Here is a 55,207-nt window from a genome sequence, read left to right as displayed (position 1 = left end):
GGAACGGCTGCGGCGGCTGACGGCGGAATGGGACATCGACTGCGGCTGGACGGACTGCACCTCGTTTCTGTATGCCTCCGGCGCGCCGGGGCCTCTGCGGCAGGAGTATGACGCCTGCCGGGCGCTGGGGATGGACGTGTTCCTCACCCGGGACACCGAGCTGCCCTTCTCCGCCGAGGCCCTGGGACTCCGGCGGCAGGCCAGCTTTCATCCCCTGCGGCTGACGGCGGCTCTGGCGGACGGACTGTCCATCTATGAGCACACCCGGGCATTGGAGGTCCAGGGCCGCCGCATCCAGACGCTTCAGGGGACGGTCACCGCCAAGCGGATCATCTTCACCTGCCACTTCCCCTTTGTAAACGCGCCGGGCTACTTCTTCGCCCGGCAGCACCAGGAGCGCAGCTATGTGCTGGCCCTGGAGGGCGCGCCGGAGATGCGGGACTACTACCTGGGTATTGAGGAGGACGGCCTCTCCTTCCGCCCCTACGGGAAGTACCTGCTGCTGGGCGGCGGCGGACACCGCACGGGAGAGAACCGAAAGGGCGGGAAATATGAGCTGCTGCGCCAGGCCGCCCGCCGCTTCTGGCCGGACTGCCGTGTCGCCGCCTCCTGGTCCGCCCAGGACTGTATGCCCATGGACAGCGTGCCCTATATCGGGCAGTTTTCCGAGAGCCGCCCGGACTGGCTGGTGGCCACCGGGTTCCAGAAGTGGGGCATGAGCTCCTCCGTGGTGGCGGCGGAGATCTTGAGCGCCCTGGCGCTGGGCCAGGCTCCCATTGCCGACGGCGCCGTGTTCTCCCCCCACCGCTTTCAGGCCGGGGCCTCCGCCAAACAGCTGGCCGGAGACGCCGCCTGCTCCATCCGGGGCCTGGGACGGCGGATGCTGGAGCCAGGCCGCGTCTCCGCCGAGGACCTGCCAGCGGGACACGGCGGCGTGGTGGACCTGGACGGTGAAAAAATGGGCGTCTACCGGGATGAGAACGGCGAGCTGTTCGCTGTTCCGGTGAAGTGCCCCCATCTGGGCTGCCAGCTGGAGTGGAACCCGGACGAGAAGAGCTGGGACTGCCCCTGCCATGGCTCCCGTTTTGACTATCAGGGCCGTCTGCTGGACGGCCCCGCCCAGACGGGCCTATAAAAATTCCGCCCCTCCGGCCAGACCGGAGGGGCGGAATTTCATGCGGAAAAAGGAGTTGACCTCCGTGCGGAATGGCAGCCGCACGGAGGTCTATGTGAGGGGAAAAAAGGAGATAAGTATCAAGGGAGAGGGGACTCGGCGTTTCTTACCAGGCCGCCAGTCTGCGTCCCAGCTCGCGGCAGGCCTCCTGGGCCTCGTCATTCGGCGTTTCGTTCACAGTCAGGCCCGCTTCGTCATACAAGTCCGCGCCAGCGGCGCCGCAGCGGGCGCACCAGTCCCGCATCCACTGTCCGTCGCCCCAGCCGTAGGAGCCAAACAGCGCGATCTTTTTACCGCCCAAATCGCCTTCCAGCTGGCTGAACATCGGCTCCATTTCGCCTTCTTCCAGCTCTTCCGCCCCCATGGCGGGGCAGCCGAAGGCCACTGCGCCGAAGTCCCGCATCCGGCTGGCGGAGAACTCAGCGGGAGCGATCATCTCCGCCTGTCCGCCGGTCTCCCGAACGCCCTCCGCAATGCAGAAGGCCATCTTTTCCGTATTTCCAGTACCGCTCCAATAAACAATGGCAACCTCATTCATGCTGTAAAATCCTTTCTATTTTACGCAGCCACCAGCTGCGTGATTTGCGCGCCCTGCCGGAACCGCTCTTTGCAGCGCTCCGTACACCGCCGGTAAACCTCAAACACCCGCCGGGCCGTCTCCGGGTCGCCGTAGGCTTTCCAATACCCGCAGCAGGTGTAATCCCGGCCCTGATGCTCAATGAAGCCCACCACATCTTCCAGGGGATAGCCCAGAAACACGCCGATCTCATGGGGGAATCCCCGTTCCAGGCAGAGCCGGCCTCTCAGCTGTTCCAGGAGTCCCCCGCATCCGTGTCCCATCCGATATCCCATCTGTTCCAGAAAGGTCCGGTTGGATGGCTCCGCGAGGATCTGACGGAGCCATCCCGCCCGGTACAGGTAGATCAGACAAGCACCCGTTTTGGAACATCTTTTCAGGACCCGGACCGCAATGCCGAATGGCGCCAGCTCTCTGGCCCAATACGCGGCAGATGTCAGGACCAGCTGTCCGTCAGCCCCTTGATAGCGAAACAAACTGGCCGGCTTCACCCCTGCCAGGGTCGGGGCGCACTGCTCCACCAGCACCGCTTCAAAGGTCTTTTCCATGACAGCCCTCCGCAGATAGTTAGTTCTAACTAACTATCGATTCGAAAAGTTGGCCGGACCAGCCAGCCATTCGCTTTAGGTTAGTCTTAACTAACCTTACATTTAATATAACACCCTCGCGCAAAATTGTCAACCCCCTTTTTGCAGAAATTTTCACATGTCCCCTTTTCCGCGCGTCCGCCCCACATCCCCTGCCGCGCTCCTGGCTCCACGCTTGCCAAGCAGCGGCAGAAGGCTTATACTAAGAGCCTATCCGTAAATAAGGCATATGCGGATAGGCTCTAAAGCATATCTTGAGGAGGAGCGTCCGGTATGAAGATCCTGGTCCTTTCAGATTCCCACGGGAATATCGACAACATGGTCCGGGCCGTGGAGGCGGCCACGCCCCGCATGATCCTGCACCTCGGCGACTGCTGGCGGGATGGAGAGCGGCTCCATGCGCTGTTTCCCAAGATCCCCTTTGAGCAGGTCCCCGGCAACTGCGACTTCCGTCCCTCCGAGCCTGCGGAGCGGCTCCTGTTTCTGGAGGACAAGCGGGTCCTGATCTGCCACGGCCACACATACGGCGTCAAGCAGTCCCTGCTCTCCGCGGGCTATGCGGCGGAGGAGCAGAATCTGGACCTGTTTCTGTTCGGACACACCCACAGGCCCCTGGTGGATAAACGGGGCAAGACCCTGTTTTTGAATCCCGGCAGCATCGGCAATCCCCTCCGCCCCTTCTATGGGATCGTCACCATCCTGAACGGCAGTCTGGATGGACGCACCGTCCCTCTGGAATATCGTCCATGAACTTGAAAAATCGCACGGGATTTTTCAAGCGGGCGATGCCCGCTGTGCGTAAAGCGCACAGTGATTGACTATGAAATGCAAATCAAAGCCGCGGACCGCGGCCTGTCACAGCGCACATGCGCTGTGACACTGGAAAAGTGGATTTGCCACTTTTCCAGTTATTTCATGATAACAGCCCGCCGCAGAGGTTTTGCACCGGCTGCATCAAAAAAAGTCCCCGGAATTTCCGGGGACTTTTGTCATGCGTGCTCGTGTCCGCAGGTGTCGCAGTGTCCGTCGCACGCCTTCAGCTCGTCGCCGTAAGGGATGCCGTTCCTGTCAAAATAATCCTTCACCGCGGCGCGGACCGCCTCCTCCGCCAGGACGGAGCAGTGGATCTTCTGGGCGGGCAGGCCGTCCAGTGCCTCCACCACCGCTTTGTTGGACAGCCGGAGCGCCTCGGAGATGGGCTTGCCCTTGATCAGCTCCGTGGCCATGGAGCTGGTGGCGATGGCGCTGCCGCAGCCAAAGGTATTGAATTTCACATCGGTGATGATCTGTGTCACCGGGTCCACCTTGATATACATCCGCATGATGTCGCCGCACTTGGCGTTGCCCACCTCACCGATGCCGTCGGCGTCCTCCATCTTTCCCACGTTCCGGGGATTCTGGAAGTGGTCCATCACTTTATCGCTGTATAGTGCCATAAATATATACTCCTTTCAAATCAGGTGCGGGCGCTGGCCCTTTTCCAGTTCGTCCCACACCGGAGACATCTCCCGCAGATAGCGGACGATCTCCGGCAGGACCTCCAGGATATAGTCGATCTCCTCCGGCTTGTTGTATTCGCTGAATGTCAGGCGCAGGGAGCCGTGGGCCACCTCGTGGGGCCGTCCCAGGGCCAGCAGCACATGGCTGGGGTCCAGAGAACCGGAGGTACAGGCGGAACCGGAGGACGCGGCGATGCCCTTGGCGTCCAGAAGCAGCAGCAGGGACTCTCCCTCGATACCCTCAAAGCAGAGGTTCACATTGCCGGGCAGGCGGCGGACCGGATCACCGTTCAAAACCGTATGGGGGATGCCGGTGAGGCCGGCGATCAATTTGTCCCGCAGAGGAATCAAATAGGCGGCGTTTTTCTCCATAGAAGCGCACGCCTCGTCAAACGCCGCAGCTGCGCCGCAGATGCCGGGGATGTTCTCCGTACCGGCCCGTTTGCCCCGCTCCTGCGCGCCGCCGTGGATCACGTTTTCCAGCGGGACGCCCCGTCTGGCGTACAGCACGCCCACGCCCTTGGGACCGTGGAACTTGTGGGCCGAGAGGGTCAGCAGGTCGATGTGCATCGCCTCCACATCGATGGGCAGGTGGCCCGCCGCCTGAACGGCGTCGGTGTGGAACAGCACGCCCGCCTCACGGCAGATCCGGCCGATCTCCGGGATGGGCTGGATGGTGCCGATCTCGTTGTTGGCGAACATGACCGTCACCAGGCAGGTGTCCGGCCGGATGGCGCCGCGCACCTGCTCCGCCGTCACCACGCCGTCAGGCGGGATGTCCAGCAGCGTCACCGCAAAGCCCTCCTTCTCCAGTGCCTGGAGGGTGTGCAGGATGGCATGGTGCTCAAACTTGGTGGAGATGATGTGCTTCTTCCCCTTCCGGGCGCCGAAGGCGGCCGCACTGCGAAGGGCCTGGTTGTCGGCCTCACTGCCGCCGGAGGTAAAGGTGATCTCCCGGGGCTGTGCGTTCAAATGCCGGGCAAAGATCTCCCGTGCCGCCGCCAGTTTCTCGGCCGCCCGCTGTCCGGGGGTGTGCAGGCTGGACGGGTTGCCGTAGAACTCCTGAAAGCAGGGAAGCATGGCGGACAGGGCCGTTTCGCTGACCGCCGTGGTGGCTGCGTTATCTGCATATACGTTCATAGGTCTCCTCCTATTTCCTATTTATTTACTATGATATCATCATGGCACATATTTTCCCATTTGTCAAGTAGGAATTTCAATTTTCTAGTTTTTCGACTGAGGCCTGACGGCAGAAAAAATGCCGGGGCTCCGCAGGGGAGTCCCAGCATTTTTCGCCTGTTCACTTGTTTTCTCCGCAGCTTCCAGCGTCTCCAGATACTCCTCCAGGCAGAGTCCATCCTCATGGAGAGCCGCGGCTGCGGCCTTGCCCACATAACGGTAATGCCATGGCTCATAGCCGATGCCGGTGATCTCGCACTTCTCTGTGGGATAGCGCAGGATGAATCCGTACTCCCAGCAGTGCTCCATCAGCCACTTCTGCTCCGCCGTCTTCTCCTGGTTCTGGTCCAGGACCTGATAGCTGGCCGCCACCAGGTCCACCGCCAGGCCCGTCTGATGCTCGCTGGTGCCGGGGACCGCCACCCAGCGGCCCGCCTCCTCCACCGCGGCATCCTTAGCGTAACCGGCGGCCCGCAGGCGGGTGATCTTATTGCGGTAAAGGCGCGTCTGCGTCTCCATGGAGCGGTAGGCCGAGCAGACCAGAGGGCACAGCCCCGCCGCCTTGCAATCCGCCAGCATGTCCGTCAGATTGTCATAGATCCGCTGGTCCACCTGCATCCCATTGGGAAGGGTCTTTAATTCCACCTGAAATTCCTCCGGCAGGGTGTGCCAGGGGTTCACCAGCAGCAGCTGCCAGTCCTCCGCCGGGGCGGCGGCCTGTTCCCCGGCGGAAACTGCCGCCTGTGTCTCCGACAGTTCAGCCGCCTGCGCCGCAGGGGACAGCATCATCAGCGCCGCCAGCAGCGCGGCAAGCCATGAGATTCTTCTTTTCAACGTCTGATTCCTTTCCGCCCATGCAGGGGCCATCCGGGAGGTTCTTTATCTGTATCGTACAACCTTTGCCATGGGAAAACAAGGAACAATTTGTAAACAAGCCCATAAAAATTTCCGGCCGGTCCAAAGGACCAGCCGGAAATCTTTCTCTTGGGCGCAGCGCGGATGGACGCTTACTGGGCGGCCATCTTGCGGGCGTTGGCCTCCACCTTGTTGCGGACAACGTCGATGGTAACGGCCAGGATGATGACAGCGCCGATGACGATGTACTGGATATCGTTGGAAGCGCCGGCCAAGTTCAGGCCGTTGCGGATGACCGCCATGATCATGGCGCCGATCAGGGTGCCCCAGATGGTGCCCTTGCCGCCGGTGAAGGAGGCGCCGCCCACGATGCAGGCCGCGATGGCGTCGTTGTCATAGGTGGTACCGGCGTTGCCGTTGGCGGAGGCCAGACGGCCCACGGAGACCACACCGGCCATACCGGCCATAAAGCCGGACAGGGTGTACACGAAGGTCAGCACGTTCTTGGAGGGGATGCCGGACAGGCGGGCCGCTTCGGCGTTGCCGCCGACGCAGTAGATCTGACGGCCCAGCGCGGACTTCTTCAGGAAGATGTCGAACAGAATGAACACCACGATGACCAGGATGAAGCTGACGGGGATGCCGGGGAAGGTGACCTTGTTGGTCGCTGCGTCACGGATGGTCCCGATGGAGCCGCCGCCGATCCACATCAGGGAATCCACGCCGGTGTTGGTGAAGCCGATGGACTTGGAGCCGGTGATGACCAGCGCCAGGCCCCACAGCACGTTCTTCATGCCCATGGTGGACACGAAGGGATGGGGCAGGTCCAGACGGGTCAGCAGGGTGCCGTTGATAAAGCCGGCCAGGGCGCTGACCGCCAGACCGCAGATAGCCAGCAGAACGGGGTTGGTGATGCCGAAGTTCTGGACCAGAACGCCGATGGTGCAGGTGCAGAGCACACAGTTGGAACCCACGGACAGGTCGATACCGGCGGTGATCAGGCAGCACAGCATACCAGAGGCGATCAGGCAGTTGATGGACGCCTGCTTGAGGATGTTCATCACGTTGGTGACTTTGGGGAACTTGTCGGGCATGGTGATGCAGAAGATCGCGATCAGGATGAACAATGCCAGAAGAGTTCCCAGCTTCTGGAGCAGTTCTTTCGCGGAAGTATTCTTTTTCATATCAGTCTAACTCTCCTCCCCAGGCCGCTTTCATGATGTCTTCAGAATTGAAATGAGGGGTATCACGGTCCACATTGGCCATGACGCGGCCGCCCCGCATGACCACCACATGGTCGCTCATAGCCAGGATCTCCGGCAGTTCGGAGGAGACCATGATGACGCACTTGCCGGCCTTGACCATGTCGTTCATGACACGGTAAACTTCGATCTTCGCGCCCACGTCGATGCCGCGGGTAGGTTCGTCAAAAATAAAGATATCGGCGTCGATATTGACCCATTTGCCGATGACCACCTTCTGCTGGTTGCCGCCGGAAAGCTGGGCGGTGACCTCGTCCAGGGAGGGGGTCTTGATCTTCAGGGCCTCCACATTCTCCTGGCCGGACTTCTCGATCCGGGCCTTATCCAGGAAGGGACCGTTGCTGAAGCCCTTCATGTTGGCCAGGATCAGGTTGGTCCGCACATCCAGGGAGAGCACCAGGCCCTGCCCCTTGCGGTCCTCCGTCAGGAACGCGATCTTTCGCTTGATGGCGTCCTTGGGATTCTTTATGGTAACTTTTTCACCCTTGACGTAGATCTCACCGCTGTCCAGCTTGTCGGCGCCGAAGATAGCACGCATGGTCTCGGTGCGTCCGGCGCCCACCAGGCCTGCAAAGCCGGTGATCTGACCGGCATGGGCCTGGAAGCTGACATCGTGGAGGACGCCGGCCTCGTTGAGGTTCCGGGCCTCCAGCCACACATCGCCCTTGACGCCGAACTCCTTGGGATACAGGTTGTCCAGCGTCCGGCCCACCATGGCGGTGATCAGAGAGTCCTCTGTCAGCTCGCTGATGTCCTTGGTGACGATATGCTCGCCGTCCCGCATGACGGTGACACGGTCACAGAGTTCAAAGAGCTCTTCCAGTTTATGAGAGACAAACAGGATGGCCACGCCCTTGGCCTTCAGGCCCCGGACCGTTTCCATCAATTGCGCGATCTCCTCCTTACCCAGGGAAGAGGTCGGCTCGTCCATGATGATCAGCTTGGCGTCCAGGGAGACAGCCTTGGCGATCTCCACCATCTGCTGCTGGCCGACGCCCAGCTTGCCGCATTCCATTTTTACATCGATCTCGGGATGCCCCAGTGTTTTCAGCGCTTCTTCCGCCTCGGCATGCATGCGGGGATAATCCAGCAGGAAGCCTTTCTTGATGGCGCGTCCCATAAAAACGTTGTCCGTGACAGGCAGCTGCTTGACGATGTTCAACTCCTGATACACACAAGCGATGCCCGCCTCACGAGACTGAACAGGGTTTTTGAAAACGACCTTCTGGCCGTCCACAAAAATCTCTCCCTCCTCCGGAGAGTGGACGCCGGTCAGCACCTTGATCAGGGTTGACTTGCCCGCGCCGTTCTCTCCGATCAGGCCGTGGATCTCACCCGGCCTGATGCCAATGGACATATTTTTCAATGCGACGACACCAGGAAAACGTTTGGTAATATTTTTCAGTTCGACGACATACTCGCTCATGGAATTACCTCGTTTCTGTTTTTCCTGATTTCTTGGTTTTACCGCCGCTCCGGCGGCGGGGAGATGGCATCTTTGGAAGAGGATTTGGCGGCAGTCGGTACTGCCGCCAAATCCACGTACTTCTCAGCTATGCAGCGACAATGCAGTTATGTGCAAACTCGCAGATCAGCCCTTCATAGAAGCCAGATTGTCCAGATAGGCCTGGCCGTTCTCAGCGGTAACGACCTGAACGGGAGCGTTGATGACTTCGTCAACAGACTCGCCCTTGACGGCCTTCACGGCAGCCTCGACGACCTGATAGCCCATCTCATAGGGCTGCTGGGCGACGGTGGCCTTCACCAGCTCGCCGGCCAGGATCAGGTCCACGGCGGAGGCGTTGCCGTCGAAGCCGACGATGGTGATGTCCTCAACACCGGCGGACTTGCAGGCGTTCATGGCGCCCACGGCGGTATCATCGTTGTGGCACAGGACGATGTCGATCTGATCGGGGAAGGAGCTCAGCATATCCTCCATGGTCTTGGTGGCGCCGTCGGTGGTGTTGTTGCCGGACAGAGCGGCCAGAACTTCCACGCCGGCCTCGGAGCAGGCCTTCTCATAGCCCTCGCGGCGCATGTTGGAGGTGTTGTCGCCCTCCTGGCCGTAGATGACGACGGCCTTGGCGTCGGCGCCCACGGTCTCGATGGCCCACTTGCCGCCCTCATAGGCAGCGTCCACGTTGGAGGTGCCCACGAAGGAGGTCTGGCCGTCGATGCCGACGTTGGTGTCAACGGACAGAACGGGGATGCCGGCGTCGATGGCGGCCTGCAGGGCGGCGGCGGCAGCGCCGGCGTCATTGGGGGCGCAGACGATGGCATCACAGGAGGCGAGCTGCTGCTCGATCATGGCGACCTGCTGCTCGATCTCGCTCTCAGCGCCGGGGCCGACGACGGTGACCTTCACGCCCAGATCAGCGGCGGCGGCGTCGCAGCCGGCCTTCACATAGCCCCAGTACTCGGAGGCCAGGGTCTTCAGAACGACGGCGACCTCGATGTCCTCAGTGGCGGGGGCGGGCTCATTGGTCTCGGTCTCCTTGTTCTCCTCAGCGGGCTTGTCACCGCCGCCGCAGGCGACCAGGGACAGAGCCATGACCAGAGCCAGGATCAGTGCAAAAAACTTCTTCATGCTTCTTTTCTCCTTTTCGATAAAAATTCCGGAAAAGTTCCATCTTATTCCCCTGAGCCAGAGCCTTCCGTGTCCAAAATGGACACGGAAAAAGGGAATATTCCCTTTTTTCTTTTAGAAGAAATCGATTAGTTTTCCCGGTGAATGCGATTTCATCCTAGCATAAAGGAAAACGCCCCGTCAATAGCGCATCCAAATTCTGTTTATTTTCTAACAATTCAGCCACTCCGTTTTGTGTATAATGATCAATTCTTTTTTGTCGTCATGGTGTTTATTCCTATTTCGTTTTTGCGGAGCGCACAAACGTCCGCTGTGCGGCACCTCCGGCGGGCTCATCCGCTTCCATCCTCTTCGGCCGCTCCCGGGGGCTTTTGAAAGGTTTCTGTCATATCTATAAAAAAAGGGCAACCCCCTTTGGCTAAATCGGAAAAATTCAAAAACCAGCAGGAAAAACCGTTGATTTTTGAGCCAAAGGATGATACTTTCTTAATAGCGAAAACGATTGCGTCTGTGGGGTTGTTGTGTGCCTTTCTGTGAACGGACACAGAATCGTTTTTTCCGTATCCGGCGCCGGGTCTCCGGCCGCCATTCCCATCCAGTCATCAATATTTGTAAGGAGGACGCTTCCCTATGTTTGATCCTAAACATGTATCCTTGGGCATCGCACCCATCGGCTGGTGCAACGACGATATGCCTGAGCTGGGCGGTGAGAACACCTTCCAGCAGATCGTCAGCGAAATGGCTCTGGCCGGTTTCACCGGCTGCGAGATCGGCAACAAGTATCCCAGCGATCCCGCGGAGCTGAAGAAGGCCCTGGACCTGCGGGGCATGCGCATCGCCAGCCGCTGGTATTCTTCCTTCATCCTGACCCGGCCCATGGAAGAGGAGATCGCCGACTTCACCGCCAACCTGGAATTCCTGGCCGCCGTGGGTGCCAACCGCATCAACGTCAGCGAGCAGAGCTACTCAATCCAGGGCCAGATGGACACCCCCATCCTCACCGGCGGCCACAAGCACGTGATGAACGACGAGGAGTGGGACCGCTTCTGCAGCGGCCTGAACACCCTGGGCAAGATCGCCGTTGAGCACGGCTTCAAGCTGTGCTTCCACCACCACATGGGCACTGTGGTCCAGACCAGCGAGGAGACCGACCGCATGATGAGCAGCACCGATCCCCGCTATGTGTTCCTGTGCTTTGACACCGGCCACTTCACCTTTGCCGGCGAGGCCCCCCTGGCCATGCTGAAGAAGTATGTGGACCGCGTGGGCCACGTCCATCTGAAGGACATGCGCCTGCCCGTGGTGGAAGAGGCCCGGAAGAACAACTGGAGCTTCCTCCAGTCCGTCCGCAATGGCGCTTTCACCGTGCCCGGCGACGGCGACGTGAACTTTGACCCCGTCTTTGAGGTGCTGGACAAGGCCGGCTACCAGGGCTGGCTGCTGGTGGAGGCCGAGCAGGACCCCGCCAAGGCCAATCCCCTGGAATACGCCATGAAGGGCCGCAAGTACATCAAGGAGCACACCGGTCTGTAAGCTCTGACTCCTCATTTTGAATTGCTAATTTTAAAACAGGAGATGTTCCCAATGACCTATTTTAACAAGAACGATGAACTGAAGCAGGGCTACAACGCCTATATCGACACCGCTGTGGACGATATGGGCACCCAGATGGACGTGGGCCTGCTGGTGATGGAGGACGGCGACGTCTTTACCTTTGAGGAGGCGGAGAAGGAGATCGCGGTGCTGCTGTTCTCCGGCAAGGTCACCTACGAGTGGGACGGAAAGACCTGCGAGGCCGACCGGCCCGACTGCTTCCACCACGAGGCCTACTGCCTGCTGGCCGGCAAGGGCACCAAGATCGTCCTCACCGCCCACGCCCACAGCGAGCTGTACATCCAAAAGACCGTCAACGAAAAGCCCTATGAGGCCGTCATGTACACCCCTGAGACCGTCCAGACCCAGTACGCCGGCGGCAAGGGCGAGCTGATGGGCTGCATGGAGCGGGAGATCAAGACCTTCTTCGACCACGACAACGCCCCCTTCTCCAACATGGTGCTGGGCGAGGTGCTGAATCACCCCGGCAAGTGGTCCTCCTATCCCCCCCACCATCATCCCCAGCCGGAGGTCTACTTCTATCGCTTTGACTATCCCCACGGCTTCGGCGCGGGCTTTGCCAACGGCGAGATCTATCAGACCGGCCACAACGGCCTGGCCGTCATCAACCGCGGCTTCCACTCTCAGACCGCCGCGCCCGGCTACGCCATGTGCTATGCCTGGGGCATCCGGCACCTGGAGGGCGATCCCTGGCTGAAGACCCGGATCGACGACGAGGAACACGCCTGGCTGTGGAAGGCCGACGCCAACGACCACATCTATCCCAATCATTGACAGGAGGTAATCCCCATGAAAACCGTTCGTTTGACCATGGCCCAGGCCCTGGTCCGGTTCCTGGAGAACCAGTTCATCGAGGTGGACGGCGTTCAGAACCGCTTCGTCCGCGGCGTATTCATCATCCCCGGCCACGGCAACGTGGTGGGCTTCGGTCAGGCGCTGACCCAGGAGGCCAAGCACCTGGAGGTCTGGCACGGCCAGAACGAGCAGGGCATGGCCCAGGCCGCCGTGGCCTTCGCCAAGCAGATGAAGCGCAAGCAGATCTGCGTGGCCACCTCTTCCGTGGGCCCCGGCGCCGCCAACATGGTCACCGCCTGCGGCACCGCCACCGCCAACAACATCCCCCTGCTGGTGCTGCCCGGCGACGTGTACGCCTGCCGCCAGCCCGATCCCGTGCTGCAGCAGGTGGAGCAGACCAACAACCTCTCCATCTCCACCAACGACGCCTTTAAGGCCGTCTGCCGCTACTGGGACCGCATCGTCCGTCCCGAGCAGCTGATGAGCGCCTGCATCTCCGCGTTCCGTGTCCTGACCGACCCCGCCAACACCGGCGCCGTCTGCATCGCCATGCCCCAGGACGTGGAGGGTGAGGCCTATGACTATCCCGTCAGCTTCTTCGCCAAGCGGGTGTGGCGCCTGGAGCGCCGCCCCGCCACCGAGGCCGCGCTGGATGAAGCCGCCGAGGCCATCAAGAAGGCCAAGCGCCCCCTGCTGATCTGCGGCGGCGGCGTCCGCTACTCCGAGGCTCACGATGAGTTCCGCGCCTTTGCCGAGGCCACCGGCATCCCCTTCGCCGAGACCCAGGCGGGCAAGAGCGCCATTGAGTGGACCCACCGCCTGAACCTGGGCGGTGTCGGCGTCACCGGCTGCTCCGCCGCCAACGACATCGCCAAGAAGGCGGACCTGGTCATCGGCGTCGGCACCCGCTACACCGACTTCACCACCTCCTCCAAGTGGCTGTTCAAGGACACCTGCAAATTCGTCAACATCAACGTCTCCGAGTTCCAGGCCCTGAAGATGGACGCCATCCCCGTGGTGGCCGACGCCAAGGACGCCCTGCCCCGCTTGCTGGCCAAGCTGGACGGCTACAAGGCCCCCTACAAGGGCGAGGTCGAGGCCGCCCGCGAGAAGTGGGCCAAGGAGCTGGAGCGTCTGGACCACATCGTCTTTGAGGACAAGAAGTCCTGGAAGCCCATCATCAACGACGCCAACGCCGACTCCGCCAAGCGCTATGCCAAGGACCTGAAGGCCGGATTGTGCCAGACCACCGTTCTGGGCGCCATCAACGCCATGATGAGCGAGGGCGACGTGGCCATCGGCGCCGCCGGCTCCCTGCCCGGCGACATGCAGCGCATGTGGCGCCCCACCGGCATCGACTGCTACAACATGGAGTACGGCTACTCCACCATGGGTTATGAGGTGGCGGGCGCCCTGGGCGTGAAGCTGGCCATCGGCGACAAGCGGGAGGTCTACGCCATGTGCGGCGACGGCAGCTTCAACATGCTCCACGGCGAGCTGGTGACCGCTGTCATGGAGCACAAGAAGATCAATATCTGCCTGTTTGACAACGCCTCCTTCGGCTGCATCAACAACCTGCAGGTGGGCCACGGCAACAAGACCCTGTGCACCGAGCTGCGCTACCGCAATAAGGACGGCCTGTTCGGCGACTTCCTGAACATCGACTATGCCAAGGTGGCGGAGGGCTATGGCTGCAAGAGCTATTCCATCCGCACCATGGAGGAGCTGGTAGCCGCCTTCGAGGACGCCAAGAAGGTCAAGAACCAGCCCGTCCTGTTCGATATCAAGGTCCTGCCCAAGACCATGACCGACGGCTACGGCTCCTGGTGGCGCGTGGGCGACACCGAGGTCTCCGAGCGCAAGGAGAACCTGGAGGCCTACAAGGACCACCTGGCCCACGTGAAGGATGCGCGGAAATATTAAAGGTCCTCTAGGGGGGACTGCGTCCCCCCTAGATACGAAACCGCCGCGCCGCCTGCGGCGGCACAGCGGTTTCGATACCCCCCTCTCCCTCGCACAGCGAGGGAGCCGCGCCCAGTGGCGCGGGCAGTGGAGTTCCGGACAGGCAAAGCCCGCCCGGAACAGCGAATTGAATTTTCTTCTTTTGCCTCCGGCGAAAGAACTGGGGAAACCGCAGGTTTCCCCTAGCCCCCTTCCTCTCGGACGGGCTTTGCCCGCCCGAAAGGGAGCGGATCGCAGGTACAAGGAGGCGCAGCGATGGATTGCCCGTACTGCGGCGCTGAGATGGAAAGCGGCGCACTGCAAAGTCCCCACGGTATTTATTGGCTGGATCAGCCCGGCAAATACCGCCCTCCACAATGGGCAAAAAGCGCGGAGGGACTGTGTGACCAGGATAACCTGATGCAATCCCCCTATATCCCCGCCTCCCGCTGCCCCAGGTGCAGGAAGATTATTCTTACATATTAAAATCCTACCATATCATATTATAAGGTAAAGGAAGGTAATCAACATGGATAAGGTTTTGAAAATCGGCATCATCGGCTGCGGTGCCATCGGCAAGGATCACTGCCGCCGCATCATCGAGACCGTCCCCGGCGCCACCGTGGTGGCTGTCTCCGACTATGTGGCCGCCGCCGCTGACGACACCGCCGCCAAGTATGGCATCAAGTCCTACGGCAACGACTGTGACGGCATGATCAAGGACCCCGAGGTCGAGGCCGTGGTCATCACCTCCATCGACCCCACCCATCACGATTATGTGATGAAGACCCTGGCCGAGGAGAAGTGGTGCTTCTGCGAGAAGCCCCTCAGCCAGAATGCCAAGGACTGCGAGGAGATCATCAACCGCGAGGTGGAGATTGGCAAGCGTCTGGTCCAGGTGGGCTTCATGCGCCACTATGACCGCGGCTACGCCGAGATGAAGCGCATCATCGACTCCGGCGAGCTGGGCGCTCCCCTGGTCATCAAGGCCTGCCACCGCAACGTCTCCCAGGGCCCGGGCTTCAAGACCGAGAACGGCGTGACCAACGTGGCCATCCACGAGCTGGACATCTGCCGCTGGCTACTGGACGACGAGTACGAGGACGTGCAGTGTGTCAAGGTCCGCCAGTCCGCCAACTCCGACAAGGGCTATGACAACCCCCAGGTCATGCTGATGCGCACCAAGAAGGGCTGCTTCATCGACGTGGAAGTCCAGGTGGCCGACGGCTACGGCTATGACATCCAGTGCGAGGTCGTCTGCGAGAACGGCACCGTCAAGCTGCCCGATCCCTACGCCGTGGTCCGCCGCTCCCGTCCCCAGGGCTGGGACAGCGTGAATCCCGCCGAGTCCATGCCCATCATGACCGACTGGAAGGAGCGCTTCATCGAGGCCTATGACATCGAGTTCTGCAAGTGGGTGGAGTCCGTCCACGCCGGCAAGCTGACCGGTCCCTCCGCCTGGGACGGCTATGTGGCCTGCGTCGCCGGCGACGCTCTGAACGCCTCCCGCGGCACCTCTCAGTTCCTGAAGGTGGAGACCATGGAAAAGCCCGAGATGTACAAGTAATTTAAATAGGTATCGTTTGTTTTGTCCCAGTATCGGGGGCATGTGCCAAAAGCACATGCTCCCGGTTTTCTTTTTGCAAATATAGTCAATTAACTTGAAAAATTGCATGCGATTTTTCAAGCGGGCGATGCCCACTGTGCGTAAAGCGCACAGCGATTGACTATGAAATGCAAATCAAGGCCGCAGTCCGCGGCCTGTCACAGCGCACATGCGCTGTGACACTTGAAAAGTGAATTGATTATAAACAGAGCGGCGTTATACGCCGCTCTGCCTTCTTTTTTTATTCAATTTCCATATGGACCGACTCGTGGAACACCGGCTCCACCAGGCCGGGAATATCCACCGCGTCGGTGAAGTGGAGTTCCTCTGCGTACTCCCGGATGAGGGATATGATATACGGGTGGGGCCGCTCGTCGGGCCGCCGGGCCGCCACACTGACCACCGCCGTCTTGGGATGCAGCATGTCCAGCAGCTTGCGGCTGGTGGAGGACAGGGATGCGTGGTGGGGCACCTTCAGGATATCGCAGGGGGACAGCATGTCGTTGTTCCACACCACAGCGTAGGCGTCGCCGCCCAGGACGATCTCCTTTCCGTGGTAGTGCAGCCGCTGGCGGAGGCTGGAGACATTCATGCACTTGCCCCACTGCATCAGGTCATAGCGGTTCCGCTCTCCGCGGAACACCGCGTCATAGACCGCCTTCTGCCGGGGATACAGCGCAGGCTCTCCGCAGATGATATCCATGGAAAGGCCGGCGGTCAGCCGACAAAACTCCTGCCTGTCTCCGGGCAGCTCCACCATCTCCCGCACCCGCCCCGGATGCTCCCGCAGCATACGGGCGTACATATCCACACACCGCATCGCGTTCCGGGCGGCTCTGGGCAGGCCGTTGTCGCCGTCAGGCTCCAGATTGCAGCTGTCCTCCGGCGGCGTGTAGGTGCTGACCAGGCGGTCCACCGTCACTGCGTCCAGCACCCGTCCCAGGCCGCCCACATGGTCCCGGTGGAAATGGGTCAGCAGCAGCATGTCCAGATGGGTGACGCCCTGCTTCTTCAAAAAGTCCCCGGCATAGATGCGCTGGGACCGCGGGTCCAGCTCGGTGGGGTGGTCGTCCCGGAGCAGGTTGTCATGCCCGCAGTCCACCAGCATGGCAAAGATCTGTTCACCGTTCTCGAATTCCCGGATCAGGGTGGAATCCCCATTGCCCACGTTGATAAAATCCAAGGCCAGCATATCCATGCCCCCTCATATTTGTATTTTATTGCTATTAAGATATCACAGTTTGCAGGTCCCTGACAACCAAAAGTGCAGTTCCGCTCCTCCAAATTTTTTTCACCAAAATTTGGCAACCTGACGAAAACAAACATCCTGCCTTACGGCAGGATGTTTTGCGCTTATTACAATTTCCGCAGGCGTCCACCAATGCAGTCTTGCTCTCCGTCCTGGCATCGGACCAGTGCCAAAAGCCCCGGTCCGTCTGCGCTTTTGTCCACAGGCCAAAAGCGGCCGCCGCGGCGGGCTGATCGAACATGAAAGGGGGACCGCCCGGCCCCCTTTCATACTTTCCCCCCGCAGCGAGGTGACCTTCACTTTTCTTTTACAGCTTCCGCAGGGCGTCCACCAGTGCGGTCTTACTCTCCGTCCTGGCGTCCTTCATCTTGACGATGCGGGCGGGGCTGCCGGCCACCACGGCGTTGTCCGGCACATCCTCGATGACCACAGCGCCTGCCGCCACCACGGCGTTCTTTCCAACATGGACGCCCTCGATGACCACGGCGTTAGCGCCGATGAGCACGCCGTCCTCCACGACGACAGGGGTGGCGGAGGCGGGCTCCACCACACCGGCCAGCACTGTGCCCGCACCGATATGGCAGCGGTCGCCCACCATGGCCCGGCCGCCCAGGATCGCGCCCATGTCGATCATGGTGCCCTTGCCCACCACCGCGCCGATGTTGATGACCGCGCCCATCATGATGACCGCGCCCTCGCCGATGGTGACCTTCTCCCGGATGATGGCACCGGGCTCGATACGGGCCTTGATGCCCTTCAGATCCAGCAGGGGCACCCCGGAATTCCGCCGGTCGTTTTCCACCACGCAGTCGGTGATCCGGTCGGCGTTGGCCTCCAAAATGGGGCCCAACTCATTCCAGTCGCCGAACACCACATGGCTGTTTCCCTCGCCAAAGACCTTGGCCGCGCCAAAATCCACCGCTCCCGTGGTATTCACGTACAGCTTCACCGGGGTCTTTTTTTCGGAATTCGCGATATAATCGATGATCTCCTGGGCATTCATAGCATGTTCTCCTCATTGTTTGATCAGGTGGGGATGCTGTCCGGTGCTTGGCAGAGGCCCGGTGGGGCCTCCTTGTTGCAGGCGGCTCTCCACACCGCGCCGCAGAGGCTCCGCCCCTGCACCCCGCCGCCTTTGAAAAGGCGGGCGAAACTTTTACTTCGCTCCGAACAGGATCTTTTGCAGGTCATAGACGCCGCTGGGCTTGCCCGGCAGCAGGCGGGCCATGTGCAGGGCGCCGTTCACAAAGATCTGGCGGCTGGCGGCCCGGTGGGTGAATTCCAGCTCCTCGTCGGGGCCGAAGAAGTGGACGGAGTGTGTCCCCGCCACCGTGCCGCCCCGGAGGGCGTGAATGCCGACCTCCCCCTTTTCCCGCTTGCCGCAGTTCCCCTCCCGGCCATAGACCGGTGTCAGGGCGTGGTTCGGATCGATAGCGTCCAGCAGCAGCTTGGCGGTGCCGCTGGGTGCGTCAGCCTTCTGATTGTGGTGGGTCTCGGTGATCTCAATGTCAAAATCCGGCTTCAGTACATCGGACACCACTTGCAGCGCCCGGTACAGCACGGCCACGCCCAGGGAGTAGTTGGCGCTCCACAGCACCGGCGCGGCGGTCCCCAGGGACTCCAGCTCCGCCTTCTGGGCGGCGGTGTATCCGGTGGTGCCGGAGAGCAGGGGCGTGCCGGTCCGGCGGACGTAGGAGCAGATCTCCGGCAATGTCTCCGGGCGGGAGAAGTCCATCACCACGTCGGCCGCTCTCCCCAGCTTGGCAAGCTGTTCCAGGTCATCCCGGCCAAAGGCGGCCGCGACCTCGTCTCCGTTGGCCTTGGCGGTCTCCGCGATGAGCCTGCCCATTTTGCCCCGGCCGATCAACAGCAGCTTCACAGCAGTCCGACCTCCTGCAGGCTGGCCCGCAGCACCGCCTGGTGCTCCTCGCTCATCTCACACAGGGGCAGGCGCATGGGGCCCACGTTCAAACCCATCATGTTCATGGCGCTCTTGACAGGGATGGGGTTCACCTCGATAAACAGGTCGTTCATCAGCTTCAGGTACTTCAGGTGGTTGGCCACCGCCTCCGCCTGGTTGCCGGCCAGGTAGTCCGCCACGATCTTGTGGCACATGCCGGGCATGACGTTGGCATAGACGGAGATGACACCGCTGCCGCCGATGCTCATCAGGGGCACGGTGATGTCGTCATTGCCGGAGTACAGGGCAAAGTCCGGCCCGACACAGTGGGCGATCTTCATGGCATAGCTCATGTCGCCGGAGGCCTCCTTGATGCCCGCGATGTTGGGGTGCTTTGCCAGCTTCTCCACCACGGAAACGGGAATGGAGCAGCCGGTGCGGCCGGGGACATTGTACAAAAGGCAGGGGATCTGCACCGCGTCCGCCGTCTCCGCAAAGTGGCGGTACATGCCCTCGGGGTTGGCCTTGTTGTAGTAGGGGGCGATCAGCAGCAGGGCGTCGGCGCCCATGTTCTGATACTGGATGCTCTTCTCCAGCTGGGTGGCGGTGCAGTTGGAGCCGCTGCCCACGATGACGGGGACCCGGCCGTTCACGACCTTGATGGTGTGCTCCACCACGGAGGCGTCCTCCTCGTGGCTCATGGTGGGATATTCGCCGGTGGTGCCCAGGGTCAGGATGCCGTCGGTCCCCTCCGCGATCTGCCGCTCCAGCAGGTCGGTCAGGACTTCGAAATTGACGCTGCCGTCCTCATGGAACGGGGTGATCATAGCGACGATAGAACCTTGCAGATGATGGAACTTCATGTTGGTGCCCTCCATTTTTTCTGTAATACGGATATGAAAAAACGGTAGAGGCACGCCTCTACCGAACGTCAGCCGTGTTGGTTGCACGGAGCAGCACACTTGGCAGATAGCGCACCCGCGACCTTTGCCGCGGACAGTCCCGCGGGTATTCCCCACGGCCCCACCCCTCGTCCGCGCCCGGGCGAAAGATTCGGCGGATTTGCCCTCGCCACGCTCCTCGCCTGCCGGCTCCCGTGGGTCCATCGCATCCGCGCCTCTATCTCATTTTTGGCTATCATACCACCAATGTCTTCCGCTTGCAAGAGAAATTTTTCAAATCCCCTGTTCGATTTCAAAAAATCGTGCTATCATGATGCAGATATATCCCTGTATGCCGTCTATTTTCGCCTGCACAAGGAGGCCCTTCCATGTCCACATCTGCTGTCGTCCACCGCCGGGCCCTGCACCGCATCCCGGAGCTGGACCGCCACCTGCCAAAGACGCTGGCCTATGTCACGTCCGTTTTGGAGCCGCTGAACGGCGCGCTCTCCTTCCCCACCGCCGGAAGCGTGTGCGCTTTTTTTGACGCCGGAAAACCGGAGACCGTGGTTTTCCGGGCGGACATGGACGCCCTGTCGGTGACGGAGGCCACCGGCCTGCCCTATGCCTCCGTCCACCCCGGCCGGATGCACGCCTGCGGCCACGACGGCCATACCGCCATGGCCCTGGCGCTGGCGGAATACGTGTCCGCCCGCCTGTCTGAACTGCCCCGGAATGTGCTCTTCCTGTTTCAGCCCGCCGAGGAGACCACCGGCGGCGCCCGGGAGCTGTGTAACACCGGGCTCCTGGAGCGCTGTCATGCGGTGCGGGTCTTTGGCCTGCACCTGTGGCCCGGTCTGGAGGCCGGGCGGGTCTTCTCCCGTCCCGGCCCCCTGATGGCCCGGTCCAATGAGGTCACTGTCACCGTGACCGGAAAGAGCGTCCACCTCTCCCGGGCCGCCGAAGGGCGGGACGCGCTGGCGGCAGGTATCGCCTATCTGCAAAGGGCCTATGACATGGCGGACAGTCTGCCATTGGAGGAGCCTCTGGTCCTGCGGTTCGGCAGGATGGTGTCCGGCACCGTCCGCAACGCCGTCAGTGGGCAGACGGTGCTGGAGGGGAGCCTCCGGACCTACCGGGAGGAGACCTATCTCCTCTGCCGGGAGAGGCTGGCGGAGATCGGCGCGGCGCTGGCGGCGGAGACCGGGTGCGGTGTGAACGTCCATCTCAGCGAGGGATACCCCGCCGTGTGGAACCATGAGGGACTGTATGGGACCATCCGCACGCAGCTGGGGGCGGACGCCCCGGCGGAGCTGGACGCCCCGGTCCTGGCGGCGGAGGATTTCTCCTTCTATCAGAAAAACGTACCCGGCGTGTTCTTCTTTTTGGGAACCGGAGATACAGCGGAGCTCCACGCTCCCAGCTTTTGTTTCGACGATGAGACGGTCTTGCCCAGAGGCGTGGAATTTTTGAAAAAGCTGCTCTGGCTGGTGTGAGATCACTTGGGTGTCCTGGGTGGGACGAGATATTCGCGCCGCCGGCGCACTCCCATCCCGTCCGCAGGCAAAAATTTTCATACAGGTCAAGCATAAAAAACGGCCAGCCCTCCCGGGCTGGCCGTTTCTCCTTTACAGCGTCTTGATGAACTTTTCGATGCGGTCCAGGCCCTCCTTCAGGTCCTCGTCGGAATAGCAGTAGCTCAGCCGCATATAGCCCTCGGTGCCGAAGTAACAGCCGGGGATGAGTCCTACCAGCCCCTCCTTCAGCATTTTTTCACAAAAGGTCAGGGAATCCATGCCGTACTTCTCGATGTTGATGAACATGTAGAACGTGCCTTCCGGCTCCTGGACCTCCAGGCCCATATCCACCAGGCGCTTATACACATAGTCCCGGCGCTTGTGGAAGATCTCCACCATGCCGCTGGTGTCGCTCTCCAGCGCGGCCACGCAGGCAGGCTGGACGAAAGCGGGGGCGGAGACCACGGAGTACTGGTGGAAAATCTGCATCCGGTCCCGGATGGGGGCGTCCGCCAAGCAGTAGCCCAGACGCCAGCCGGTCATGGCATAGGGTTTGGAAAAGCTGTTGATGACGATGATGCGGTCCCGCATGTCCTGATACTCGGAGAAGCTGTGGTAGCTGTCCGTATAGGTCAAAGTGCGGTACACGTCGTCGCACAGGACGAAGATGGGCTTGTCCTTCAGGATATCGTGGATAGCGTCCAGGGTCTCCTTGGTGTAGATGCAGCCGGTGGGGTTGTTGGGAGAGGTCAAAATGATGGCCTTGGTCTTGGGGGTGATGGCCGCCTTCAGCTGATCCGGGTCGATCTGGAAGCGGTTCTTCTCCGTGGGCATGCACACCGGAACGCCCCGGCACAGCCGGGTGATAGACTCGTACAGGCTGAACGCCGGGGTGGGGATGATGACCTCATCGCCGGGATTCAGAACGGTGGAAAGGCCGATGAACAAGCCCTCGGTGGCGCCGATGGTCAGGATGATCTCCTCGGGGTCATAGTGCAGTCCATGGACCTTTTCCTCAAACTTGGAGATGGCCTCCAGCATGTAGGGATAGCCGTTGCCGGGGGGATAGTGGGTGTCGTTGGCATCCAGGGCGGCCTTGGCGGCTTCCTTCACCACTTCCGGCGTATTCTGGTCCGGCTCACCGATGGTCAGCGCGCAGGCGCCGGGGGTCCCCCGCACCAGAAAGGTAAAGCGGCGGATGCCGGAGAGCTCCTCGCCCAGCACCGCGCTGTTCAGAGTCAAATCCATGGGTCTCACGCTCCTCTTCATAAATACACAGATAGTATAGGCGCTGGAAAAAAGCTTGTCAACGGCGTTTTTGATATAGTCAACGCAGTTGACAAGGAGTAGGGACTCCTTGTCAACCGGCGGACCAATGGTCTGCCGGCGCGCAAAGCGCGTGTGCGTTTCCTATGAAGTCAGGCACAGAAGGCCGCATACGCGGCCTGCAATGCTGCACAGCAGCATGGCGTTGAAAAGACTTTTTTGGAGTCTTTTCAACTGTGCCGACTATAAAAAGAAGCGGCTCTCCGGTCCGGAAAGCCGCTTCTTCATCTTATACAGCCGGCGTCCCGCCGGTATCCTCCCCGGTCCCGTCCACCTGGGACGGCTTCAACTCCGGCCGCTCCTCGCCCTCAAACCAGAAGTTCTTGGCGTAGACGATGCCGTTCTCCGGAAATTCCGCGGTCTCCAGCACGTAGGTATACCAGATATGGTCGCCCTTGTCCAGCAGGACCGCCCGGGGCACATCCTCCGTGCTGAAGTTCAAATAGCCCAGGCTGTTCTCCATGCGGACATAGTAATGGGTGTTGCCGCCGATGACCGCACTGCGGATCTCCGCGATCACACCGTCGCCCATCCGGGTCTCCCCGTCGTTCACGTCGATGGCGCCCGCGCCGATCAGGCCCTTGTTGGCCAGCGTCAGACGGTAGTTGACCTCGCAGTCCGCCACCGTACTGCCGGTGGAGACGATGGAGTACTGCTGGACATTCACCATGGCGTACATCTTCACCAGGCCGTCCTCACCCTTCAGGGCCATGAAGTAGGTGGGCTGCTCCGCGATGTTCAGCAGGAGCGGGAAGGTGGCCTTGTAGCGCATCTGCTGCACCTGGCTCTGGGCGGAGTCCATGGCGGAATTCTCCGTGGCGCCGGCGCAGGGATAGTAGCGGGTCTCCTTGGTCCGCTGGTTGGTGAGAATGAAGCCGATGTTGGACTGGTCGCTGGTGACGGAGGTAACGCCGGTGTACATATACACGTCGTCGTCAATGGCGATATAGTTCCAGCCCTCGGTGGTCAGTGTCACGTCCTTCTGGCCGAACATGGAGTTCAGGAAGCCGTTGTGGTACATGCCGTAGTAGTCGTACTGCTGCATGATGATGTCGTAGGAGTACACCCGGTCCACCCAGTTGGGGACCTCCTCGTAGTACTCGCTCTCGCCGGTGATGGCGTTCACCAGCACAGCGCCCTTGACATCCGTGCCGCCGAAGAGTCCGATGGTCTTGACGATGCGGGAGCAGACCCAGTAGGGGATGCCCTCCTCGTCGATCTCAAACACCGGCTCGTCGAACATCATGGTGGGATAGCGGAACCGCAGGTGGCGGTACAGGTTCCGGCCGAAATGCTCCGCCGTGGTGTACTTCATGCCCTCCCCCAGACGGACCACCTCTGCCTCCTGGGTCACCATGTCGATGATGAGGTAGGCGGGCAGGCCCTTGGAGCGGTTGGTGAACCACTTGATGAGATCGCCATAGGCCAGGGAGGTCACCCGAACCGGGCGGCCCTGGTAGTTGATCTGGGTGTAGTTGGGCAGGATCTCAAACTGGGACACCATGTCGCTCAGCTCGCCCAGCTTGCGGCTGCCCAGCTGGGCGGCGGAGTCCGCGTCCAGCATGGGGATCTGGTCGTAGTTGATCTCCTCCACCTCAGCGGTGAAGTCGCCGTTCCGCAGGGGCAGCAGCTCGCTGTATGCGCCTGCCCGCAGGACGACCCAGGAGGTCAGCGCGCCCAAGGCGATGGCGGCGATCATCGCCAGCAGCGCCAGGAAGGGAATGGCGCACTGTTTTTTGACAAAGCCCAGATAGCCCTTCACGCCCTCCCCCTGGAAGCCGGAGGTCAGCACGGCGCAGACGCAGTACACCGCGCAGAGCAGGAAGGCGAACACATAGAATTCCTCGGCGTGCAGGTTGATGGCCGGCAGCTCCACATAGAAATACGCCAGGCCCACCGCCAGGGTCACGCCCAGGTTGATGAGGGTGCGGGTAAAGGCGTTGCCGATGGGCTTGCGGGGTTTGCGGGCGCGTCTCGGAGGCGGGGTGAAACCCTCGCCGCCTCCCTGGAAGCCGCCGGGGTTAAATCCTCCGCCGGGATTGAACCCGCCGCCGAAGTTGAACGAAATCGGCATGGGATGCTCCTTTCTCTCCATTCAGTATCACTTAAATCATTTTTATGATACAGGAAATATATGAACAAATCAAGCATTCCCAAATAGAATGAAAATTTACCGGGAAATGCTGTCATCCGGCGGCGCCTGCGGGGGCTGCTGCTTGCGAAGCTGGTGGTAACGCATGATGTAGAGCAGGAGGTCATCCTCCTGCTCCAGCGCGCTTTTGATCAGCTGCTGTTCTTCTGCCTCTGTGGGAGGCTCCGCGTCCAGAATTTCATCCACGATGTTCAGGTGTCCAAGCATCCAGGACAGGGCGCCCTGCTGTTTTTCAGAGAGCCTGGGCATAAGCTGTTCCAGCTGTTTTATGATGGCTTGTTCTTTTTCCTGTCTGTCCATAAAATTTTTCTCCTCCTCTGCTTCTGGATGTATTTATCCAATTATAGTAGACACTTTCGTATAAAATCAACTACAGGATAAATTTATCCAAATATTTTTCAGGAGGGAATCATGTCAAGTGGGTTGAAGCAAGATATCTCTATTGGAGAAAATCTAAAAATTTTGCGAAAGCGGGCTCATCTTACACAAGAGCAAGTATCAGCTAAACTTGAAATTTTAGGGTTTCATCCTATGAGTTCAGACATTTTAGCCAAAATGGAACAAGGTCGTTATAGTGTGAAAATCAGCGTATTGTTAGCTTTAAAGCAAATTTACAAAGTGGATTCCTTCGATGAATTTTTTGAAGGATTATCATTCTAATTCTAATTAATGAGGGACTGCTGCCTTGCAGCGGTCCCTTTTGTCTGCCTGGTTTGCTGCAAACTGCACTGTGACACAGTGCGGGGGATGCACCCCCCATTTTCTTTGGTTGCGCCAAAGAAAACGGGCCGTGCACGGTCCAAAAGAAAAACGCTTTTGGGTGTCCAACTTTGCCCCAAAGGGGCAAAGTTGGACGGACGGGAGGTGGTGGTTAGATGTGCCACCAAGCCCGGAAATCTCCTGCTGGGTGCGCTATACCGGGTATGGGGATAGGCATGCGTGCCCGCATTTGGGGGCTGGGGTGCTGGGTTGGGGTGGTCATCGGAAGGCTTTCAGCAACAAGCCCCGTGTGTTCCGCTTCGCTACACACTACCTGGTCCTCTGTCGAGGAACAACCTCCAAAACGCACTGCCGCAACTGCCCAGGCAGCGCTGAGCGAAGCGGGGAGCGCGGAAAGGAACGCTGGTCCTTTCAGTCTTTGCCCGACCCTGCAACTCCCATTCGCGTGGCTAAAAGCTGAAAGATTCAGCAAGACCATGCCCGCGCCCAACGCAGAATCCAGTCTCGACCACCAACGGTCTCTTTCTGGGACCCCACGTCTTGTCCACACTTGGCCCGATGGGCCAAGTGTGGACACCAAAGCGCCTTTTCTTTTGACCGTGAACGGCCGTTTTCTTTTCGGCGCAACCGAAAAGAAAATGGGGGTTCATTCCCGTGCCGCAAAGCGGCACACCCCCCCCGTCCCCGCCCGTGGGCGGGAAAAATCCCCGTCCCCGGCCCATGGCCGGGCAAAACTCCCACCCCCAGGCGGCAAAAAAACCGCCTGCCCGGAGAGCAGGACACCCCCACTCCCCAGGCAGGCAAATCAGATTTTATTTGCTGACGCAGAGCCGGTCGTTCTCCACGGTCAGCTTGGCGGTGTCGCCGGCGGCCAGGGTGCCGTCCAGCATCTTCTCCGCCACAGCGTCCTCCACCTTGCTCTGGATGGCCCGGCGCAGCGGTCTCGCGCCGTATTTGGGATCAAACCCCTCCTTGGCAAGCTCCGCCACCGCCTCATCGCTGGCGTCCAGGTGAATGCCCATGGTCTCCATCCGGGCGGAGACGGTCTTCAGCATCCGGCGGGCGACCTCTTCAATGTCTTTCTCCGTCAGGGAGCGGAACACGATAATGTCGTCGATCCGGTTCAGGAACTCCGGCCGGAAGGTCTGGCGCAGCTCCGCCATGACGGTCTCCTTCGCCTGCTGGAACTTCCGCTCGGCGTCGGGATCGGTGCCCCGCTCCTCCGCGGAGAAGCCCAGCTTGGCCGCAGCCGTGGTCAGGCTCTTGGCGCCGATGTTGCTGGTCATGACGATGACCGTGTTCTTGAAGTCCACGGTGCGGCCCTGGGAATCGGTGATGCGGCCGTCGTCCAGGATTTGCAGAAGAACATTCCACACATCCTCGTGGGCCTTTTCGATCTCGTCGAATAGCACCACGGAGTAGGGCTTGCGGCGGACCTTCTCCGTCAGCTGGCCGCCCTCGTCATGGCCCACATAGCCCGGCGGGGAGCCGATGAGGCGGGACACGGTATGCCGCTCCATATACTCGGACATGTCGATGCGGATCATGGCGTTCTCGTCGCCGAACATGGCCTCCGCCAGGGATTTGCACAGCTCGGTCTTGCCCACGCCGGTGGGGCCCAGGAACAGGAAGGAGCCGATGGGCCGCTTGGGGTCCTTCAGACCCACACGGCCACGGCGGATGGCCCGGGCCACGGCCTGGACGGCCTCGTTCTGGCCCACTACCCGCTCATGCAGGATGTCCTCCATCCGCAGCAGACGGCTGCCCTCGTCCTCCGTCAGCCGGGTGACGGGGATGCCGGTCCAGCCGGATACCACGGCGGCAATGTCCTCCGCGGTGACGGGGCGGTGCTGGGTGTGGTTCTTCCGGCGCTTGTCCCGCTCGATCTCCACCTGGTCCTGATAGTTCTTTTCAATATCCCGCAGCTGGGCGGCGGTCTCATAGTCCTGCTTTGCGATGGCCGCCTCCTTGTCCTTCGCCAGGGCGGCGATCTTCTCCTCCAGGCTCTTCAGCTCGGGAGAGATCTCCTCCGCCTCCATGCGGACGCGGGAGGCCGCCTCGTCCATAAGGTCGATGGCCTTATCCGGCAGGAAGCGGTCGTTGATATAGCGGGAGGACAGGGACACCGCGGCCTCCAGCGCCTCGTCGGTGATCTGGAGCTGGTGGTGCTGCTCGTACTTTGCCCGCAGGCCCCGCAAGATCTCCAGGCTCGCCTCCTGGCTGGGCTCGCCCACCTGCACCGGCTGGAACCGGCGCTCCAGGGCGGCGTCCTTTTCGATATACTTCCGGTACTCGTTCAGCGTGGTGGCGCCCACGACGCGGATCTCCCCGCGGCCCAGGGCGGGCTTGATGATGTTGGCGGCGTCCACGGCGCCCTCGGCGGAGCCGGCGCCCACGATGGTGTGCAGCTCGTCGATGAAGAGGATGATATCGCCGGACTTCTTGACCTCCTCCAGGGCCTTTTTGATGCGCTCCTCGAACTCGCCCCGGTACTTGGTCCCGGCCACCATGCCGGAGAGGTCCAGGGACAGGATCTTCTTGTCCAGCAGGTCGTCCGGCACGTCGCCCATGACGATCTTCCGGGCCAGGCCCTCGGCGATGGCGGTCTTGCCCACGCCCGGCTCACCGATCAGGCAGGGGTTGTTCTTGGTGCGGCGGGACAGGATCTGGATGACCCGCTGGATCTCATTGTCCCGACCGATCACCGGGTCCAGCTTGCCCGCCCGGGCGTCGGCGGTCAGGTCCCGGGTGAACTCCTTCAGGGTCTTGTTTTTGCCGCTGTTGTCCTCCCGGGCGGTGCTGGCCGCCTTGGCCTCGGCGGCCTTGCCCCGGGGCGTCTCATTCAGCTTCTGCATCAGCGCCGTGTACAGGTGCCGGGCATCCACGCCCGCGGTGCGCAGGATGCGGACGGCCATGTTGTTGCCCTCCCGCAGAACGCCCGCCAGCAGGTGCTCGGTGCCCACATAGTTGTAGCCGCCCCGCATGGAGTCCTCCATGGCGATCTCCACCACCCGCTTGGCCCGGGGCGTCAGGCCCTGGGCGGGGTTGCTGCCGGGCAGCCCCGCGCCCACGCTCTTTTTGATGATCTCCACGATCATGTCATCGGTCAGGCCGGACTCGGTGAGGACCTCATGGGCCAGGCCCTCGTCCTCCCGGATCAAGCCCAGCAGCAGGTGCTCGGTGCCCACGTAGCCGTGGCCCAGCTCCCCCGCCGCCTCCTGGGAAAGCCGCAGGGCCTCCTCGGCCCTGGGTGTGAATTTATTTTCATTCATAGTCGTTTACCTTCCTTCTCTGGGAACGTTCCTGTTTATTGGTTCTCCTGATGCTCGGCCTCCAGCGTGTGGAGCTGGTCCCGCAGCTCCGCCGCCCGCTCAAAGTTCTCCTGACGGACAGCTTTTTTCATCTCCATCCGCAGCGCGTTCATCTGGCGCATCCGGGCGAAGCGGCTCTGCTCCTTCTGGTCCACCAGGTCCTCCTGCTTCTGCTGGTTCTGGGCGTCCTGCTGCGCGGGCGCCGCGCCCAAGGCGGGCATGTCGGCGAAGAAGTCGTCGAAGGGGTCCTCCAGCATCCGCGTCATCCGGCCCATCAGGCTGGGCATGGGGGAGAAGAAGTCGTCAAAGAAGCTGTTGCCGAAAAGGTTCTGCATCATCCGCTGGCTGTGCGCCGCGATCCTCTGGGAGTAGCCCAGTTTCTCGGCGCACTCGCTGCAGAGGTGCTTTTCCGTGATCTTGCCGTTGATGTTGCTCTGATAAACAAAGGTAACTTCATTCTTACCACAATTTTCACATTTCATAATCAATTCCTCCTATAAAAGCCATTCTATGATTGACAAATTTCGTGGGTGTGATCCGTCAAATTTGAAGAATCAGCACCTGCTTCATGATATCCGCCCGGACCACGTTCCGGCTCTCCCGGGGCACGGCTCCCAGAGCCTTGTCGCCCACAGCCGCCAGCAGCGCCTTTCCGATGGACGCCTCCAGCGCGCCGGACTGGACCAGGTTGCTCAAGATCGCCCGGGCCGACGGCAGGTCCACCGCGTCTCCCAGCGAGTTGATGACATGCATCAGCAGCGTCTGACGGTCCACCTGGACCCGGGTGATGCGGATGTATCCGTTGCCGCCCCGGCGGCTCTCCACGATGTAGCCGTGCTCCGGGGAAAAGCGGGTGGACATCACATAGTTGATCTGGCTGGGCACGCAATTGAAGCGCTGGGCCAGGTCGCTGCGCTGGACCTCCAGCACACCGTCCTCCGCCGCCTCCAGACTGTCCTGCAGGAAGCTGGCGATCAGATCTGAAATTCCCATATGCGTACCATCTCTTTCTATTGTTTTTTGACTTTGACTTTCTTTAACCTTTATGTTGATGTCAGTATACCACTTGTCGCGAAAATGTCAAGAGTTTATTTTTGACTTTCTTTGACTATTTTGAAAACAAATTGTGAACGGTTAGTTTTAGCAAACCGCCATTTCCGGCCATTTTGCAAATTTTTTTCAAAATTTTCTGTTATGATTTTAACGGAGCACTTGCATTTTTGAAATTGTGTGCTACAATGGGTTTACAATTCTAATGGAGGTGCTTCCCATGGCCTATAAGATCACTTCTGCCTGTGTGAGCTGCGGCTCCTGCGCGGACGCTTGCCCCGCCGGTGCTATCAGCCAGGGCGATGACCAGTATGTCATCGACGCTGCCGCCTGCCTGGACTGTGGTTCTTGCAGCGACACCTGCCCCAACGGCGCCATCGTCCCCGAGGAATAATCTATCAGGGATACATAAAAGTCCCGCAGGCAGGACCTGCGGGACTTTTTGTCGCTTTTGGACGGGGCGGGACGGCGCATCCTCCGTCTTGCAGTTCCCCGCCTTTTCCGATATAATAAATCTATCCCACGAAAAGGCGCTGATATCGTCAATTAGCTTGAAAAATCACACATGATTTTTCAAGCGGGCATTGCCCGCTGTGCGTAAAGCGCACAGTGATTGACTATGAAATGCAAATCAAGGCCGCAGACTGCGGCCTGTCACAGCGCATATGCGCTGTGACTCTTGAAAAGTGAATTGATCACTTTTCAAGATATTTGATTATGACATGCAGGTGATTATGACATGCAGGCGGTTCTATATCAGGACTATACTTTTTTTACAGATGTGGAGGCCAACCGGCGTGTCTATGCCCTGCGGCCCGCCGCTCCGGTCCCTCTCGCGGCCTATCTGCCGGAGCTGACGGCATTTCTGGATGCGCTGGGGATCGACATCAACAAGCCCGCGCCCCCGTTTGACGACCTCTCTGACCTGTGCTACGACATCCAGGGGACCTTTTTCTCCGCCGCTGGGTACGAGCTGGACTTCTCCGCCCCGGGCAAATACGTATCCTGCGTGCTGCGCGGCGGGCATGGCCGCATCACTGTTGAGGTATTCGGCATCCGGCTTTGAGCACACACTTCAAAGGAGGCCCCTATGGAACACTGGGAATCTCTCTGTCCCGGCGGATACCGGTTCGTCTATGACGACGGCCTGTTCCCGCCGGGGACGGACACCTTCCTGCTCTCCTCCCTGCCCCGGCTGAAGCCGGGCCTGCGGGTCTGCGACCTGGGCTGCGGCACCGGACTGCTGGGATTGCTGCTGCTGCAGCGGCAGCCGGAGCTGTCTGTCACCGGGGTGGAGATCCAGACGGAGGCCGTCCGGCTGGCGGACCGCGCCGCCGCGGAAAACGGCCTGACGGACCGTCTGACCTTCCGGCAGGGCGACCTGCGAAAGATCAAAACCCTGTTTCCCGCCGGGCAATTCGACCTGGTGGTCTGCAATCCGCCCTATTATCCCGCCGGCAGCGGTTGCGTTTCTGAAAATGCCGCTCTGCGGACCGCCCGCGCCGAGACGGACTGTACCCTGGAGGACGTCTGCCGGGCCGCGTCCCACCTGCTCCGCTGGGGCGGCAGCTTCTGTCTGGTCCACAAGCCGGAGCGGCTGTGCGACCTGCTGTGCACCCTGCGGGCCTCCGGCATGGAGCCAAAACGTTTGCGGGAGGTCTGTAAGACCGCCGGGGCCGCCCCCTCCCTGGTGCTGGCCGAGGGCCGCCGGGGCGGAAGGCCGGGCCTGACGGCGGAGGCTCCCCTGATCCTGCAAAGTCCCGGCGGCGCTCCCACGCCGGAGGTAAACGCCATTTATTTCAGACAACAGGAGGAAACGCCATGAGCGGCACACTCTATCTGGTCGCCACCCCCATCGGCAATCTGGGGGACTTCTCTCCCCGGGCGGTGGAGACGCTGGCGGCTGTGAACTTCATCGCGGCGGAGGACACCCGGGTGTCCGTGAAGCTGCTGAACCACTTTGCCATCAAAAAGCCCCTGGTCAGCTACCATGAGCACAACCACGTCAGCGCCGGACAGGCCATCCTGGCCCGCCTGCTGGCGGGGGAGTCCTGCGCCCTGGTGACGGACGCGGGGACGCCCGCCATCTCCGACCCCGGTGAGGACCTGGTGCGGCTGTGCGCGGAAAACGGCGTGGAGGTGCTGTCCGTCCCCGGCTGCTGCGCGGCGGTGAACGCCCTGGCCGTCAGCGGCCTGCCCACGGGGCGGTTCACCTTTGAGGGCTTTTTGACCGTCAACAAAAAGAGCCGCCGGGAGCATCTGGAGTCCCTGAAAAGTGAGGAGCGGACCATGATCTTCCACGAGGCCCCCCACAAGCTGCGCGCCACTTTGAACGACCTGTGCGCCGCCTTCGGCCCGGACCGGAGGATCGCCCTGTGCCGGGAGCTGACCAAGCTCCACGAGGAGACCCGGCGGTGCACCCTGGGCGAGGCCGCGGCTTACTACGGGGAAACCACCCCCAAGGGGGAGTATGTGCTGGTGGTCGCTGGCGCCGAGCCCTGCCGGGAGTCCACCGTCACCCTGGAGGAGGGCGTCGCCCAGGTGCTGGCCCTGCGGGAGCAGGGGATGCGTCTGAAGGACGCCGCCAAGGAGGTCGCCGAGCACACGGGCCTCTCCAAAAACGAGCTGTACGCCGCCGCGCTGAACGGCCAGGACGCCCGGTGAGAGGCTCTGCCTCCATCTGCCAAACGGTCTTTGAAAAAGCACAGATCTATAAAAATATCAGCACCCCTGCGGAGATTCCGCAGGAGTGCTTTCTTCGTTTGCAAGCATGGCAGTGCTTACAGATTCTTCAATTCCTTCAGGCATTTGGGACAGACGTTCTTCCCCTTGAATGTGGTGATATCCTTCGCGCTGTCACAGAAAATACAGCTGGGCTTGTATTTTTTCAGAATGACAGACGAGCCCTCCACATAGATTTCCAATGCATCCTTTTCCCCGATATCCAGCGTGCGGCGCATCTCGATGGGGAGTACGATCCGGCCCAATTCGTCCACTTTTCTCACAATACCCGTCGATTTCACAGTCTTTCTCCTTCTATCCTCATTTTCCAAGCCCTACGAAGACGACCATATCATATTCTGTCATTATTTGTCAATCCGAAAGGGCAAAGGTTCAAACTAATTTAACAAATCCACAAGGAGGGATCTTCACTATGGCAATGGCATGGGTCTGGACCGGGATGGTCGTTCTCTCCCTGGTGTTCGGCCTTTTCACCGGGAGCCTGGACGCGGTGGCGAACGCCGCGCTGGAAGGCGCCCGCTCCGCCATCGACCTGAGTATCTCCATGGCGGGGATCATGTGCCTCTGGTCCGGCGTCATGGAGATCATGAACGTATGCGGCCTGTCTTCCGGACTGGCGAAAGCCTTCCGCCCGGTCCTGCGGCGGCTGCTGCCAAACGCCTGCCGGGACGAAGAGACCCTGGCGGCGGTGTCCGCCAACGTCTCCGCCAATCTGCTGGGTCTCGGGAACGCGGCCACGCCTCTGGGCATCCAGGCCGCCCGGCGGATGGCCAGAGGCTGCGGCGGCATCGCCAGCGACGAGCTCTGCCTGCTGGTGGTGCTGAATACCGCCTCCATCCAGCTGCTGCCGGCCACCATCGCCTCCGTCCGGGCCGCCGCCGGCTGCCAGACGCCCTTTGACATCCTTCTCCCGGTGTGGCTGAGCTCCGTCCTCTCCGTATTTGTAGGCCTGCTGACCGCCTGGCTCCTCTCCCGCCGGGGAAGGAGGCGGCCATGAGCCTCAGCTCCTTGGTCATCCCCCTGCTGCTGGCCGGTGTGGCGGCCTACGGCATGGGAAAGCGGGTGGATGTCTACGGTGCCCTCACCCATGGTGCGGAGGAGGGATTGACGGTGCTGCTGCGCATCATCCCGTCTCTGGTGGGTCTGCTGACCGCCGTGGGCATGTTCCGTGCCTCCGGGGCCATGGAGTGGCTGTCCACTTTGTGCGCGCCGCTCCTGAAACTGCTGGGCGTGCCCCCGGAGGCCACCCCCTTGATGCTGATCCGGCCGGTGTCCGGCAGCGGCGCCCTGGCTGTTGCCACCGACCTGATGACCGTCTATGGCCCGGACAGCTACATCGGCCGGGTGGCGGCGGTGATGCTGGGCAGTACGGAGACGACGTTTTACACCATCGCCGTCTATTTCGGCTCCGCGGGCATTCACAAGACGCGGCACGCCCTCCCCGCGGCGCTGGCCGCTGACCTGACCGGCTTTATCGCCTCCGCCTTTGCGGTCCGCCTGTTTTTCGGCGCATAAAGACGGACGGGACCTCCGTCCCGTCCGCTTTTTTCATGATATCGTCAACACACCTGATATAGTCAATGAACTTGAAAAATCGCATGGGATTTTTCAAGCGGGCGATGCCCGCTGTGCGTAAAGCGCACAGTGATTGACTATGAAATTCAAATCAGGGCCGCGGTCCGCGGCCTGTCACAGCGCTCATGCGCTGTGACACTTGAAAAGTGAATTTGTCACTTTTCAAGTTATTTGATTATAAATCACAAATGGTTTTTCGGCGCGTAAAGTGCGCCTGTGTTGACTGTGAGATCTGAATCAGAACCGCATCTGCGGCCTGCCCCGGCGTATAAGCGCCGGGGCACTGGAAAAGAGGCTTTGCTTCTTTTCCAGTGATTTGATCATGCCGTATAAGGGATCCCGATCCCGACAGGCCCGTAGCTCTCCGCGAATTCGCCGTCCACCAGGAACCGCACCTCGCCCACCGTATCCAATGAGCACAGGGAGCGCCCCAGCGCCTCCAGCGCCCAGGGCAGCGCCGTGGTGTTCTCCAGCTCCTCCAGCACCACGGAGGACAGGTTCACATAGCACACATCCTCCTCCAGCCAGACGCTCTTCACCCGGAAGCCCTCCGGCATGACCGGAGAGAGGTCCTTGCCCTGCGGCCCATTCTCCAGCGCCCGGGCCACAACGCCCACCTGGGTGTCGCCCTCGTACAGATCCAGCGTCTGGTCCTCCGCCGTCAGCGTTCCGTCCTCACCCAGGAAATACAGCGTGGCCTGGACCGTGGCCACCACATCCTCCTCCGGGAAGAGCAGCACATCCCGCGTGGTAAAGACCTGCTTGTCCCGGTAGACCAGTTCCCGGCCCCGGACCGTGATCTTCACGGACAGGATATCCGGCAGCTGCGTCAGCGTCAGCGTGATGGCCTGGTCCGCCAGGGTCAGGCCCACGCCGGAGAGCGTGCTGTACGCATAGGAGAGGTCCACCACCGCCTGGCTGCCCTTCACCTCCGCCGACAGCAGCGTCGTCCCGGACGGGATGGTGCTTTTCAGCGACGCCTCCATCGGTCCGTTCAGCAGCTCCGTCACCAGAGTCTCCACCATCTGCCGGGTATCCGCCTCCTCCAGGCCGTTCAAATAGACCTTTTCCGCCTGGAGCGCGCCGTCTCCGGACGCCTCCTCCAGATCCGCCCGCATAAAATAGAGGTCATATCCCTCCGCCTGCTCCCCGCTCACATCCGCGCAGCCGCAGGTCAGCAGGACCAGCGCGCACAGCAGGATCAAACGCATTCGCTTCATGCCGGTCCTCCTTCCATTCTGGGCCAGCACACCGTGAATACCGCGCCGCCCTGGGGCCGATTGGCGGCGCTCACCGTGCCGCCCCGCCGCTTTACCGTGTCGCTGACGATAGAGAGTCCCAATCCCGTGCCGCCGGCGGCGCGGGAGCGGGCCTTGTCCACCCGGTAAAACCGCTCGAAAATGCGGGGCAGGTCCTCCTCCGGGATGCCGGCGCCGTTGTCCGCCACAGACAGCACCACCTGGTTTCCCGCCGCTTTCAGGGACACCTGCACAGCGCCGCCCGCCCCGGAGTATTTGACCGCGTTGTCCGTCAGATTGTAGATCACCTGGTGGATCTCGTCCTTGGTGGCGAGGACCGTGCATCCATCCGCCGCCTCATAGGTCAGATCCACCCCCTTCTCCTGGGCCACCAGGCTCATCATCCGCATGACCTGCTCCAGGACCGGCAGCACGTCCACCGCCACCGGCGGGTCCAAAATGCTGTTGTCCAGCCGGGTCAGCCGCAGCAGGTCCTCCGTGATGCGGCTGAGGCGCTCTGCCTCCTGCCCGATATCCGCCACGAACTCCCGGGTCGTCTCCGGGTCGATGTTGTCGGTCTGCAAAATGGAATCCGACAGCAGCCGGATAGCGGCCAGCGGCGTCTTCAGCTCATGGGACGCGTCAGACACGAACCGCCGCCGGGCGTTTTCCGTGGTCTGGAGGCGGTCTGTCAGGCTGTTGAACTCCTGGCCGATCTGGGCGATCTCATCCCGTCCGCTCACCTGGGCCCGGTGGCTGTACGCGCCCTCCCGCACCTGGCGGATGGCGGTGAGCAGGTTTCCGATCTTCTTGGTCAGCGCCATGGACAGAAACAGGCTGAGCGCCAGCACCACCACGCCGATAAAGGCGGACAGGCGCAGCAGATTCCCCTGCAGGCCCGCCAGAAGGGCGGCCTGCTCGGTGTCGTATTCATAGGCATACACCGCGCCGATGATCTGGTTCTGATACAGCACCGGCGAGGACGCCCGGCTGCGGAACGCGCCGTTTTGGTAGATGCAGGAGGAGGCGTCGTTGCCCATCAGGGCCTGGACCACCTCGGCATACAGCACATACTTGCCCACGGCGCTGTCGGTCTCCCGGGTGTCGTAGAGGACCTTTCCCGCCGCGTCCGTCACCAGGATGCGGGAGAGTCCCGTCTCCTCCACCACCGCCATGGCCGCCGCCACATTCTCCTCGTTCAGCCTGTCCAGGCCGGACAGGGAGTACACCATCACGGAGACGTTGCTCTGCATCGTGGTCACCTTGGACCGGAACACCATATTCTCCGATACCAGCAGCGGATAGCTGTTCAGCAGCAGGAGCACTGCCGCGATGATGCAGATATAGCTCAGTCCGAATTTGGCCCGGAGGCTGCCCCAGATCCTCTGTCTATCCTTTGAAATAGTACCCCACTCCCCACTTGGTCATGATGTGGTCCGGCTCCGCCGGATTTTTCTCCAATTTCTCCCGCAGGCGGCGGATGTGGACATCCACCGTGCGGTAATCCCCAGTGTAGGTATAGCCCCACACCACGTTCATCAAATTCTCCCGGCTGTACACCCGCCGGGGATTCCGCATCAAAAGCTCGATGAGGTCGTACTCCTTGGCGGTCAGATCCACCACCTGTCCATCCCGGATGGCCACCCGCTCCTCGGTGTTCAGCGACAGATCTCCCACCGTCAGCACCGCCCCCTGGATGCGCTGGACACCGGCGGCCCGCCGGAGCAGCGCCCGGACCCGGGCCTTCAGCTCCAGGATGTTGAAGGGCTTGGTCAGATAGTCGTCCGCGCCGCACTCAAAGCCCATGAGCTTGTCCGCGTCCTCGCTCTTGGCCGTCAGCATGATGACGGGCACGTTGGAGAACTCCCGGATGCGCATGCAGGCCTCCAGGCCGTCCAGCTCCGGCATCATCACATCCAGGATGATGAGGTCGAATTTATTGTTGCGGGCCAGCTCCACGGCGGCCGCGCCGTCATAGGCGCACTCCACCTGATAGCCCTCATTTTCCAAATTGAATTTCATGCCCTTCACCAGGGTCTTTTCGTCATCCACCACTAAGATCTTCATTCTGTATCCTTTCCATCCACGGTGATCCGGTCCTCCAGCGCGGCAAATCTGCCCTCGCCGATCCCGGATACCTTCATGATCTCCTCCACAGTCTCAAAGGGACCGTTTTCCGTCCGGTACGCCACGATGCGGCGGGCCAGCTCCTCCCCGATGCCGGGCAGCTCCGCCAGCTCCTCCACGGCGGCGCTGTTCAGATCCAGCGGGGACAGGTCCGGCTGGATGTCCGCCTGAGGCACCTCGGTCTCCGTCTCCACCGCCACGCCTGTCTCATCCGGCGCCATAGCGGCCCGGTCCTTCCAGAACAGCGCCAGCAACAGGCACAGAAACAGCGCTGTTGCCGCCAGCAGAAGCCATTCCGCTTTTGCAATTTTTCCCTTTTCGTTCATGGTTGAACTCCCATGCATTTTTTGGTATACTATCGGTATGTCGAATCCGCGCAGTTTCCGCCGGGGACACACAAATGATGCTGTTCGATTGATTATATCATAATTTACAGGAGAAGGACATGAAAACAAAGCGTTTTTTATCGGTTTTTTTGCTGATCGCCCTGGTCATGAGCCTGTGGGCCGTGCCGTCTGCCGCCGCTGACGGGCCGGACGGCTCCTCCGCGCCTGTGCTGCCTGCGGAGCCGGAGCTGAACGCCAAGGCCGCCCTGCTGGTGGACACCAACACCGGCGCGGTGGTATATGCCAAAAACGAGCATCAGGAGCTGTATCCCGCCAGCCTGACCAAGATCATGACCGCCCTGCTGGTCCTGGAGGCCGTCGACGGCGGCAAGCTGGCCATGGACCAGCAGCTCACCGCCTCCGCCTCTGCTTTTGAGGGCCTTTCCTCCGACGGAAGCACCGCCAATATCCAGGTGGGCGAGACCATGACCGTGGAAAACCTGCTGTACTGCATGCTGGTGGTCTCCGCCAACGAGGCCTGCGATATTCTGGCGGAGGCGGTCTCCGGCTCCGTCGGCGCCTTTGTGGACGCCATGAACGCCAAGGCCCAGGAGCTGGGGTGCAAAAACACCCACTTTGTGAACCCCAACGGCCTCCACGACTCCCAGCACTACACCTCCGCCTGGGACATGTGTCTGATCGCCAGCGCCGCGCTGAAATACGACGTCTTCATGACCATCTGCGACACGGCCACCGTCACGGTCCCCGCCACCAACCTCAGCCCGGCCCGGACCCTGCACACCACCAACTACCTGATCGGCGCCTGGTGGTCCCGGGGCTATCTCAACAGTGACGCCCACGGCATCAAGACCGGCTCCACCTCTGAGGCGGGTCACTGCCTGGTGTCCTCCGCCGCACGGGGCAGCCTCAGCTTCATCAGCGTGGTGCTGGGCTGCGACCGGGTGACGCTGGAGAACAATGAGATCCGGACATACAGCTTCTACGATACCAACCAGCTGTTTGATTGGGCCTTTGACAACTTCAGCTACCAGACCATCCTTGAGGAGAGCGAGATGCTCCAGGAGGTGCCGGTGTCCCTGTCCAAGATCGACCACGTCACCGTACATCCCGCCAAGGATGTGGAGGTCCTGATGCCCAAAGGCCTCTCTCCGGAGCATTTGGAGCGGGAGGTCAGCCTGCGGGCCGATCCGGCGGAGGCCCCCATCTCCGAGGGGGATGTGCTGGGCACGCTGACCCTCAGCTATGACGGCAGGGAGTACGCCACGGTCAATCTGCTGGCCCTCAACGATGTGGAGGCCTCCAAGCTGCTGACCTTCTGGCGGGATGTGCAGCTGTTCTTCTCCAAGACCTCTGTGAAGGTTGCCGCCGCGGTGCTTTTGGTGCTGCTCCTGGCTCTGATCGTCTGGAAGCTGCTGTTCAGCCGCCGGCGTTACCGCTATGGCCGCAGTGTGGGCCGTGGCCGGAGCGGCAACTACCGGGGCCGCCGCAGGCATTGACAAAATTGATAAAAAGGAGACTGCCGGCGGCAGTCTCCTTTTTATTTTGACGGATTTGACGAAAGGGGTATTACAGGTACTTCACCAGTTCCCCCATAGGCTTCCGGTCCCTGTGCAGGCGGGCGGGATGCGCCCCCTCCGCGGGATAGCCCAGGGGCAGCATGGCGATGGGGCGCAGGCCCGCCATCTCCGGGAACGCCGCCAGCAGCTTCTCCGGCTCAAACATCCCCACATAGGTGGTGCCAAGCCCCAGGTCCGCGGCCTGGAGCATCATCTGGGCGGCGGCGATGGCCGCGTCGATCTCGCCGTGGTCCTTGCCGTCGGTCTCCCGTTTCCAGGCGGTCTCCGGGTCATACGCCACCGCCAGGATCACCGGCGGATGGAAGTGGGAGCCCATGCAGCCGTCGGCCTTTTCCAGCGCCTCCGGCGTCTGGATGACGAAGATGCGCTGGGGCTGAAAATTGTGGGCGGTGGGGGCGTTGCGCCCCGCCTCCAGCACCAGATTCAGCTTCTCCCGCTCCACGGGGCGGTCACTGAATTTGCGGAGAGAGTAGCGCTCCGCGGAAAGCTTTGCAAAATCCATGGGAATTTCTCCTTTGTTCTCTGTGATATCCGGATTTTACCACAGTTTTCCCCAGTCCGCAATCCTACCTTCAGGGTTCTCCCTGCCAGTTTCTGCCCTGGATCAGGGACTCGCACATCTCCCGGCGGCGGGTATCGTAGAACTCAATATATTTCAGGGAGTAGATATCGATCACAATATAGCGGTCCCGGGGCTCCTGGTAAATGGTCACGAAGTCGTTGCCCACGTCGAACAGGATGCCCTCCCAGGATACCGTCCCCGTTGTGCCGACCAAAAACGTCGCCACCACATAGTTTCCCAGGTTCCGGGCCAGCATGGCCTTCAGGGAACCCCGGTAGGCCTCATCCACCGTCGTGGGGGCTTCGATCACCTCGTCAGGCAGGCCGGTGGTCATATCCAGCGCGCCCCGGTCACGGTACATCTGCATCCCCGGACTCATCATGCCGCCGGGCATGGTGCCGGGAACGCCCTGCATGCCGCCAGGCGCTTCCGCGATCCCGCCGATCCCGGTGTCCGAGGCGGGCCGCATCTGCTGCTGTGTCATCTGCGTGGGCGCGGGTGTGATCTCCGTGGACCAGTCCGTCTGGGTGAGCGGACGTCCATTCATCGTCTGGGCAGATGCCGCAGGCGCATAAGTATTTTGAAAATGAAGCATCATGACACCTCTCAAGTCTTGTAATAGGCGTTTGTCGGATTATAAAAACAGTGGTCGCCGATCCGCGTCTGCCAATATCCCACATCCGAGGGGAAGCGGGAACGGCAGGTGGGGCCAAAGGGATTGTAGAACCAGAGGGATTCCGCCACATCCGGTATCCGGTTTCCCGCGATGGCCCAGTCGGCGATGTCGTAGTGGATCTGTTCGGGCCGCATGTTGTAGATATTCTGGGGGTTGTAAGCGCCGCCCTCTGTCTCACTGGCGCAGACAAACTGGTATGGCTGGAAAATGATCTTGCGGATGCTGCCCTGGCCCACCCGGGCGTACTCGCCGCCCTTGGCGTGGACCCGGTTCATCACCACCCCCGCCACCGCCTTCATGCCTGTCTCTCCCTCGCCGCCCGCTTCGCATTGGATCAGCCGTGCCAACAGCTCCCGGTCGGAAAAAGCCATCGTTCATTCCTCCTTAGTTGCTGGTCTATCCTATGCGCAAACGGGACCGCTGGTGCGCACGGTCCTGTTCCATCTGTTGAAAAAACGGCGCGCTTTTTTCAGCGGGCTTCACACCCCCGCTTTGCGGCACAAATGCCCGCTGTCACAGGCTTTTGCATCCGCTCCTATCCCCCTTTACCCCCTGCACGGCCAAGGGGGATCCTGCTTTTTACATAGGGAAAATGAAGCGGGACCGCTCTTACCAGCGGTCCCGTTTTTCTGCAAAAGGCATTCTTTACCGTTTTCTCTGCTCCTGGATGGCCAGACGGAACATGTCCTCCGTCTGCTCGATGGAGCGCTCCAGGGCATACTGCTTGGCGTGCTCGGCGTAGCGCCTCTCCATCTCCCGCCGTTCCTCCGGATGCTCGATCCAATAGTCGATGCGCTCCGCCAGGGCACCCGTGTTCCCCGCCGGGAACAGGCTCCGCCCGTCCAGGGCGAACTGGGGCGTGGCGGACCTGGGAGAATCCGCGATGACAGGCACCAGTCCGCAGGCGAAGGCCTCCATGCAGCTCATGGCCTCGATCTCCGCGTCGGAGGTGTGGACGTACAGATCCGCCATGTGCAGGATCTCGATCAGCCGGGACGGCTCATAGAACTGCATGACGATGGGATTGGGCAGCTTCTCCGCCAAACGGCGGTACTTTTTCTCCAGGGGACCCTTTCCAGCCAGGATGACCTGGATATCCTTGGCGTGGCGGGACTTCGCGCAGGCCTCGATCAGCTCGTCCTGCCGCTTTTCCCCGGCGTAGCGGCCCACCATCAGCACATTGAAATAGCCCTCCAGCCAATCCTCCTTGGGCCGCTTCCCATAGAAATACTCCGGACTGATGCCGTTGGAGATGACATGGAGCCGGGCGGTATAGCCGTGTTCCCGGAGCTGCCCCGCGATCATGTTGCTGGGACAGTGGATGTGGGTGAAGCGGTTGAAAAAGGTGTCCCGGAAGCGGTTGTACACAAAATCGTTCATCCGCTTGCTGTTGCCCAGATGTAAGGTGAAGGTGATGTTTTCCGGCTGGCAGTGGAATGCCGCCGTGTGGGGGATGCCCAGTCGCTCCACGTGCCGCAGGCCCATGATCGCCAGGGGCGAGGGCATCATAAAGTGCACCACGTCCGCCCAGGCGGCCGCCTTCTCGAACACATGGCGGTTGGGGATGGCGAGACGCATCCCCTGGCTGGTGATCAGATGCTCCACCACCGGGAAAAACCGCATCTGCCGCACCGCATATTTATAGTCCGCCGGCTTTCCGATGGCGATGACCCGCACCTCGTTGCCATGGGCCTTCAGCGCCGCGGCAAACCGGCGGGCGCTGATGGTGGTGCCGTTGTTGGCGTCGTCAAACTGGTCGATGACCAATACGATCTTCATACGTTAAACCGCTCTTTCCTCGGGTCTTGCTGTACCGGTCCCGATCTCCGGCGGCACCTGTGTAAGCGCCTGAAGGGGGCCGCGCCGCCCCATCTTATGCCCGTTTTTCCAGCGCCTTTTCCAAATTGCGGGCAAGCTGGTCCGGGCAGGAGGTCTCCTTGAACCCGCAGCGGATGCCCTTCAGACGCTCAATGGCCTCCTGGGCCTTCATGCCCTTGACAAGGGCGGCGATACCCTGCAGGTTGCCGCTGCATCCGCCCAGGACCTGTAAATTCTGGATGACGCCCTGCTCGTCTATCTCCACACGCATCTCCTGGGAGCAAACGCCTCTGGGCCGAAATGAATATGTCATGTGATCTTCCCTCTTCTTTTGTTGTTTAATAGTCATAGCGTACCACAACGCGCTTAAAAACGCAAGTGGGACCCGGCCGCATTTTCGGCCTGCCTCGGCGCGCTCAATTTTTTCTTGACAATATCGATATTCGATGATATGATGGTCCCATCAATAACGATATTCGATAATCGAGGTGGCGCACAGATGGCCCGGGAAAAATTTCAAACCCTGACGGAGCAGATGTTTTACATCCTCCTCTGCCTGCGGCGGGAGTGCTGCGGCGCGGATATCATGGCACAGGTCGGCGCGCTGACCCATGGCCGGGTGGCTGTGGGGCCGGGGACTCTCTATAACCTGCTGGAACAGTTCGTCTCCTCCGGCATGATCCGGGAGACGAAGGTGGAGGGCCGAAAGCGGAGCTACGTCATCACCAGCGCCGGACAGACCACACTGGACAACGAATACCGCCGCCTGCTGGCTCTGGCGGCGGACTATGAATCCTGCACCGGACGGGGAGGGAGCGACAGATGAAAGACCAGAAGCGGGAACTGCCCATGTTTTCCTTTTACAACTACACCGCCATCCAGCGCCACCTGGAAAAGCGGGCCAGGGAGGGCTGGCGGCTCATCAAGGCCGAACGGGGCCAGTGGCTCTACCGCCGGATGGAGCCGAAGGAGCTGCACTACGCCGTGGTCTACTTCCCGGACAGCTCCCAGTTCGATCCCGGCCCCACCGAGGGCCAGCAGACCCTGCGGGACTACTGTCTGGCCGCCGGGTGGGAGCCTGTCACCGGCTGGGGGCAGGCGCAGATCTACTGCTCGCCCCTGCCGGACCCGGTGCCCATTGAGACGGAGCCTTCCATCCAGCTGGACACCATCCACCGGACCATGCGGAAAAACTTCCTGCCGGGGGAGCTGGCCCTTCTGGCACTGATGCTGTTTCAGCTGTGGATGCAGGCCAAGGACTTCTACTGGGACACGGCGGACTACCTGTCCAGTCCGCACAAGTTCACCCTCCTGATACTCATCTTTCTGGGGTCTCTGGTGGACCTGGCGGATATGCTGGGCTACGCCCGCTGGTACTTCCGCTCCAAGCGGTCCATCGCCGGCGGGGGCGGATGCGTCCCCGCCACGGGGCATCCCCGGCTGATCTGGGGCGCTCTGGGCCTGATGACCCTCGTCCTGCTCTGGCAGCTGCTGGTGCCGGCAGATGCGGCCATGGCCGGCTTCATGATCCTGTACCTCGCGGGCATGGCGGGGATCATCTGGAGCACCTGGCATCTCCAGAGCGCTTTGAAACGGCGGAAGTTTTCCCGGTCCGCCAACCGGGCCGTCACCGTGACCGCCATCGTTCTGATGTCCGTGGCCCTGATGGCCGCACTGACAGCGGGCCTGTTCACGGCGCTGCGGTCCGGCGTGGGGGAGCGTCCTCCCGCGGAGACCTATGAGGCCTATGGCGATACCTGGAACATCTACCGCGACGAGATCCCCCTGCGGGTGGAGGACCTGATGGAGACGGACTACGACGGCTGGTCCACGGAGGCGGACCCCCAGTCCACCCCGCTGGCCTCCCTGACGGAGTACACCCAGCGGGCCCGTCTGAGCGACCAGGATGCCCCACAGGATCTGGAATACGCGATCATACGGGTCAAGCTCCCCCTCCTGCGGGGCATTGTGGAGCGGGGCCTCCTGCGGCATGTGGAGCGGTTCAACGACCGCCATGTGCCGGAGCTTCTGGATGAATACCGCCCTGCGGACGCCTCCGCCTGGGACGCGGAAAGGGTCTACCAGCTGCATGTGGGCGGGGACCCCCGTAACCGGTATCTGGTCTGCTGGCCGGACCGCATGGCGGAGATCCACTTCTACTGGGAGCCCACCCCGGCCCAGATCGCCATTGCCGCGGAAAAGCTGAAAAACGCGTGAAAAAAACGGAGAGGGCTTCCCTCTCCGTTTCCTCTTTGCGTTTACACAGTCAGTCCGCGGCCGTTTTTCCGCTCCAGCACCAGCCGGTCTGCAATCATGGCAATGAACTCGCAATTCCATACCTTGTCATTCAAATTGGTGCTGAAGCAAAAAGTCAACTTTCACAAAAAAAAGCCCCAAAAAAAGTAGAAACCCACAATTGAAACTAAAAAACCAAGGTGTTATACTCAGGACAAGAAAAGGTTTTCTCGCCAATCTATAACGTCTATTCTATGTAAGTAATGTTGCGCAGCAGCAAGAAAAGGTTTTCTTACTGCTAATATATATTATTTTTGCAAAAAAATGACGTTTACAGCGACGAGAAAAGGTTTTCTGATTCCGCAACATAATACAAACTCAATGACACATTATTTTAGAAAGGTTGGATATTTATGAGAATCGGTTTCATTGGGCTGGGCGTTATGGGACGTCCCATGGCAAAAAACCTCTTGAAGGCGGGATACGAGCTGCATGTGTACGACGTGGTTCCCAAGGGTGTCGAGGAACTTGTTGCCTGTGGTGCTATTGCTGAAGCGAGCAACAAGGATGTCGCCGCTAAGAGCGAAGTCGTCATCACCATGCTTCCCAACTCTCCCCATGTCAAGAGTGTTATCCTGGGCCAGAATGGCGTTTTGGAAGGCCGCCACGACGGAATGAAAATCATTGACATGAGTTCCATTGCTCCTCTTACCACCAAGGAAGTCGGAAAAGCTTGCGCTGAAGTTGGTGTCCCCATGCTCGAGTCCCCTGTATCCGGTGGTGAGATCGGCGCAATCAACGGCACTCTGGCCCTGATGTGTGGCGGCGACAAGGCTCTGCTTGAAGAGCTGACGCCTGTATTGGAAGCTATGGCCGGCACGATCACCTATTGCGGTGGCCTGGGCGCGGGTAATACTACCAAGCTGGTGAACCAGCATATCATCGCTGTTGAAACGGCCGCCGTTGCAGAAGCCTTTGTGATGGGTGCTAAGGCTGGTGTGGAGCCCGAAGTGGTTTACAACGCAATTAAGGACGGCTATGCCGGTTCCAAGGTTCTGGATGGCAAGCTGGCCATGGCCATGGATCGTAATTTCAAGGCCGGTTTCCGGCTGGATCTGCACATCAAAGACCTAAACAATGTGCTTGAGACCGGTCATGCTCTGGGCGCTCCCATGCCTTTGGCAAGCTTGGTCATGGATGAGATGCGGTATATGTCCGCGATTGGTGCCGGCTCTGAGGACAGCGCCGCAGTTATGCGTTATTACGAGCGGATCGCTGGTGTTGAACTGACTCGCGCAAAGTAAATTCAAGCAGGAATTACTTTAGCCGCAATGCATCTTAACAGCAATTCCCCCCATGGATAATCGGGAATTTATAAAAAACGATAAGGAGTATTTAACATGAGCAAGGAAGTAAGAGTCGCATATTCTGAGGGACAGATCGGTCGTATTGTTCTGGCAAGAATTCTGCCTGGCACAGATATGTGTGAGGGCATCACCAAAATCATTCAGGAGAAGCACATTCAAAATGGTTGGGTTTCCATGATCGGCAGCCTGGAGAAGACCAGCTATTACTATCTGGAAAAGAACAACGCCAAGCTGGGCGCTGGTTATGGTGCCGCAAACGAGCGGACGTTCCCCGTGGAACTGTGCAATGCTATGGGTCTGATCTGCGAAGGCGGCCTGCATATCCACGCTAGCATGTGTGGTGATGACGGCGTCTTCTACGGCGGTCACATTATCGCCGGTGAGAGCCCCTCCCTCGCCACGATCGAAGTTATGATTGTCGAAGTTGTTGGAGGCAATTTTGTCCGCGCATATGACCCCGAAGCGGATGGTAATCATTTTGCTCCTTACGAGGCAACGAAATAATCCGTTTTCTAAATAAAGTCTTTGTGGTGATGCAGAGGCATCACCACAAAGACTCTTCAATCATCTCAAGGTTTTCCGCCAGGAGAAAGTCTATTCACTATTGCGCCTTATGGCGTCTGAGTTCGCTCCGTAATTTCTGGGGCAGTCCCTGTGAGGGCGCCGCAATAGAATTGCCAGGCGATAAAGTTGCCTGGAACTCATAGTGCCGTGCCGCCAGGCCGGGATCTTGAATTCGCTCCAAAATCGTTTTTCCAACACACTGTGCGATTTCCTGTAAATCATAAACAGCGCTGACCGGCTTTACATCAAACAGTTCCATATTATCGATTTGATCATGTCCGCAGAGGGAGATATCTCCCGGAATGTCGATACGATAGCGCTGGAGCTGCTGCAAAATCCCGAGTGTGCACATATTACTTTCTGAGACAATCGCAGTCGGAGGATCTGAAAGCTGAAGCATATTTTCAACAGCAAGTTTCCCTCCCGCGATTGTAAACTGGCCGTTAAACAGATAGGGGTAGTTTTTGTCAACGGAAATGCCGTATTCCTGCATTGCATCAACAAATCCCTGAAACCGCATACGGGCGTTTGGATAGATGAACGGGCCATGGACACAGTAAATTTTCCTATGTCCGGCGCGCAGAAGCTCTGTTGTAATAAGTTTGCATCCAGTATATCCGTCTGTATCAATAAAATCCCCACGAAAACCAGGGTGGTCAATATGTCGGTTCATCAAGAGGACTGGCATGAATTTACTGAACTCCGCAATCACATCGTTATTCATGCAAGTAGGGTTGACGATCAAGCCATCCACATGGCGTCGCATCATCATCTGTAAGTATGCATACTCCCGCGGTTTTGCTTCGTCCGTACTGCACAGTATCAAGTTGTAGTTTTTTGGATTTACAATATTTTCCACTTCTCGTGCAATTGTTCCATAATAGGAGTTAGAAATATCCGAAACCAGAAAGCCAATCTCGTATGTATTACGAGTAATCAGACTCTGCGCATTCGCATTAGGAAGATACCCAAGCTTACGCACGGAAGCCAAAACACGCTCTTTCAGGGCTGGATCAACACGGGAATTATTATTCAAAACACGTGAAACTGTGGCAGGTGAGACTGCGGCATCTTTAGCTACATCTAAAATCGTCACTTGTTGGGGTTGCATACAACATGATCTCCTAACTGACAGCGATAAATGGCCTATATCCTTATTGTCAAAAAAATATTATCACGAAGAATTCAATTGGGCAAGATTGTTTTTTTAAATCCCGGAAATTGCTCCCCACTGGAGTTTGATTTTCTTTGGGAAGGATTTGTTGGTTAAATCCAATTTTTTCATGCTTAAATACTGAAAAAATTCCACCTGCTATGGAAGGAGGCGCAATTGTGAACGGTATTACTCAATTGCATCATTTGTCCCTAAAAGTTGCAGAAAGTCAGTATGAAACAGTGGTGGATTTTTATAAAGAAATCCTTGGCTTAAAGGTTATCCGCATCCAAGATAATGCCACTTTTTTATCGTGCGAAAACGTTATCTTGGAGATTTTGATCTCTGATGATAGCCTTAATACCGCGGAAAGTGTTTTGAATCACTTCGCCTTTAAAGCAGAAGATGTGGATGGCTTGCTGGAACGAGTCAAAGACGCCGGGTATCAAGTGTCGATGCAGCCCACAAAGTATGTTTTTCAAGGCAAAGATCCCTATCCTGTTTATATTGCTTTTTTTGTTGGCCCTGCAGGTGAGTCAGTCGAGCTATTTCGTGAGATGTCTGCGGCAGAGATGCAATCTGATGACAACGAAAGTCATACTGCTTTTAACCCGCATGACCCCATCGTAGAGAAGGAGCGCATATGTTGTTAATTGGTTGTTGTGGAAATACAGAGTCATATTCCCAAATAGCAAATATGGGCTATGACTATATTGAACTTTCTGCAAGACAAATAATGACCCTTTCTGAAACCGAATTTCAAGATTTTTTGCAGAAATATCGTAAGACGGGTTTCCCATGCAGATGTTTTAATGATTTTTGCAGCATAAATCTTCCTATTATAGGCCCTAACTGCAATTTAAGTGCAATTAAACAGTATGCGGACCGTCTCTGCCTGCGGGGTCATGCGCTTGGCATTCAAAGTATCGGCATTGGCGCGCCGGCGGCACGAGTCCTGCCAGGCAGCTATCCGTCAGAGCGTGCCGATCAAGAGATGGAATCTTTTTTACGTTGTGTTGCAGGCGCAGCCAGCAAATATGGCATCATGATCCTGGTAGAAGCAGTTCATAAGTATCTGTGCAATTATATGAATCAAACAGAGGATGCCTTAGCCATGGTCAAGCGGGTAAATCTTCCCAATGTTGCAATGGTCCTTGACTACTACCATGCATTTGTAATGGGAGAAGACATTCACCAATTTTCTGATGTGATGCCTTATGTTCGCCATCTGCACATCAGCACAGATTTGCAGGGCCATTACAGGGGTTTTCTGACTGCCGAAGATACAGCAAAGCTCACGCAGCTTCTGCGGGAGGCTGTTGCAAATGGGTACCAAGGTGCGATAAGCGTGGAGGCTGCGCCAGATTGTCGCTTGGAGCCGGCAGGAGAATTGTGCGCAGATGTCATGCGGACAGCGGTTTCATGTATGTGAATAATCCAACGGTAAAAAACGCGAATTGTATTCCAGAAAGCCCGGAATAATTTGAAAGGATTTGATATTATGAGCAAGCAGAAAAAAGTAATTATCTCAGCGGCAATTACAGGTGCAATCCACACGCCGTCCCTCTCTCCCTATCTCCCTGCATCGCCCGAACAGATTGCACAACAGGCAATTGATGCGGCGAAAGCCGGCGCAGCTGTTGTTCATATTCACGCACGGCGTGACGACGGCATGCCCGTTGGTGATTTCGATACTTTCCGTCAGATCCTCTCGGCGATCAAGAAAGAAGTTAATGCCGTTATTGGTATTACTACCGGCGGCGCACAGGGTATGTCTACCGAAGAACGATTCTCAGTAATTGAAGAGTTCCAGCCCGAAATGGCCTCTGCCAATGGTGGGTCCATGAATTTCTGCTTCCACAAGCTCGAAAAAGGCATGGGACCTACCCCCAAATATGATTGGGAAGTTCCTTTTGTTGCCCGTACATATGATAATGTATTCAAAAACACCTTTAAGGATATTGAATATTGCATTAAAACGATGAACAAATGCGGTACCCTTCCCGAATATGAGGTGTTTGACTATGGCCAGCTGGCCAACTTACAGTACTTCCAGAGAGAAGGGATCATCACCCAGCCCATTTATATTCAGTTTGTCCCGGGTGTTATGGGCGGCTATCCCATGTCTAACGAGGGCATGATGTTCATGATCGACCAGGCAAAGAAGATGCTGGGTGATGACATCCAGTACAGCACCGTTTCTGCCGGCAGACGGATGTTCCGCAACGCAACCATGATGGCCCTACAGGGTGGCAATGTTCGTGTTGGCATGGAAGATGGACTCTATATCAAGCCTTCTGGCGAACTGGCTACCAGCAACGCTCAGCAGGTCCTCAAGATGAAAGCCATCCTGAATGCGCTGGACTTTGAAATAGCAACACCTGATGAAGCGCGGGAGATGCTGCATCTCAAGGGCGGAGACAAAGTAAACTTCTGATGATCATGGAAAGAGAACAGATCATGGAAATTATTCCGCACCGCGATCCCATGCTGCTGGTCGATACAGTGGAAGAGTTGGAACCGGGTGTGCAGATCACCACGACTTTCCATGTATCTGCGGAACGCGAGATATTCAAGGGACATTTCCCCTCTGATCCAGTTTTGCCTGGTGTTTACTCTGTTGAGTGCATGGCGCAGACTGCGGATATCCTGCTGTTGTCCATGGAGCGCTATGCTGGAAAAACGCCGCTGTTTCTAGGAATCAACAATGTCCGTTTTCGAAGAAAGATCTTGCCGGGTGATACTGTCGAGATCCATGCCAAATTAATCTCGGAAGTTACAGCGAAAGCAATTGCTGTATGTTCCGCGCAAATATACAACCATGGAGAACTTGCCGCCACAGGGGATGTGACCCTGGCTATGCGGCAATAGCAAGCGTGAATATATGAATTTAAGGAGGAACCAACATGAACGAAAAGAAAGTTGTAATGGCTGGAGCGGGCGTCATGGGCGCGTCCCTGGCCCAGGTGTACGCCCTGGCCGGATACGAGACCTATGTGTACGACATCTATGAGGCCGGCATCGAAAAAGGCAAGCACCTCATCGCCATCAACCAGGAGATGATGGTCAAAGAGGGCCTTATCACCGCCGAGGAATCCAAGGCTGCCATGGACCGCATGGTCTTCACCATGGACAAGGAGTGCTTCCGGGACTGCTGCCTGGTGGTAGAGAGCACGGTGGAGCGCATGGACATTAAACAAGGCTTCTTCCGGGAGATCTCCGAGATCGCCCCCAAGGAGGCCCTGCTTGCCACCAATACCTCCGGCCTGCACATTACCGAGATCGCCGAGGCCTGCAAGTACCCTGAGCGGTTCATGGGCCAGCACTGGCTCAATCCCCCCCACCTGCTGCCTCTGTGCGAGATCATCGCCGGAGAGAAGACCAGTCCCGAGAACGTCCAGAAGATGCGCAAACTGGTGGAGGGCCTGGGCAAGCAGCCCGTGGTGGTGGCCGACATCAACGGCTTCATCATCAACCGCATCCAGTTCGCCGTCCTGCGGGAGGCCCTGCACATCGTGGACATCGGCGCCGCCACCATCGAAGACGTGGACACCGTCCTGAAGGCGGGCATGGGCCTGCGGTACGCCGCACTGGGTCCCTTCGGTGTAGCGGACTTCGGCGGCCTGGATACCTTTGACCACATCAACAGCTACCTCAATGCCGAATTGAGCGATTCCAAAGTGGGCAACAAGCGGCTGCACGAGATGGTAGAAGCCGGCAAGCTGGGTGTCAAGAGCGGTGAGGGCTTCTATGACTACTCCGGTGACAAGGCCGACGAAGCCATCCGGGAGCGGGACCGCATGTACATCGAGCTGGCAAAAGTCCTGTATTTCAAGAAGTGAGGTGAGATCATGAGAAGTGATTTGATGAAAAGCGGCGTGGACCGCATTCCCCACCGGGCACTGTTTCGCGCCCTGGGCCTGACGGACGAGGAGCTGTCCCGCCCCATCATCGGCGTAGTCAGCGCCAAGAACGAGATCATCCCCGGCCATATGCACTTGGACAAGATCGCCGAGGCGGTGAAAGCCGGCATCCGCATGGCCGGCGGCACCCCCATCGAGTTTCCCGCCATCGGCGTGTGCGACGGCATCGCCATGAACCACGAGGGTATGTTCTTCTCCCTGCCCAGCCGGGAGCATATCGCGGACTCCGTGGAGATCATGGCCAACGCCCACCCCTTTGACGGGCTGGTGTTCATCCCCAACTGCGACAAGATCGTGCCCGGCATGATCATGGCTGCCCTGCGGGTGAATATTCCCGCCATCTTCTGCTCCGGCGGTCCCATGATGCCCGGCAAGGCCAACGGCAAGAAAGTGGCGCTGACGGACGCCTTTGAGGCTCCCGGCGCCGTGCGCACCGGCAAGATGACGTGGCACGAGGCACAGGAGCTGGTCGAGCACTCCTGCCCCGGCTGCGGCTCCTGCGCGGGCATGTTCACCGCCAACTCCATGAACTGCATGACGGAGATCCTGGGCCTGGGTCTGCCCGGCAACGGCACCATCCCCGCCGTGGAGAGTCAGCGCATTTTGCTTGCCAAGCACGCGGGTATGAAGGTCATGGACCTGGTACGGGACAACATCTGCCCCCGTGACATCGTCACGGACAAAGCTATCACCAACGGCCTGGTCGCTGATATGGCCCTGGGCTGCTCCACCAACACCATGCTGCACCTGCCCGCCATCTGCCATGAAGCCGGCATGGATTTTAACTTGAAGGGCGTCAACGCTGTCAGTGATAATGTTCCTCATCTGGTGAAGCTGAATCCCGCCGGCCCTCATTGCCTGGTAGACCTGGATGCAGCAGGCGGCCTGAGCGCCGTGATGAAACGCCTGAACGATATGGGTCTCATTGACCCCACCGCCAGGACCGTGGACGGTACCTGGGCGGACCGTATCGCCAAGGCGGAGATCATGGACGAGGACGTGATCCGCGACCGGGAGCACGCCTACTCCCAGACCGGCGGCCTGGCGGTGCTGTACGGCAATCTGGCGCCCGACGGCGCTGTGGTGAAGAAGGGCGCGGTTCTTCCCGAGATGATGGTCCACACCGGCCCCGCCAAGTGTTTTGACAGCGAGGAGGCCTGCTGTGAGGGCCTGTACGCCGGCAAGGTGGTGGCAGGCGACGTGGTGGTGGTCCGCTATGAGGGTCCCAAGGGCGGCCCCGGCATGCGGGAGATGCTGTCCCCCACCGCCGCGCTGGCAGGCATGGGCCTGGACTCCACCTGTGCATTGGTGACGGACGGCCGGTTCTCCGGCGTAAGCCGGGGCGCTTCCATCGGCCACGTCTCTCCCGAGGCGGCCGCGGGCGGATTGATGGCGTACATCCAGGACGGCGACCAGATCGCCATCGACATCCCCAACCACTCCATCCAGCTGCTGGTCTCCGACGAGGAGATCGAGGCCCGCAAGGCCAAGACCGTTCCCCAGCCCCCCAAGCAGGTCTCCGGTTACCTCAAGCGCTACCGCGCTATGGTCACCTCTGCCAATATGGGCGCTATTTTGGAAGCTGAATAAGTGCCAAAGTAATGCTACCATTTAATCGGAATTTCTTGCAGGACAATTGCCGAAAACAAAATCCGTACAGATTGAAGGGAAAACTATTATGAAAATTGGATTTATTGGGTTGGGCGTTATGGGACGCCCTATGGCGAAAAATTTGCTGAAGGCTGGGCATGAACTGTATGTCTACGATGTTGTGTCTAAGGGTGTCGAGGAACTGGCTGCCGCAGGTGCTACCGCTGTAAGCAGTAATAAAGAGGTTGCTGCAAACAGCGACGTTGTTATTACTATGCTCCCAAACTCTCCTCACGTTAAGACTGTTATTCTGGGTGTGAATGGTGTTTTAGAAGGCCGCCATGAGGGCATGAAGATTATCGACATGAGTTCTATTGCTCCCCTGGTGACCAAGGAGGTTGGACAAGCCTGCGCCGAGGCAGGTGTTCCTATGCTGGAAGCCCCTGTTTCCGGCGGCGAAACCGGTGCCATCAATGGCACGCTGGCTTTGATGTGCGGGGGAGATAAAGAACTTTTCAATGAGATGCTGCCGGTTTTGAATGCAATGGCTGGAACGATTACTTACTGTGGTGGCTTGGGCGCTGGAAATACTACAAAATTGGTCAATCAGCACATTCTGGCAGTAGAAATTGCAACAGTTGCCGAGGCGTTTGTAATGGGGGCAAAGGCCGGTGTGGAACCCGAAGTAATTTACAACGCGATCAAGAATGGATATGCCGGCTCAAAGGTTTTGGATGGTAAGCTGGCTATGGCGATGGATCGCGATTTTAGGGCGGGTTTCCGGCTGGACCTGCATATTAAGGATCTGAACAATGTGCTTGAGACCGGTCATGCGCTGGGTACTCCCATGCCTTTGGCAAGCCTGGTAATGGATGAAATGAAGTATATGTCCGCTAACGGCTGTGGCTCGGAGGATCACTCCGCTCTGATGAAATACTATGAAAAAATTGCGGGTGTTGAACTCAAGCGCGCAGAAAAATAGACAGTTCCAGTAATCGGGTACCACTTGATTGAATGATAAAGGGTGCGGACTTTTGAATCTGAATTAGGACTTCAAAAGTCCGCACCCGCATTTATTTAAGAGTTTCGCATAACCGATTGAAAAAGGGAACATCCGGAATGTGTCCGGCGTGTGAATGAAAGTTCTCCGCCGGCAGTTTCCTTCATGGTGCTTCTAATCGCCATTTCAAAATCTCATTGCTGTGTGCATTGACATTGTCAACCCAATTAAAACAATCAAAAGCGAAACAACAGATTTAATGGGTACTTAGCTCAGTTGGGTAGAGCAGCTGGCTCATAGCCGGCAGGTCCCGGGTTCGACACCCCGAGTACCCACCATGCCCCGTATCACAATGGTCTTAGTGTCTTCATTCGGCCTTTTGGAGAGCGGCTTGCAACGCAGCGGGGCACTCCATTCGAATAGAGCGCATTTGGCAGTGAACATGAGGCGTTAGGCCCATAGTACATGGAGCACAAACCTCTCTGTTCGAACTAGCGCCAAGCAAACAGGGCGCTTTTTTATTTAACCGTTAGTGAAAACTAATTCGATGCTGATGTGAGTAGAGTCGCGCCGCACATTTAAGCGGAATTTGAACCTCTCCTTGTACTACTGAAAATTCTCCACCTTTTATAGCTGCGGAATCAGTGGGATGCTGTGCCCCATTGCTTTCGTGGGTTCTTTATATGAACCAAAACAAGCAGGATCAGCATCTGCGCAACAAAGAGCATTCAACAATAAGAATAAGGAGGAAACATAAAATGGCATTAATGACCGCACAGGAGTATATCGAGAGCCTGCGCAAGCTGAACACCCGGGTGTACATGTTCGGCGAGAAGATCGAGAACTGGGTGGATCACCCCATGATCCGTCCCTCCATCAACTGCGTCGCCATGACCTACGCCCTGGCCCAGGATCCCCAGTACGCGGATCT

At 59.2% G+C, this 55,207-nt stretch carries 57 protein-coding genes, 1 tRNA gene and 1 riboswitch (1 of these 59 cut by a window edge); of the genes, 29 read left to right on the top strand and 29 right to left on the bottom strand.

The features are described 5' to 3' along the window. A protein-coding gene (locus Q0Z71_RS10665; protein ID WP_298022166.1) for an FAD-dependent oxidoreductase crosses the window boundary here: on the top strand, window positions 1–1,135 show its 3' portion. Its footprint begins 296 nt before the window's first position; only the last 1,135 of its 1,431 coding nucleotides appear in the window; its start codon lies beyond the left edge, outside the window; the stop codon is at window positions 1,133–1,135. Between the two features lie 145 nt (window positions 1,136–1,280). On the opposite strand, the gene Q0Z71_RS10660 is transcribed toward Q0Z71_RS10665, so the two are convergent. Then, window positions 1,281–1,712: a flavodoxin gene (locus Q0Z71_RS10660; protein ID WP_298022163.1), complete on the bottom strand. Its 432-nt coding sequence runs from the start codon at window positions 1,710–1,712 to the stop codon at window positions 1,281–1,283. Between the two features lie 20 nt (window positions 1,713–1,732). Next, window positions 1,733–2,299 (bottom strand): DUF3793 family protein, encoded by a 567-nt coding sequence (locus Q0Z71_RS10655; protein ID WP_298022160.1) that lies wholly within the window; start codon window positions 2,297–2,299, stop codon window positions 1,733–1,735. A gap of 312 nt (window positions 2,300–2,611) precedes the next feature. Here Q0Z71_RS10655 and Q0Z71_RS10650 point away from each other — a divergent pair, with 312 nt between their 5' ends. Then, window positions 2,612–3,088, top strand: a complete 477-nt coding sequence (locus tag Q0Z71_RS10650) for a metallophosphoesterase (protein ID WP_298022157.1) — start codon at window positions 2,612–2,614, stop codon at window positions 3,086–3,088. A 239-nt stretch (window positions 3,089–3,327) separates the two neighbouring features. Here Q0Z71_RS10650 and nifU read toward each other — a convergent pair whose 3' ends face one another. The 6 genes from nifU to Q0Z71_RS10620 form a co-directional block, all read right to left on the bottom strand. Then, window positions 3,328–3,774 (bottom strand): Fe-S cluster assembly scaffold protein NifU, encoded by a 447-nt coding sequence (gene nifU / locus Q0Z71_RS10645; RefSeq protein ID WP_298022154.1) that lies wholly within the window; start codon window positions 3,772–3,774, stop codon window positions 3,328–3,330. A gap of 15 nt (window positions 3,775–3,789) precedes the next feature. Then, window positions 3,790–4,977 carry a cysteine desulfurase family protein gene (locus tag Q0Z71_RS10640; protein WP_298022151.1) on the bottom strand — a complete coding sequence of 396 codons (1,188 nt, stop codon included), beginning with the start codon at window positions 4,975–4,977 and terminating at the stop codon, window positions 3,790–3,792. 84 nt (window positions 4,978–5,061) lie between these two features. Next, on the bottom strand, window positions 5,062–5,850 hold the full coding sequence (locus Q0Z71_RS10635) for a M15 family metallopeptidase (RefSeq protein WP_298022148.1): 789 nt from the start codon (window positions 5,848–5,850) through the stop codon (window positions 5,062–5,064). 173 nt (window positions 5,851–6,023) lie between these two features. Continuing rightward, window positions 6,024–7,055, bottom strand: coding sequence for an ABC transporter permease (locus tag Q0Z71_RS10630; protein ID WP_298022145.1), 1,032 nt, complete (start codon window positions 7,053–7,055; stop codon window positions 6,024–6,026). A gap of 1 nt (window position 7,056) precedes the next feature. Further along, the gene (locus Q0Z71_RS10625) at window positions 7,057–8,559 is read right to left on the bottom strand and encodes a sugar ABC transporter ATP-binding protein (RefSeq protein ID WP_298022141.1); all 1,503 of its coding nucleotides are present in this window, start codon (window positions 8,557–8,559) and stop codon (window positions 7,057–7,059) included. Between the two features lie 165 nt (window positions 8,560–8,724). Then, on the bottom strand, window positions 8,725–9,720 hold the full coding sequence (locus tag Q0Z71_RS10620; protein ID WP_298022138.1) for a sugar ABC transporter substrate-binding protein: 996 nt from the start codon (window positions 9,718–9,720) through the stop codon (window positions 8,725–8,727). Between the two features lie 630 nt (window positions 9,721–10,350). Here Q0Z71_RS10620 and iolE point away from each other — a divergent pair. The 5 genes from iolE to Q0Z71_RS10595 all read left to right on the top strand — a co-directional run bounded on the left by iolE (window position 10,351) and on the right by Q0Z71_RS10595 (window position 15,637). Next, entirely contained in the window at window positions 10,351–11,253 is a 903-nt protein-coding gene (gene iolE / locus Q0Z71_RS10615; RefSeq protein WP_298022135.1) for a myo-inosose-2 dehydratase, read from the top strand. A gap of 51 nt (window positions 11,254–11,304) precedes the next feature. Next, window positions 11,305–12,108, top strand: coding sequence for a 5-deoxy-glucuronate isomerase (locus Q0Z71_RS10610; protein WP_298022132.1), 804 nt, complete (start codon window positions 11,305–11,307; stop codon window positions 12,106–12,108). Between the two features lie 15 nt (window positions 12,109–12,123). After that, the gene (iolD, locus tag Q0Z71_RS10605) at window positions 12,124–14,052 is read left to right on the top strand and encodes a 3D-(3,5/4)-trihydroxycyclohexane-1,2-dione acylhydrolase (decyclizing) (protein WP_298022130.1); all 1,929 of its coding nucleotides are present in this window, start codon (window positions 12,124–12,126) and stop codon (window positions 14,050–14,052) included. A 294-nt stretch (window positions 14,053–14,346) separates the two neighbouring features. After that, window positions 14,347–14,556 carry a PF20097 family protein gene (locus Q0Z71_RS10600; protein WP_298022127.1) on the top strand — a complete coding sequence of 70 codons (210 nt, stop codon included), beginning with the start codon at window positions 14,347–14,349 and terminating at the stop codon, window positions 14,554–14,556. Window positions 14,557–14,599: 43 nt separating this feature from the next. Continuing rightward, window positions 14,600–15,637, top strand: a complete 1,038-nt coding sequence (locus tag Q0Z71_RS10595; protein ID WP_298022124.1) for a Gfo/Idh/MocA family protein — start codon at window positions 14,600–14,602, stop codon at window positions 15,635–15,637. A gap of 280 nt (window positions 15,638–15,917) precedes the next feature. On the opposite strand, the gene Q0Z71_RS10590 is transcribed toward Q0Z71_RS10595, so the two are convergent. The 4 genes from Q0Z71_RS10590 to dapA form a co-directional block, all read right to left on the bottom strand. After that, window positions 15,918–16,868, bottom strand: a complete 951-nt coding sequence (locus Q0Z71_RS10590; protein ID WP_298022121.1) for a ComEC/Rec2 family competence protein — start codon at window positions 16,866–16,868, stop codon at window positions 15,918–15,920. Between the two features lie 364 nt (window positions 16,869–17,232). Beyond that, window positions 17,233–17,928 (bottom strand): 2,3,4,5-tetrahydropyridine-2,6-dicarboxylate N-acetyltransferase, encoded by a 696-nt coding sequence (gene dapD, locus Q0Z71_RS10585; protein WP_298022119.1) that lies wholly within the window; start codon window positions 17,926–17,928, stop codon window positions 17,233–17,235. A 153-nt stretch (window positions 17,929–18,081) separates the two neighbouring features. Continuing rightward, on the bottom strand, window positions 18,082–18,804 hold the full coding sequence (gene dapB / locus Q0Z71_RS10580) for a 4-hydroxy-tetrahydrodipicolinate reductase (RefSeq protein WP_298022116.1): 723 nt from the start codon (window positions 18,802–18,804) through the stop codon (window positions 18,082–18,084). After that, entirely contained in the window at window positions 18,801–19,688 is an 888-nt protein-coding gene (dapA, locus tag Q0Z71_RS10575) for a 4-hydroxy-tetrahydrodipicolinate synthase (protein WP_298022113.1), read from the bottom strand. Before dapA ends, dapB begins: the two co-directional genes overlap by 4 nt. A gap of 99 nt (window positions 19,689–19,787) precedes the next feature. After that, window positions 19,788–19,955, bottom strand: a riboswitch (Lysine riboswitch). A gap of 140 nt (window positions 19,956–20,095) precedes the next feature. Here dapA and Q0Z71_RS10570 point away from each other — a divergent pair. Continuing rightward, window positions 20,096–21,202 (top strand): M20 family metallopeptidase, encoded by a 1,107-nt coding sequence (locus tag Q0Z71_RS10570; protein ID WP_298022111.1) that lies wholly within the window; start codon window positions 20,096–20,098, stop codon window positions 21,200–21,202. Between the two features lie 132 nt (window positions 21,203–21,334). Here Q0Z71_RS10570 and Q0Z71_RS10565 read toward each other — a convergent pair whose 3' ends face one another. The 3 genes from Q0Z71_RS10565 to Q0Z71_RS10555 form a co-directional block, all read right to left on the bottom strand. Beyond that, window positions 21,335–22,471 carry a pyridoxal phosphate-dependent aminotransferase gene (locus tag Q0Z71_RS10565; protein WP_298022108.1) on the bottom strand — a complete coding sequence of 379 codons (1,137 nt, stop codon included), beginning with the start codon at window positions 22,469–22,471 and terminating at the stop codon, window positions 21,335–21,337. A gap of 307 nt (window positions 22,472–22,778) precedes the next feature. Then, a complete protein-coding gene (locus Q0Z71_RS10560) occupies window positions 22,779–24,623 on the bottom strand; it encodes a CvpA family protein (RefSeq protein WP_298022105.1) in 1,845 nt (614 codons plus the stop codon). A 96-nt stretch (window positions 24,624–24,719) separates the two neighbouring features. Continuing rightward, window positions 24,720–25,001, bottom strand: coding sequence for a hypothetical protein (locus Q0Z71_RS10555; protein ID WP_298022101.1), 282 nt, complete (start codon window positions 24,999–25,001; stop codon window positions 24,720–24,722). Window positions 25,002–25,112: 111 nt separating this feature from the next. Between Q0Z71_RS10555 and Q0Z71_RS10550 the strand changes: the two genes are divergently transcribed. After that, on the top strand, window positions 25,113–25,361 hold the full coding sequence (locus Q0Z71_RS10550; RefSeq protein ID WP_298022100.1) for a helix-turn-helix domain-containing protein: 249 nt from the start codon (window positions 25,113–25,115) through the stop codon (window positions 25,359–25,361). Window positions 25,362–26,233: 872 nt separating this feature from the next. Here the strand turns inward: Q0Z71_RS10550 and Q0Z71_RS10545 are convergent. From Q0Z71_RS10545 to Q0Z71_RS10535, 3 genes are read right to left on the bottom strand one after another with little or no spacing between them, the layout of a single operon-like run. Further along, the gene (locus tag Q0Z71_RS10545) at window positions 26,234–28,693 is read right to left on the bottom strand and encodes an ATP-dependent Clp protease ATP-binding subunit (RefSeq protein WP_298022097.1); all 2,460 of its coding nucleotides are present in this window, start codon (window positions 28,691–28,693) and stop codon (window positions 26,234–26,236) included. 35 nt (window positions 28,694–28,728) lie between these two features. Continuing rightward, a complete protein-coding gene (locus Q0Z71_RS10540; RefSeq protein WP_298022093.1) occupies window positions 28,729–29,214 on the bottom strand; it encodes a UvrB/UvrC motif-containing protein in 486 nt (161 codons plus the stop codon). Between the two features lie 58 nt (window positions 29,215–29,272). Next, window positions 29,273–29,725, bottom strand: coding sequence for a CtsR family transcriptional regulator (locus Q0Z71_RS10535; RefSeq protein WP_298022091.1), 453 nt, complete (start codon window positions 29,723–29,725; stop codon window positions 29,273–29,275). Window positions 29,726–30,002: 277 nt separating this feature from the next. Here Q0Z71_RS10535 and Q0Z71_RS10530 point away from each other — a divergent pair, with 277 nt between their 5' ends. The 4 genes from Q0Z71_RS10530 (at window position 30,003) to rsmI (ending at window position 32,446) form a co-directional block, all read left to right on the top strand. Next, the gene (locus Q0Z71_RS10530; RefSeq protein WP_025544307.1) at window positions 30,003–30,176 is read left to right on the top strand and encodes a DUF362 domain-containing protein; all 174 of its coding nucleotides are present in this window, start codon (window positions 30,003–30,005) and stop codon (window positions 30,174–30,176) included. Window positions 30,177–30,521: 345 nt separating this feature from the next. Beyond that, window positions 30,522–30,848: a hypothetical protein gene (locus Q0Z71_RS10525; protein ID WP_298022088.1), complete on the top strand. Its 327-nt coding sequence runs from the start codon at window positions 30,522–30,524 to the stop codon at window positions 30,846–30,848. Between the two features lie 24 nt (window positions 30,849–30,872). Next, complete coding sequence (locus Q0Z71_RS10520; RefSeq protein ID WP_298022085.1) at window positions 30,873–31,607, top strand: tRNA1(Val) (adenine(37)-N6)-methyltransferase; 735 nt, start codon at window positions 30,873–30,875, stop codon at window positions 31,605–31,607. Then, window positions 31,604–32,446 carry a 16S rRNA (cytidine(1402)-2'-O)-methyltransferase gene (gene rsmI / locus Q0Z71_RS10515; protein ID WP_298022083.1) on the top strand — a complete coding sequence of 281 codons (843 nt, stop codon included), beginning with the start codon at window positions 31,604–31,606 and terminating at the stop codon, window positions 32,444–32,446. Before Q0Z71_RS10520 ends, rsmI begins: the two co-directional genes overlap by 4 nt. Window positions 32,447–32,562: 116 nt before the next feature. Here rsmI and Q0Z71_RS10510 read toward each other — a convergent pair whose 3' ends face one another. Next, a complete protein-coding gene (locus Q0Z71_RS10510) occupies window positions 32,563–32,805 on the bottom strand; it encodes an AbrB/MazE/SpoVT family DNA-binding domain-containing protein (RefSeq protein WP_298022079.1) in 243 nt (80 codons plus the stop codon). 131 nt (window positions 32,806–32,936) lie between these two features. Between Q0Z71_RS10510 and Q0Z71_RS10505 the strand changes: the two genes are divergently transcribed. Next, entirely contained in the window at window positions 32,937–33,521 is a 585-nt protein-coding gene (locus Q0Z71_RS10505; protein ID WP_298022075.1) for a spore maturation protein A, read from the top strand. Further along, entirely contained in the window at window positions 33,518–34,039 is a 522-nt protein-coding gene (locus Q0Z71_RS10500; protein ID WP_298022072.1) for a spore maturation protein, read from the top strand. Before Q0Z71_RS10505 ends, Q0Z71_RS10500 begins: the two co-directional genes overlap by 4 nt. A 380-nt stretch (window positions 34,040–34,419) precedes the next feature. On the opposite strand, the gene Q0Z71_RS10495 is transcribed toward Q0Z71_RS10500, so the two are convergent. From Q0Z71_RS10495 to Q0Z71_RS10480, 4 genes are all read right to left on the bottom strand, one after another. Further along, window positions 34,420–35,319, bottom strand: a complete 900-nt coding sequence (locus Q0Z71_RS10495; protein ID WP_298022067.1) for a GerMN domain-containing protein — start codon at window positions 35,317–35,319, stop codon at window positions 34,420–34,422. Then, window positions 35,316–36,662 carry a cell wall metabolism sensor histidine kinase WalK gene (locus Q0Z71_RS10490; RefSeq protein WP_298022064.1) on the bottom strand — a complete coding sequence of 449 codons (1,347 nt, stop codon included), beginning with the start codon at window positions 36,660–36,662 and terminating at the stop codon, window positions 35,316–35,318. The genes Q0Z71_RS10495 and Q0Z71_RS10490 overlap by 4 nt, the downstream gene beginning before the upstream one ends. Window positions 36,663–36,726: 64 nt before the next feature. After that, window positions 36,727–37,404 (bottom strand): response regulator transcription factor, encoded by a 678-nt coding sequence (locus Q0Z71_RS10485; RefSeq protein ID WP_298022061.1) that lies wholly within the window; start codon window positions 37,402–37,404, stop codon window positions 36,727–36,729. Beyond that, entirely contained in the window at window positions 37,401–37,790 is a 390-nt protein-coding gene (locus tag Q0Z71_RS10480; RefSeq protein WP_298022058.1) for a helix-hairpin-helix domain-containing protein, read from the bottom strand. The genes Q0Z71_RS10485 and Q0Z71_RS10480 overlap by 4 nt, the downstream gene beginning before the upstream one ends. A gap of 119 nt (window positions 37,791–37,909) precedes the next feature. Here Q0Z71_RS10480 and Q0Z71_RS10475 point away from each other — a divergent pair, with 119 nt between their 5' ends. Beyond that, on the top strand, window positions 37,910–39,307 hold the full coding sequence (locus tag Q0Z71_RS10475) for a D-alanyl-D-alanine carboxypeptidase family protein (protein WP_298022056.1): 1,398 nt from the start codon (window positions 37,910–37,912) through the stop codon (window positions 39,305–39,307). A gap of 70 nt (window positions 39,308–39,377) precedes the next feature. On the opposite strand, the gene Q0Z71_RS10470 is transcribed toward Q0Z71_RS10475, so the two are convergent. The 5 genes from Q0Z71_RS10470 to Q0Z71_RS10450 all read right to left on the bottom strand — a co-directional run bounded on the left by Q0Z71_RS10470 (window position 39,378) and on the right by Q0Z71_RS10450 (window position 42,757). Then, on the bottom strand, window positions 39,378–39,890 hold the full coding sequence (locus tag Q0Z71_RS10470) for a nitroreductase family protein (protein WP_298022053.1): 513 nt from the start codon (window positions 39,888–39,890) through the stop codon (window positions 39,378–39,380). 70 nt (window positions 39,891–39,960) lie between these two features. After that, entirely contained in the window at window positions 39,961–40,545 is a 585-nt protein-coding gene (locus Q0Z71_RS10465) for a hypothetical protein (protein WP_298022050.1), read from the bottom strand. A gap of 11 nt (window positions 40,546–40,556) precedes the next feature. Next, window positions 40,557–40,997: a cell wall hydrolase gene (locus tag Q0Z71_RS10460; protein ID WP_298022047.1), complete on the bottom strand. Its 441-nt coding sequence runs from the start codon at window positions 40,995–40,997 to the stop codon at window positions 40,557–40,559. Between the two features lie 274 nt (window positions 40,998–41,271). Further along, a complete protein-coding gene (locus Q0Z71_RS10455; RefSeq protein ID WP_298022044.1) occupies window positions 41,272–42,405 on the bottom strand; it encodes a glycosyltransferase in 1,134 nt (377 codons plus the stop codon). Window positions 42,406–42,499: 94 nt separating this feature from the next. Next, complete coding sequence (locus Q0Z71_RS10450; RefSeq protein WP_298022040.1) at window positions 42,500–42,757, bottom strand: TIGR03905 family TSCPD domain-containing protein; 258 nt, start codon at window positions 42,755–42,757, stop codon at window positions 42,500–42,502. Window positions 42,758–42,943: 186 nt separating this feature from the next. Here Q0Z71_RS10450 and Q0Z71_RS10445 point away from each other — a divergent pair, with 186 nt between their 5' ends. The 4 genes from Q0Z71_RS10445 to Q0Z71_RS10430 all read left to right on the top strand — a co-directional run bounded on the left by Q0Z71_RS10445 (window position 42,944) and on the right by Q0Z71_RS10430 (window position 46,550). Further along, the gene (locus Q0Z71_RS10445; protein ID WP_298022036.1) at window positions 42,944–43,270 is read left to right on the top strand and encodes a PadR family transcriptional regulator; all 327 of its coding nucleotides are present in this window, start codon (window positions 42,944–42,946) and stop codon (window positions 43,268–43,270) included. Then, the gene (locus Q0Z71_RS10440) at window positions 43,267–44,661 is read left to right on the top strand and encodes a DUF2812 domain-containing protein (protein WP_298022034.1); all 1,395 of its coding nucleotides are present in this window, start codon (window positions 43,267–43,269) and stop codon (window positions 44,659–44,661) included. The genes Q0Z71_RS10445 and Q0Z71_RS10440 overlap by 4 nt, the downstream gene beginning before the upstream one ends. Window positions 44,662–45,092: 431 nt before the next feature. Next, window positions 45,093–45,983 carry a 2-hydroxy-3-oxopropionate reductase gene (garR, locus tag Q0Z71_RS10435; RefSeq protein ID WP_363316704.1) on the top strand — a complete coding sequence of 297 codons (891 nt, stop codon included), beginning with the start codon at window positions 45,093–45,095 and terminating at the stop codon, window positions 45,981–45,983. 96 nt (window positions 45,984–46,079) lie between these two features. Beyond that, window positions 46,080–46,550 carry a PPC domain-containing DNA-binding protein gene (locus tag Q0Z71_RS10430; protein WP_298022031.1) on the top strand — a complete coding sequence of 157 codons (471 nt, stop codon included), beginning with the start codon at window positions 46,080–46,082 and terminating at the stop codon, window positions 46,548–46,550. Window positions 46,551–46,647: 97 nt separating this feature from the next. On the opposite strand, the gene Q0Z71_RS10425 is transcribed toward Q0Z71_RS10430, so the two are convergent. Further along, window positions 46,648–47,721, bottom strand: a complete 1,074-nt coding sequence (locus Q0Z71_RS10425) for a LacI family DNA-binding transcriptional regulator (protein ID WP_298022028.1) — start codon at window positions 47,719–47,721, stop codon at window positions 46,648–46,650. A gap of 221 nt (window positions 47,722–47,942) precedes the next feature. On the opposite strand from Q0Z71_RS10425, the gene Q0Z71_RS10420 reads away from it, so the two are divergent. The 9 genes from Q0Z71_RS10420 to Q0Z71_RS10380 form a co-directional block, all read left to right on the top strand. Beyond that, a complete protein-coding gene (locus Q0Z71_RS10420; RefSeq protein WP_298022024.1) occupies window positions 47,943–48,416 on the top strand; it encodes a VOC family protein in 474 nt (157 codons plus the stop codon). Beyond that, entirely contained in the window at window positions 48,407–49,195 is a 789-nt protein-coding gene (locus Q0Z71_RS10415; protein WP_298022019.1) for a sugar phosphate isomerase/epimerase, read from the top strand. The genes Q0Z71_RS10420 and Q0Z71_RS10415 overlap by 10 nt, the downstream gene beginning before the upstream one ends. A gap of 69 nt (window positions 49,196–49,264) precedes the next feature. Then, complete coding sequence (locus Q0Z71_RS10410) at window positions 49,265–50,200, top strand: 3-keto-5-aminohexanoate cleavage protein (protein ID WP_298022016.1); 936 nt, start codon at window positions 49,265–49,267, stop codon at window positions 50,198–50,200. Between the two features lie 23 nt (window positions 50,201–50,223). Beyond that, window positions 50,224–50,634, top strand: a complete 411-nt coding sequence (gene fabZ, locus Q0Z71_RS10405) for a 3-hydroxyacyl-ACP dehydratase FabZ (RefSeq protein WP_298022013.1) — start codon at window positions 50,224–50,226, stop codon at window positions 50,632–50,634. Window positions 50,635–50,669: 35 nt separating this feature from the next. Next, on the top strand, window positions 50,670–51,605 hold the full coding sequence (locus tag Q0Z71_RS10400; protein ID WP_298022010.1) for a 3-hydroxyacyl-CoA dehydrogenase family protein: 936 nt from the start codon (window positions 50,670–50,672) through the stop codon (window positions 51,603–51,605). A 9-nt stretch (window positions 51,606–51,614) separates the two neighbouring features. Continuing rightward, window positions 51,615–53,276, top strand: coding sequence for a dihydroxy-acid dehydratase (gene ilvD, locus Q0Z71_RS10395; protein WP_298022007.1), 1,662 nt, complete (start codon window positions 51,615–51,617; stop codon window positions 53,274–53,276). Between the two features lie 70 nt (window positions 53,277–53,346). Further along, window positions 53,347–54,258 carry a 2-hydroxy-3-oxopropionate reductase gene (garR, locus tag Q0Z71_RS10390; protein WP_298022182.1) on the top strand — a complete coding sequence of 304 codons (912 nt, stop codon included), beginning with the start codon at window positions 53,347–53,349 and terminating at the stop codon, window positions 54,256–54,258. 279 nt (window positions 54,259–54,537) lie between these two features. After that, a tRNA-Ile gene (locus Q0Z71_RS10385) sits at window positions 54,538–54,614 on the top strand. A 420-nt stretch (window positions 54,615–55,034) separates the two neighbouring features. Beyond that, the coding region (locus Q0Z71_RS10380; RefSeq protein ID WP_298022179.1) for a 4-hydroxyphenylacetate 3-hydroxylase N-terminal domain-containing protein at window positions 55,035–55,207 on the top strand (173 nt) is incomplete at its 3' end.

This window comes from uncultured Dysosmobacter sp., from assembly GCF_947631635.1.
GTDB lineage: Bacteria > Bacillota > Clostridia > Oscillospirales > Oscillospiraceae > Oscillibacter.
Note: the sequence above shows the minus strand (reverse complement) of the source record. Positions and strands in the feature narration are given on the sequence as shown.

Bases quoted from the DNA above. Each gene is read 5' to 3' on its own strand.
- rsmI (WP_298022083.1), top strand. From the start codon at position 31,604: ATGAGCGGCACACTCTATCTGGTCGCCACCCCCATCGGCAATCTGGGG.
- Q0Z71_RS10470 (WP_298022053.1), bottom strand. From the start codon at position 39,890: ATGGATTTTGCAAAGCTTTCCGCGGAGCGCTACTCTCTCCGCAAATTC.
- Q0Z71_RS10660 (WP_298022163.1), bottom strand. From the start codon at position 1,712: ATGAATGAGGTTGCCATTGTTTATTGGAGCGGTACTGGAAATACGGAA.
- Q0Z71_RS10425 (WP_298022028.1), bottom strand. From the start codon at position 47,721: ATGCAACCCCAACAAGTGACGATTTTAGATGTAGCTAAAGATGCCGCA.
- Q0Z71_RS10590 (WP_298022121.1), bottom strand. From the start codon at position 16,868: ATGCTGGCCTTGGATTTTATCAACGTGGGCAATGGGGATTCCACCCTG.
- Q0Z71_RS10485 (WP_298022061.1), bottom strand. From the start codon at position 37,404: ATGAAGATCTTAGTGGTGGATGACGAAAAGACCCTGGTGAAGGGCATG.
- Q0Z71_RS10495 (WP_298022067.1), bottom strand. From the start codon at position 35,319: ATGAAGCGAATGCGTTTGATCCTGCTGTGCGCGCTGGTCCTGCTGACC.
- Q0Z71_RS10410 (WP_298022016.1), top strand. From the start codon at position 49,265: ATGAGCAAGCAGAAAAAAGTAATTATCTCAGCGGCAATTACAGGTGCA.
- Q0Z71_RS10650 (WP_298022157.1), top strand. From the start codon at position 2,612: ATGAAGATCCTGGTCCTTTCAGATTCCCACGGGAATATCGACAACATG.
- Q0Z71_RS10545 (WP_298022097.1), bottom strand. From the start codon at position 28,693: ATGAATGAAAATAAATTCACACCCAGGGCCGAGGAGGCCCTGCGGCTT.
- fabZ (WP_298022013.1), top strand. From the start codon at position 50,224: ATGGAAATTATTCCGCACCGCGATCCCATGCTGCTGGTCGATACAGTG.
- Q0Z71_RS10555 (WP_298022101.1), bottom strand. From the start codon at position 25,001: ATGGACAGACAGGAAAAAGAACAAGCCATCATAAAACAGCTGGAACAG.
- ilvD (WP_298022007.1), top strand. From the start codon at position 51,615: ATGAGAAGTGATTTGATGAAAAGCGGCGTGGACCGCATTCCCCACCGG.
- Q0Z71_RS10455 (WP_298022044.1), bottom strand. From the start codon at position 42,405: ATGAAGATCGTATTGGTCATCGACCAGTTTGACGACGCCAACAACGGC.
- dapA (WP_298022113.1), bottom strand. From the start codon at position 19,688: ATGAAGTTCCATCATCTGCAAGGTTCTATCGTCGCTATGATCACCCCG.
- Q0Z71_RS10630 (WP_298022145.1), bottom strand. From the start codon at position 7,055: ATGAAAAAGAATACTTCCGCGAAAGAACTGCTCCAGAAGCTGGGAACT.
- Q0Z71_RS10465 (WP_298022050.1), bottom strand. From the start codon at position 40,545: ATGCTTCATTTTCAAAATACTTATGCGCCTGCGGCATCTGCCCAGACG.
- Q0Z71_RS10505 (WP_298022075.1), top strand. From the start codon at position 32,937: ATGGCAATGGCATGGGTCTGGACCGGGATGGTCGTTCTCTCCCTGGTG.
- Q0Z71_RS10550 (WP_298022100.1), top strand. From the start codon at position 25,113: ATGTCAAGTGGGTTGAAGCAAGATATCTCTATTGGAGAAAATCTAAAA.
- Q0Z71_RS10480 (WP_298022058.1), bottom strand. From the start codon at position 37,790: ATGAACGAAAAGGGAAAAATTGCAAAAGCGGAATGGCTTCTGCTGGCG.
- Q0Z71_RS10625 (WP_298022141.1), bottom strand. From the start codon at position 8,559: ATGAGCGAGTATGTCGTCGAACTGAAAAATATTACCAAACGTTTTCCT.
- Q0Z71_RS10450 (WP_298022040.1), bottom strand. From the start codon at position 42,757: ATGACATATTCATTTCGGCCCAGAGGCGTTTGCTCCCAGGAGATGCGT.
- Q0Z71_RS10535 (WP_298022091.1), bottom strand. From the start codon at position 29,725: ATGGGAATTTCAGATCTGATCGCCAGCTTCCTGCAGGACAGTCTGGAG.
- Q0Z71_RS10560 (WP_298022105.1), bottom strand. From the start codon at position 24,623: ATGCCGATTTCGTTCAACTTCGGCGGCGGGTTCAATCCCGGCGGAGGA.
- Q0Z71_RS10540 (WP_298022093.1), bottom strand. From the start codon at position 29,214: ATGAAATGTGAAAATTGTGGTAAGAATGAAGTTACCTTTGTTTATCAG.
- Q0Z71_RS10460 (WP_298022047.1), bottom strand. From the start codon at position 40,997: ATGGCTTTTTCCGACCGGGAGCTGTTGGCACGGCTGATCCAATGCGAA.
- Q0Z71_RS10610 (WP_298022132.1), top strand. From the start codon at position 11,305: ATGACCTATTTTAACAAGAACGATGAACTGAAGCAGGGCTACAACGCC.
- Q0Z71_RS10525 (WP_298022088.1), top strand. From the start codon at position 30,522: ATGCAGGCGGTTCTATATCAGGACTATACTTTTTTTACAGATGTGGAG.
- Q0Z71_RS10600 (WP_298022127.1), top strand. From the start codon at position 14,347: ATGGATTGCCCGTACTGCGGCGCTGAGATGGAAAGCGGCGCACTGCAA.
- Q0Z71_RS10530 (WP_025544307.1), top strand. From the start codon at position 30,003: ATGGCCTATAAGATCACTTCTGCCTGTGTGAGCTGCGGCTCCTGCGCG.
- Q0Z71_RS10475 (WP_298022056.1), top strand. From the start codon at position 37,910: ATGAAAACAAAGCGTTTTTTATCGGTTTTTTTGCTGATCGCCCTGGTC.
- Q0Z71_RS10500 (WP_298022072.1), top strand. From the start codon at position 33,518: ATGAGCCTCAGCTCCTTGGTCATCCCCCTGCTGCTGGCCGGTGTGGCG.
- iolE (WP_298022135.1), top strand. From the start codon at position 10,351: ATGTTTGATCCTAAACATGTATCCTTGGGCATCGCACCCATCGGCTGG.
- Q0Z71_RS10440 (WP_298022034.1), top strand. From the start codon at position 43,267: ATGAAAGACCAGAAGCGGGAACTGCCCATGTTTTCCTTTTACAACTAC.
- Q0Z71_RS10595 (WP_298022124.1), top strand. From the start codon at position 14,600: ATGGATAAGGTTTTGAAAATCGGCATCATCGGCTGCGGTGCCATCGGC.
- Q0Z71_RS10655 (WP_298022160.1), bottom strand. From the start codon at position 2,299: ATGGAAAAGACCTTTGAAGCGGTGCTGGTGGAGCAGTGCGCCCCGACC.
- Q0Z71_RS10415 (WP_298022019.1), top strand. From the start codon at position 48,407: ATGTTGTTAATTGGTTGTTGTGGAAATACAGAGTCATATTCCCAAATA.
- dapD (WP_298022119.1), bottom strand. From the start codon at position 17,928: ATGAATGCCCAGGAGATCATCGATTATATCGCGAATTCCGAAAAAAAG.
- nifU (WP_298022154.1), bottom strand. From the start codon at position 3,774: ATGGCACTATACAGCGATAAAGTGATGGACCACTTCCAGAATCCCCGG.
- Q0Z71_RS10620 (WP_298022138.1), bottom strand. From the start codon at position 9,720: ATGAAGAAGTTTTTTGCACTGATCCTGGCTCTGGTCATGGCTCTGTCC.
- Q0Z71_RS10640 (WP_298022151.1), bottom strand. From the start codon at position 4,977: ATGAACGTATATGCAGATAACGCAGCCACCACGGCGGTCAGCGAAACG.
- Q0Z71_RS10520 (WP_298022085.1), top strand. From the start codon at position 30,873: ATGGAACACTGGGAATCTCTCTGTCCCGGCGGATACCGGTTCGTCTAT.
- Q0Z71_RS10430 (WP_298022031.1), top strand. From the start codon at position 46,080: ATGAGCAAGGAAGTAAGAGTCGCATATTCTGAGGGACAGATCGGTCGT.
- Q0Z71_RS10570 (WP_298022111.1), top strand. From the start codon at position 20,096: ATGTCCACATCTGCTGTCGTCCACCGCCGGGCCCTGCACCGCATCCCG.
- Q0Z71_RS10445 (WP_298022036.1), top strand. From the start codon at position 42,944: ATGGCCCGGGAAAAATTTCAAACCCTGACGGAGCAGATGTTTTACATC.
- Q0Z71_RS10565 (WP_298022108.1), bottom strand. From the start codon at position 22,471: ATGGATTTGACTCTGAACAGCGCGGTGCTGGGCGAGGAGCTCTCCGGC.
- garR (WP_363316704.1), top strand. From the start codon at position 45,093: ATGAGAATCGGTTTCATTGGGCTGGGCGTTATGGGACGTCCCATGGCA.
- iolD (WP_298022130.1), top strand. From the start codon at position 12,124: ATGAAAACCGTTCGTTTGACCATGGCCCAGGCCCTGGTCCGGTTCCTG.
- Q0Z71_RS10400 (WP_298022010.1), top strand. From the start codon at position 50,670: ATGAACGAAAAGAAAGTTGTAATGGCTGGAGCGGGCGTCATGGGCGCG.